Below are 55,713 nucleotides of genomic sequence, written 5' to 3' on the forward strand. Positions count from 1 at the left end.
GAGAAGTCGGGGCGGGGGTCGCGGCCCGCGCGCCATCCGTGGACGAGGAAGTCGCGGACGGGATCGGCGGTGATGCCGTACCACGTGGCGTAGAAGGCGGTGTCGAGGTGGGGGCCGAGGGCGGCGATCTGCGCCTCGGCGCTGGCGAGGTCGTGGGCCGGCGGCAGGGCGGGTCCGGCGAGGCGGGCCAGCAGCGGCGCGCCGCGCGCCCGCACCCAGCGGGACACCGGAATGCGGGGGGACAGAGCCTTCAGCCGCGTCACGGAACCCATCCCGCCGCGGCGTCCGGCATCCCCGGTTCCAGGCTCTCCCACCTGCACGGGCCCAGGCGGGCCGTTCGCGGGCGCTCCACCGCGGTGAGCGCCGGCTCGGCGCGGGACGGCGCGCCGCTTTCGTCGAGGCTGAGAGCTCGGGTGAGCATGGAATCGCGCAGGCTGGGTCGAGGGCGGGGCGTCGCGTCGGCTCGGAACCGCCTCGGCGGGCCATCGCCCTATCGGAACGCGCGCGCGGGGTAAACCACACCGGTCCGGATCGGTCGGCCGCTCAGATCAGGTCGGCGCGCCACGTCACATTGTCCCGCACGACGCGCGCCGGATTGCCGGCGGCCACGCAATGGGCGGGCACCGTCCCGGTGACGACCGCGTGCGCACCGATGATCGCGTTGTCGCCGATCACGGAACCCTTCAGGAGCGAGGCCTGATTGGCGATCCAGACATGATTGCCGACGCGGACCGGCTTGGCCGCGTTCAGCCGCGCCCCGGTCTCGCGGCAGATGATCGAGTGGAAATCGCTCGTCGTCATCCAGACGCCCGATGCGATCGAGCAATCCGTGCCGATCTCGATCGCCTTGGCCTCGATCAGATTGAGATGGACCAATCCGGTGAAACCCGTCCGGTCGCCGATGCGCAGCACCGAACGTGAACCGACATAGATGTTGGCCATCGAGAGCCGCACATCCTCGCCGACATCGAACCGGCAATGCGATTCGATGACGATGTGCATGTCCTTGTCGGAGACGCATCCGCGTCCGATGCGAACGTAATTGTTGTCGCCGTTGATATAGATCTTCCCGGCGTGATTTTGCTGATCACGGGGGTCGATATCGATGACATTGTTCTCCCCCTTGTCGAATATATTGAGGTGCATATGATGCCCTGCGGCGGTGTTTGGCGGCCGGCTCGCCCCGCGGCCGGTGGGGGCGCGGCGCGTCGAGCCCGCGGCCGGGCATCCGTCGTCCCTGGTGGCAGCTGCGGTCTTGGTCATGACCGGATTCATGACCGGATTGAAGAGTTCGAAGCGGATCCGGAGGGTCTGGCATCCGGCCGACACGTGTCGCGAAGCTTCTATGTCATGGCGTGTGGGCCTTACAACCGAACGGCCAACGCGTCGGCCGCGAACGATCCGGGTCGTGAGCGCGCCGCCCGCGCGCTGTTGACGCCGCGGAAGGCCTATGCCGTATGGCCTGCGTTGAGAGCGACATCAGACCAAGAGGCTGTCCGGTGACCGAGGACAACACGCTGACGAAAGCGCTGGCCGACGTCCGGGCGCGCAGAGCAGCGCTTCAGAACGACTACGACCGGCTCGCCGAGGAATTGACGAAGCTCCGTACGGCCGAGGCCGCGCTGACCGCGATCGTGGAGGGCATCCCGCTGGAGGACATCGCCGCCCATCCCGCTCCGGAGGGGCCGCGGCCATTCGGCGGTGAGCGGGCCGCGGTCCAGCCGAGCGGCCGGCGCGGCGCCCGGGGTCCGCGGGCGAACTCGGCCAAGGGCCGTCTGAAGGCCCTTCTCGGCACGGCGGGGCCGCAGGGCCTGTCGCATGCCGAGATCGCCGAGCGGCTGTCCGACGTCGCGCCGAACACGCTCAACACCTACCTGAGCATGATGGTGACCAGCGGCGAGGCGGTCCGGAAGGGCGACTTCTTCTCGGCCGCCGCGGACCGGGGGTCCGCGGCCGATCCGGCCGAGGACGACACCGACGAAGACGCCGACGAAAGCACCGGCGACCCGGCCGACCACCCGGACGCGGCTGCGGCGGAGTGACCGCGCGCGCCTTCCGGAGGGCCGAGCCATCCGGAAAGGCCATCCGGAAAGGCAGCCCCGATCCCAGCCGCTGAGCCTCGCGGCCCGTCTGCGAGCCTGCTACCATGTCGACACCGCCGGGTTGTGGCGGCTTCACCGGGGGCGATCCGCCATGCGGTCGATTTTCTTGCTGTGCGCCGTCCTGCTGCTGCCGAGTGAGGCCTGGGCGGCCTGCCGGTGCGCCTGCGTCAGGGGCGTGATGCGGCCGATCTGCCAGCCGACCGACCTGGTCGAGCCGATCTGCCAGGGCCTGTGCGAGGATTCCATCCGGCCCAGCCGGCTCGTGGTGCCGTTCGGCGGCGGCCTGCAGGCGAACAATCCGGTCCAGCCCTTCGATCCTGCGCCCGGTGGTCTCGTCCAGCAGGATCCCAACCTCAACACCGATACGCGCGGCAATCCGCTCGGCACCGCCGGCGTCCAGGGCGGCAACGACGCGCTGTCCAGTTCCGTGGGGGCGGGGGCTGCGACGGCGCGCTGACGCCGGCACCGCTCAGGGCGGCGACGACATCTGCCGGATGATCGGCAGCATCAGGGCGCTCGGGGCGGCTGCGGGAACGGGGAAGATCGTGGCGGTCTGATCCGTCCGCACCCGGGGCAGACGCTCGATCACGGTCCGGAGGTTCGGGATCGTCCTGGCCATCGTGGCCGCCAGCGTCTCGCCGGCCGTCTTCGCCATCACGTATTCCAGGGTGTCGCGGGGCGCCTCGTCGATGGCGGTGGTCGAGGGGTAGAAGGCGGCCAGCGGGTTTCCACGCCCGAGGCAGAACTGGCTCAGCGCGTAGAAGGCGTAATTGTAGATCCGCATCATCTCCTCGAAGCAGGCCGGCTCGAACGGGGCGCGCTTCTGGCGGAAGATGCGGGGCGTCGCGAAATGGTAGAGCTGGGTCGGGTCGAGCTCCAGCGATCCGAGCTGCTCGGCGACCGGTCGCGCGGCGTCGTACCGGAGGACCTGGCAGCGCCCGCCGCCGTCGCGGATCTCCCGGGCCACCGCCTCCGCGGCCTCCGCGCCGGACGCGTAGGTGATGCAGACCGCCCCGCCCCCCGCGGCGATCAGCTTGGCCGTCGCCGCACCGAGCCCCCGCGAGCCGCCGACGATCAGGGCGGACACGCCGGAGAACGCCCCCGGCTGCACCAGGGCCGCGAGGTCCCGCAGGGTCTCCTGCTCGACCGGGCGCGGGCGGACGAAGCCCTCGACCCGCGCCGTCAGGCCGGGTCCGTCGGCCGCGATCGTCACCGACTGGAGCATCGGCTGGAACCGCTTCACCGCATAGGCGAGGCTCGCGCCATCGGCCTCGCCGGTCAGGGTCGCGTCGATCTTCGAGAGGATCGAGTGCAGCCCCGGCACGAACATGCCGACCAGGGTGGAGAGGCTGCCCAGGGCCGCCACCCGGCTCGGCCCGATGGCGCGGGCGAGACGCGGCGCCAGGGCGACGATCGCCCCCGGATCGGGGAGCGTGAACGCCCCGCTCAGGCCGCCGAGCGCCGCCGGATCGACCACGACCGGCTCGGCCGGGATCGCGGCCTGCGCGGCTGCGACCGGCTGAGCCGGCGGGCGCTCGGCGGCGAAGGCGGCCTGGATCGTCAGCGCGCGGATGCCGTCCACCGACAGTGACAGGCGCATCTGTTGCGCGCCCGCCTCGTGGATCGTCAGTTCGGTGCGGTCTCCGACCAGCACGAAGCGCTCGAACCGCATCTGCAGCGTCGCGAGCCGTTCGAGCGGGTGCAGGGCCGCGCAGGTCTCGAGGGCCCAGAGCGCCGCGTGGACGCCGTGGACGACCCGCTCGCCGGCCAGCGTCCGCCGGGCCACCCGCGCATCCATATGCATCGGGTTCACGTCGCCGGTGGCGCGCGCGAAGGCGATCTGGTGCGCCTCGGTCCAGACGCGCACCATCGCGGGACCGTCGTCCGGATCGGTGTCGTCCATCGCGAAGCTCCTCGTCGAGCGCCCTGCCCCGGGGTCGGTGCGGCCGGATCCCGGGTTCAGCCCCTTGCTTTATGAGAGGGGATCTCGCAAGAGGACGGCGCTCGCACGCACAGGAAGGGGCCGGTCGTTCGCCGGAGGGCAGGCATCCGCCGGGATGCCGCAAAGACCGGTATCGAGGATGACCACGGCTCGCGCCCTCTCGATCGGCTTCGTCGGAAACGTCGTCACCAACCCGTTCGGGAAGGTGGCGGGGCGCCTCGCGGATCTCGCGGCGGTCTCGGTCGAGCATTTCCCGATCGGACAGATCGAGCAGGTCCTGGCGGGGCCCGCCTCCGTCGACGTCCTCGTCGTGCATCTCGACCATCGCTGGTTCTTCGACGTCGCCCCCGATGAGGCGTCCGTCGCCCGCGCGCGCGGCCTCGCCGAGCTGGTCGCGGCCCGGCTGGCGCGGGCGCCCGGCACGGTCATCCTCAACACCGTGCCGTTCGTGCCGGTCTCGTCGGTGGAGAGCGACCTCCACGATCAGCTGGAGGCCCTGGCCCGGATCAACGCAGTGCTGTTCGATCTCGCCCGGTCGCAGGAGCGGGTCAGCGTCATCGACGCGGCCGGAACCCTCGCGATCCTCGGCTTCGCCAACGCCTTCCGCGAGCGCAACCGGCACATGTACCAGATGCCCTACGCCCCGGCGGCCGTGGACGCGCTGGTCGAGCGCTATGCCGACGCCGTCGCGGCCCGGCTGCGGGCCCGCCGCAAGGTGGTGGTGGTCGATGCCGACAACACCCTCTGGGGCGGCGTCGTGGGCGAGGACGGGGTGGAGAACCTGGAGGTCGACAGCGACTATCCGGGCATCGTCCACACCCAGCTCCAGCGCCAGCTGCTGCGCCTGAAGCGCCTCGGCATCCTGCTCTGCGCCGTGACCAAGAACAACGAGGAGGATTTCCGCGCCGTCTTCGCCCAGCGCGCGATGCCGCTGCGCCTCGACGATTTCGTGGCCTATCGCAGCAACTGGTCCGAGAAGAGCGAGAATATCCGCGACCTCGCCACGGCCCTGAACCTCGGCCTCGACAGCTTCATCTTCCTCGACGACAACCCGTTCGAGATCGAGGAGGTGCGCGCCCGGCTCCCCGGGGTCGAGTGCCACCTGTTCGACCGGACGCGGCCCGAGCAGGCGCTCACCCTCCTCGACGGCATCGCCTCCCTGCGGGCCCGGAACGTCACCGCGGAGGATCTGGCCAAGACCGACCAGTACCGGGGCGAGGCGCAGCGCCAGGAGCTGCAGCGCTCGGCCGCCTCGATGGACGCGTACCTGGCCTCCCTGGAGATCCGCGTTCACATCGCCCGCAACAATCCGGGCGCCCTGCGGCGGGTCACGCAGCTGATCAACAAGACCAACCAGTTCAACCTGACCACACGGCGCTACACCGAGGATGAGGTCGCCACCGCGATGCAGGCGGGCAGCGTCTACGCGGCCCGGGTGGTCGACCGGTTCGGCGACATGGGCATCGTCGGCGTCGCCATCGTCCGGAACGGCGTGCTCGAGACCTTCCTGATGAGCTGCCGGGCGCTGGGGCGCCGCATTGAGAGCCAAGTTCTGCGCTACGTGTGCCAGCAGGAGGCCGATCCGGAGCTCCGGGCCCAGTATCGCCCGAGCGCGAAGAACCGGATGGTCGAGACCTTCCTGGACGAGAACGGGTTCGCGCTCCTCGGCTCTGGCCCCGAGGGCAAGGACTATCGACTGACCCGAGGACCGGATGACACCGCCTACATCGACATCGTCGCGGAGTGAGGGCGCGGCCGCCGCGGCCCGCACCACCCTGGACCGCCTGATCGAGACCTGGGGCCGCCCGGAGCTGAGCGCGCTCGGCCCCGAGGACGATCTGTTCGACCGGATCGATTCCTTCGCGGTGGTGGAACTGCTGCTCGAGACCGAGTCCGAGGTCGAGAAGACCGTGGGCCGCTACGTGCCGCTCGCCGACGAGAGCATCCTCGACAGCACCCGCTCGCCGCTGCGGCGGCTGCAGGGCTGGTTCGACTACGTGGCGGACGCGGTCGCCCGTGGCTGAGCTGCGCTTCCGGAACGCCGGCCTCGCCGGCCTCGTCACCACGGTCGGCGGCCGGGCGCTGGCCTTCGACGCGGAGGCGGCCGGTCTCGGCATGGCGCCGGAGGAGGCCGAGCGGCTCAAGCGCGCGATGGGCTTCACCACGCGCCACGTGGTCGTGCGCGACGACACGACGACGGCCGACCTCTGCCTGCATTCCGCCCGACAACTCCTCGCCGGCCTCGACCTGCGGCCGGAGGATCTCGACGGGCTGATCCTGGTCACCCAGACCCCCGATTACAGCTCGCCCGCGACCGCGATCAGCCTGCAGCACCGGCTCGGCATGCGCACCGACACGCTGTGCTTCGACATGCGGCTCGGCTGCAGCGGCTTCGTGTACGGGCTCTCGGTCGCCTACAGCCTCGTGGAATCGGGCCTGAAGCGGATCCTGCTCTGCGTCGGCGACGTGGCGAGCCGGATGGTCGCCCGGGACGACCGCTCGATCACGCCGATCATGGGCGATGCGGGCGCCGCCATCCTGGTCGAGCGGCGCGCGACCGAGAGCGTGTTCCAGCTCCACAGCGACGGGTCGGGCGAGAAGGCCCTGTTCATCCCGCATAGCGGCCTTCGCCGGGACGCCGAGGATGCCGACAAGCCCGCCTCCATGCACATGGACGGTGCGCAGGTGTTCAACTTCACGCTCAAGCGCGTGCCGGGGCTGATCACCGACATCCTGGCGGCTGCGGGGCTGAAGCCGGAGGATCCGGACTTCTACGTCCTGCACCAGCCGAACAAGTACATCCTGAAGAACCTGCAGCGGCGCTTGGGGCTCGACGACGGCAAGCTTCCCTCGGGCACGCAATCCGTCTACGGGAACCAGAACTCCGCCTCGATCCCCGGCACGATCTCGGGCTTCCTGGCGGAGGATTTTGCGCACCGGCCCCTGCGGGCGGTGCTGGCGGGGTTCGGCGTGGGTCTGAGCTGGGGCGCGTGCGCCATCACCACCGACCGGATCTACGCACCCCCCGTCTTGACGTTCGAGGAGCAGGCGTGATGACCGAGGCTGGGTTCCTGGACGAGCTCGGCGCGATCCTGGATCAGCCGGGGCCGCTCGCGCGCGGCCAGAAGCTCGGCGAGATCGAGACGTTCGATTCCCTCGGCATCCTCAACATCATGGCGCTGTTCGACACGCTGGGCCTCGAGGTCGAGCCGGCGCGGATCGCGGAGGCGGCGACCACCGACGACCTCCTGGCCATGGCCGGCACGAAGCTGGCCGCTTGAGGCCGGGCGATGGCGGATCCCGCAGGTCATATCCTCGTCGTCGGCGCCAGCAGCGGCATCGGCCGGGCGGTTGCGGAGCATTTCGCCGGACAGGGCTCGATCGTCACCGCCCTCGCCCGGCGGGCGGACAAGCTGGCTGAGCTCACTGACGCGGGGATCGCGACCGTCGCGGCGGACGTGACCGACCTCGCGGCGATCGGCGGCGTACTGCAGGCTGCGGTCGCCGAGCGCGGGCTGCTGACGGGCCTCGTGTACTGCGCGGGCGTACAGATCATCAAACCCCTGCGCAGCCTCGGCGTGGACGAGGTCGCGCGGTTGTATACGACGAACCTCGTCGCCCCGACGCTGTTCGCCGCCGCGTTCGGCAGTGCCCGAGTCTCGACGCGGGACGCGGTGTTCTGCGCGATATCGTCGGTCGCGGCCCAGCGCCCGGAGCCGGCGATTGTTCCCTATGCGGCCTCGAAGGCGGGTCTCGACGCGCTGATCCGCGGTCTGGCCCGGGAACTCGCACCGCGCCGCGCGGTCGGCATCGCGCCGGGCTGGCTCGACACCGAGATGACCCAAGCCCATGCCCGCCTCTACGGCGACGACTTCAAGGCCGCGCTGGAGAAGCGGAGCCCAGCAGGCGCCGCGACGGTGGACTCGGTGGTCGACGCCATCGCGTTCCTGATGTCGCCGCGGGCGCGGCACGTGACCGGCGAGATCCTGCGGGTCGACGGCGGGGCGACGCTCTGATGGAAGGCTGCCGGTGACGTCCGAGACCAAGCGCCTGGCCCTGATCGGCGGCGGCGGCTTCTCCAAGGAGATCGCCGAGGTCGCGCAGCTCTGCGGCTACACCGTGGAGGCGACCTATTCGAGCCAGCCGAGTGCCCAGGTCGGAACCTACCGGGGCTATCTCGACGAACTCCTGGCCGACCGCGCGGAGTTCGCCGGCGTGGCGCTCGCCGTCGGAGGCGTGAGCCGGGCCGCGATCCAGGCGCGCGCCGAGATCATCGCGTGGCTCGATCGGCACGCCCTCCCCTGCCCGCCCCTGGTGTCGCCGCATGCGATCGTCAGCCAGGGGGTGGCGCTGGGCGCCGGGGCGTTCGTGGCGCACGGGGTGATCGTCAACGTCGATGCCCGGCTCGGCCGCTTCAGCGTCGTGAACACCGGCGCCATCATCGGTCACGACGCGGAGATCGGCGACAACACGACGATCTCGCCGGCGGCCTTCATCGGCGGGCGTTGCCTGATCGGCGCGGACGGTCTGGTCGGGCCGCTCGCGAAGGTGCTGCAGGGCCTGAAGGTGGGCGCGCGGGCGATGATCGGCATGGGCTGTACCGTGCTGCGCGCGGTGCCGGACGATGCCGCGGTTTGGCCGAGACCGGATAATCCGGTCGCGGCGGACCGCGGTTGACCTGCTCCGAGGCCCGACGAGCGTTACGACAGCGCGCTGGCGCGAGTGACGGCCAGCTTAAAGTCGACGAAATTTGACATGTGCCAGACGAGCTAGGATCGTCCTAACCAACAAGCGACCCAATTGAGACGCAGCAGGCGCTGGGTATTCAATCATAAAACCATCCAACGTCGGCTTCGAGAAGGACGAACAAATGGCAGCATCGGGTCGTATAGCTCTCATTCACACTTGGCCAAATTTGAAAAACGCGGAATATGAGGTTGTTCAAAGAATCAAGATAGCAAGTCGCAACTGTGGCATCAATCTGGACATCATTGACAGTCAAGGAAGAATTATCGAGTCAGACGACTCGACCTTGATTTCTCGCTCCGTAACACGGACATCGCATCTGTTTGCGATTTCGTTGCATTTTGAATCTCCGAAGATCTTCGATCTGTATACATACATTGCTCTCTGGAATCCACTAGATTATTATCATATCTTCGGCTTCTCGGCCGTGACGGAGAAAACCTGCAGTCACAATGATGTCTTATCATGCGAATCCCCCCTCGCGGACGCGCATGCGCGCCTGAATTTCGAGCGGCTGGGTAAGCGGTATCTCGAACCCATCAAGCTGTTTCACAATTGCCCGCAGCCTTATCTCCAGTCCTCAATATCCCCCACGGCCACCTTGTTTTATGTTGGCATAAACTGGGAGCGGATGGTCGGTCGGAAAGGAAGATTTCACGACTTATTGATTGATTTGGATAATGACAATATGATCGATATTTATGGACCGGAGTTGTTCCTCAATCAACGGCCCTGGGAGGGATTCGCCAACTACAAAGGTGAAATCCCGTTTGATGGCGCAAGTGTTGTCAAGGCAATAAATAGAGCTGGCATATGTCTTGCGCTTTCTTCGAAGCAGCATCAAGAGAGCGGCATCCTGAGCAACCGCCTATTCGAGGGCATGGCCGGCGGGGCGGTTGTTGTCACCAACAAGCACCCACTAGTTGATAAATACTTCAAGGAATGTGTGTATGTTATCGATGACGACCAATTATCCGAGAGCGAAATTGCCGTTGAGGTGAAACGGATAATATCGGAGGTTCGATCGGACCCGGCCACGGCAAGCCAGCGTGTTTTGAGGAGCCAAGAAATCTTAGGCTCATCTTTTTCCCTAGAGGCGTCGCTAAATCAACTTATTTCGACCCATGCCGACCGATCGGCTTACGCAGAGCCCTACTTGGCGGGAGGCGAACCAGCCAGCATCTCCCTGATTTGCGACTACAGGGATGTCCCTAATGCGCGGATCGCCGAAAGCGTTGAACAGATTGTAGCGCAACTAAATATTGCAAGCAATCTGATAATTTTATTGTCCCAAAAGCAGCTGCGAGACCCTGACGTCCAGAACATAGTCGGAGATATCCAGCCGAAATCCAACTCAATATTTAACGTCCAGCTCCTAACGACCTCGATCACCGAAGCCTTTGATGCCGTCGACAGGCCGCTTCTCGCCTTCGTTCGTGCCGACGAGGAGTTTCACCAGTATCATTTTGCGTCGTTGGCCTTCGCCTTGATGAATGAGAAATCTGCATTGATTGCAGCCTCTGGGCTTCTAATAAAGGGCTTCGACAAGGAGGGGCTACTATCAATAAGGTTCGCGTCAAATAATTTTGAGCTAGACGAGCAAATTTCCAGTTTCTCCGCAGATTATGGATTTGGTCGCTTAATGTTCAAATCGGAGATTTTGCGTACCCTGCGATTGGATATGCTGAGAATTCTCGATCGACACGAGGTCAATCTCGTCGCCGCATTTGCGAGATCGTCTTCTAGACTGGTGGAGACGGGGATTGCCTCGTATGTCTGGTTGAAATATCTTTATCCTGCCATCGTATCCGACCGTCGGCCGCTGCGGTATGACAAGAGGCTGGTCGATTGCTTGCTCCCTGCCCACCCAGCGATCGATCAGAAGAAACCTGATTATAATCTAGAAGCGATACATCCTTTGCCGCAAGAGGTCAGGCTGGATTATTTGTATCGTGCAACAGAAGGCAGCGAGGGAGCAAAAATATTTGGTGAGGGATTTCGTTCAAGTGACGACATTGGATCTACCGTTCACGGTGCGTGTGGCAACATCTCGTTTCAGACACCCACAGGCTCCTCTGACCTTTGTATTATTTTGCGCATCCTCGTTGAAGCGAAAGTCCCCTCCAGCGAAGAAGGAGACGTCGGGGATGGAGGCGTTGGGCATCATGTTTATGATATCTATCTCGGCGATAATCTTCTCGGGACGCTCGAGTTGACGGATAAAGAGCAGCTCCTCTACATTTCTCTACCCAGAGAGCGCGAAGTGCTCGGGCGGGTATACTCGATCTGGATAAACCACTCTGGATTTAAACTGGATTGCAGCGACGCAATCCCGGCCGCAGAGACTATCCCCGCGTCATTTACGGTTCTGTCTTACAAGTTTATAGAGGCCGCCGGAGGAATGGCTGTGGCTCTTCACGACATCGGCAGCAACTCTATTTTAGACGAGCGTCTCGATCCAGTTTGGTATCTTGATCGATATCAAGATGTAAGGGATGCCGGAATTAATCCGCAGTTCCATTTCGAGAGTTATGGACGCGCAGAGGGCAGATTTCCGAGCTTCGCGGCTGAGAAGGCTGCGTACTGGGTCTTCTGAAATCGCTATTCATACCGAATGCCGGGTGAAATGAATCGGGGTTCTGGCGCCATACGGTAGCGCCGGCCCCTCTGATGCTAAGCCAGACGCAGTGCTCCTGGGCTGCGGCGAGGATTCAACTGATTGCGCCATACGACCACGCTTGTCACGGTAATGAATCCGCGAAAGGCGACGAGGACCTTATCGTAGCAACTCGTGGCTCGCGCCGATTTCGACGACGCGGCGCGATCGGGCGGCTGCGCGCCGCCGTACATGCGGAGACACGCAACAGCCGGGAACACGGCCTTGTCGATCAAAGGTCGCACCGATGACAGCGCGACTAATGCCGCGCGTTTGATCGACTTGGTGGGCATCAAGGTGGCTGAGGTCCGGTGCGGCATTGTGCATCTGCCGAACGAGTCGGTTGTTCGGTGATCCATTGCCGGGGCCGCGTGCTGCTGAAGCTCAGTGAACGTTTACAGGTGTGCCGGCACCATGCGGGTAGAATTGCACATAATCGTTTTCATCCATCTCATGCACTGATAAAAAGATAGACCGCTTATCAGTTCACGATAGGCTCTGATTTCAATAAGAGGGTGCGCCCGCGGGGAGGGGTTTGAATGAGAGCGAATTTATTGTCGAAACTGGGAAGATTCTTGAACAGGAATCGGCTCGGAGCTTTTCAGCATGCCGACTGCCGGAGCCGAATTCCTAAACTAATACATCAGCTTTGGATCAAACCGACCCATCTCGATGACATTCCTGACGACGTCGTGATGCAGGTTCGGGCTTGGAAGGAGCTGTATCCAGATTTCAGGCATAGGCTTTGGACAATCGATGAAGTTGCCAAAAGTCTTCCGGATGCCCGCGCCAAACGGATGATGGGCGCGATCGGGCTCTGTCGGTTCGAGGCAATGAAAGCTGACATTGTCAGGCTTTATATTCTTCAAGAATTTGGTGGATTTTGGTCTGATCTCAAAGTCAAGCCAATTCGCAGATGGCTCGATGACTATTTGGACAAAGACGTTGTTTTAATTGAGCATTTTAAATTTGCTCTTTTGCAAGACCCCGCCGGCGTCCTGACGAATAACTTGATTGGATCTATGCCAAACAATAGATTTATAAATTTCTGCATTGATCGAGCGCATCAAAACATCAATAGCAGGCTGTCAACGTCTGTTTGCCATATTGCCGGCGTAAAGATATATATGGATATCTTGGCTGAAATGAAAGGGCGCAACGAATGGACGTCGAATAGTATCATCCTGAATTCCGATGATGTCTGGGGGAGGCTGGTCGAACTGGGCCACGGTAGCTATAGCGCCGATCAACGACACTGGTCAGTGAGGGAGAAGACAGAGTCCATATACTTATGACACTGGTGCGTCGATTGAGCTCGCCCATAACCAGTTCAAAGAGCTCGGTGCAGTCCATCTCGCGGCCCTACGAAGAGGATGAGCAGAGTAGTGTTTCTTTAACCGATTTGATTGGCCTGGGGGGCATACTGAGTCGACAAGCCAGCTTTGGCGCCCCCCGCACAGTGCCTTCGAAGTCATCTCAGGCCATTGTCGCAGCGAATGTGCTTCGGAATGCCAAGTAGGAACATGGTGTCGACCAGTGCCTCAATGACGCCAAGACTATTGATTGGGCCGTGCCCTCTCCAGCGCGAGTTGGGCCCGGCTGCCTCTTCGAAAGACCGAGGATGAGGTCGTCGACCCGTGTCAGGATGCGCAGGCTTTCCCCATCGTACATCTGGGCCTGCACGAAGTCTAAGCTGCGTCTGGCGCAGCTTCGACACGGCACGCTCTACGCGCGTCTTCTAACCTCGCCGCATGTCCGACGCTTTCGGTCCTGGCTGATACTCTCGATCAGTCCGGTCTGAAGCCAACCGGTCAGATCAGGCTGGTCCGAAGCGACCCGTGGTACGGGGCTGCTCGTGGGTCTGAGCAAAGACCGCCAGATCGGGGCGCGGCCCCATGACTACGGCGTCTACTGGCCTGAGTTGGAGGTTCTTTGGCAGAAGCGTTTGACGCTGGCGAGGATGGCATCGGCCGACTTCGTCCAGACGAACGGCTTTGGTGCGACGTTGGTCTGATCGATGTAGGCGTGGATGGCGGTCTCCAGATCGCCCGTGGTCTCGAACACGCCGCGTTGAAGCTGGCGCCGCGTCAGCAGCGCGAACCAGCCCTCGACGAGATTGAGCCAAGAGGCTGAGGTCGGCGTGAAGTGGAGGTGCCAGCGCGGGCGCTTCAGCAGCCAGTCGTGGATGAGCTTGTTCTTGTGTGTGGCCGCGTTGTCGAGAACGAGGTGGACATCGAGGTCCTTCGGCACAGCAGCCTCGATCTGATCGAGAAAGGCGCGGAACTCGATGGAGCGATGACGCCGCGCGCAATGGCCGATGACGCGCCCGGCCTGTACGTCGAGCGCCGCGAACAGGTCGGTCGTGCCAGCCCGTCGGTAGTCGTGGGTCCGGCGCTCGGGCTGCCCGGGTCGCATCGGCAGCACCGGCGCGGTCCCGGTCAACGCCTGGATCTGCGGCTTCTCATCGACACACAGCACCACGGCGCGGTGCGGCGGGGCCATGTACAGGCCGACGACATCACGCACCTTGTCGACGAAGGCCGGGTCGGTCGACAGCTTGAAGGTTTCGGTCCTGTGTGGCTGCAGGCCGAAGGCGCGCCAGACCCGTGAGACCATGGTCTGGCTCATTCCGACCCGCTTCGCCATGGCGCGCGTCGACCAGTGCGTGGCGTTCTCTGGCTGGCCTTCCAGGGTCAGCGTGATCATCGTCTCGACCACCGTGTCTTCGACGCCGCGCGGCGCACCGGAGCGTGGCAGGTCGACGAGACCGTCGAGGCGCTGGGCAAGGAAGCGGGCGCGCCAGGTCGTGACGCTCGGACGGCTGACCCCGAGGCTGCGGGCGACGCCGGTGTTCGTGGAGCCGGGCTCGGCGCAGGCCAGCACGATCCGGGCGCGCTGGGCCAGCGCCTGACCGACGGTGCGGCGGCGGACCAGGCCTTCCAGCCGTGCGCGCTCATCGTCGGTCAGATTAAGCTCGGCCGGCTTGGGACCACGGGCCATCGCAGAAACCTCCTCGCGGACGTCCGGCAGATGGCTCTCGACCTTTAAAACCGCAAGGAAACCTCTAACACACACCACTAGATGTTCGGTCCCGGCATTTGGTGGAGCGGGTTTGACCTGGAGCGGCCGGGCTCAGCGGACCATGCCTTGCATATGGCTTCGTAGGGCGTGAGGCCGCGCAAGGTCTTGAGGCGGCGGGCGAAGTTGTAGGCGCTGACGAAGTCGGCCAAGTGCGCACGGAGCTGCCCGTGGCTGTCGTAGTGGTAGCGCTTGACCGTCGCGTCCTTGATCGTGCGGTTCATCCGCTCGACCTGACCGTTGGTCCAGGGGTGGCGCGGTTTGGTCAGGCGATGGTCGATATCGTTGCGGGCGCAGGCAAGTTCGAAGCTGTGGGCCCGGAAGGTCTCGCCGGCTGCAATCGCCTCCTTGATGATGGAGGCGGCCGAGGCGACGTTGCCGGGCGTGGTGAAGTGGGTGCCGTTGTCGGTGAGCACCGTGTGCACCTTGTAAGGCACGGCCTCGATGAGATGGCGGAGGAAGTCACCTGCGACCCGCCGCGTGGCCTTCACGTGAAGCTCAACGAAGGCGAACTTGGTCGTGCGGTCGATGGCGACGAGCAGGTAGAGCCGCCCTTCGGCTGTGTGAACCTCGGCCAGATCGATGTGGAAGTAGCCGAGCGGGCAGGTCTTGAAGCGTGACCGCTTGGGCTTGCCACCATCGACCTCCGGCAGTCGGCTGATGCCGTGACGCTGCAGGCAGCGATGCAGCGACGAGCGGGTCAGGTGCGGGATCGTCGCCTGAAGCGCGTAGAGGCAGTCGTCGAGCGGCAGGAGCGTATGACGGCGAAAGGCGACGACGACCGCCTCGTCCTCAGGTGACAACACCGTCGAACGGGGATCCTTCGGACCGGTGCGCTGGTCGGCGACCGAGGTCCGCTGCCGCCACTTGGCGACCGTCTTCGGGTTGATCCCGTAGCGCTTCGAGAGTGCCCTCAGGCTCGCTTGACTATGCTGGATCGCTCGACGAACTGCCTCCGTCGTGGTGGCGCTGCCGTGAAGAACTTGGCCCATAGCGCGTCCCTCCACTCCAGCGTGAAGAGTGCATCATCAAACCCTGGGATCAAACATCTAGGGTGGCCTCTCCTACCGTTGGTAAAGGCGGTGTCCTCGCCCTGGGGGCCGGGTCGGGCGCGCAGATTGGCGTTACGACAGTATCAGCGCGGCGATGAACGTGCCGCGAAGGCAGGGATGAACGGCCCGGGCCGTTGCCAACGCGCCCGCAGCGTTGCGCGCTGCGGGAACTCCGACGCCTTCAACGCCGCCATGCGACGGCAGAGGTCAGTTCGATTGTGACGGATTGTCAACGGCCCGCAGCGCCCGGAAGGATACCGTCTTCGCCAGAGTCTGTTGCGCCCAGCCGGATAAGGTCCACCCTTCATCATTGAACTGGAACTGACTTGCTCGGGCAACAGGCAACCCCGGAATTCCGAAGAACCAAACGGCCCCACCCTCCGCGTGCCAAAACCCGAGATCGGCATCGGTTGCGTCAACAATCCGTCCGTCTGCTAAAAGAGCTATATCGGACAACGCCGACATCGCTCTAATTTCGTAACGACCGACCAAATCGACGGGTCTCAGCTCAATCGAAGCAGGGCCCGAGATCGCGGATTTCCATAACTCCAGACATTCGGCAGAGGCCCGTTGCCAAGTCCAAGCCGCCCGTCCATCGGCGAAGCTGACAGTGTGGAGACGAGCAAGCGCAGGGAAACCATCGACCTCTGCGAGCGCAAGATATCGCCCGCGGACATGACGTATCTCTGTTACACTTACGATTGGACGGGAGATGGCGGCGGGATAATCCGAGGGATCGGCATGCTCGAAATTACTCAGGATGGCGGACTCGAGCGAGAACGAGGACGCCCAGCCATCGACCTGATCCGGAGTAAACACCGCGGTTACGACTGGGCTCGCCGGTTTACGGCTGACGAGCTCTTTGAGATCAATCTCCATAAACAAGCCCCAGGCATTACGAACAGACACGATCTCCGATGGCGGGAGAATCAACTTCGATCCATCGGTCGCAATCTGCTCGAAATCCTTTCGGCCCCAACTAAAAAGAACGCTGATCCCATTTGATGTCGTCTGCCAAGTTCCCTCCGAGAGGATATCACCATCGTGCCAAAGCGTACCGTCAACGCCAAAGCTGCCCGCGAAATGAACTTGGCCGCGGAGATCGCGGAGACGAAAGCGTAGGCCCACCATGTCGGCCGGGAGGAAATCGATAAGCTCAGGTGGCAGGCACTTAGCAACGTCCTGATGAGCCGTCCTGGCAGAGATAAAAAAGCTGCCGCAACCCTGTTCCTCAACGATAAGATCCGCGAAATTTCGGATAAACGGCGCAGATACCTCGGGCAGCATCTTTCGCATAAAGAGCAGTTTTTGTACCTCGGCAGCAAAGCTGGCAGCGGGAACATCGGCTTCACTGGCTATATTTGTCGCAGTTCTAAAATATTGATGGGACAGCTCATAAAGCAGTCCATACGACGGCGTGTAGGAAACAGTGTCGAAAAAGTTCATTTCGGGGGCGAAGCCGACGTCACACGCAGCGAACAGCTCCTGACAACCCGGATCCGTCAGGATTGTATCGACAAACCGTCGGCTCATGAGAACAAACGGATCACCAGTTCTTAGATTGTGGCGCGATAAAACAGAGTGGATCCATTTTATAGTCCGTGGATGAGAGCGCCGTGAATACGTATGGCCGGTCTCATTCATTAGATCGACGAAATTGGTCAATCGTCCGAAGGACATCCAACGCATGTCGGCCGAATGTCCAGATATCATGTATTGCTGACCCCCACCTTTGAACTCGTCCTCAAGAGCAAGTGGGCGGCGTGAAAAATTGAATGAAGACGCATTGAACCGAAAGTCGCTGCTATCGTAGATCATACGATACGTTGCGAGTTCCATAAATCGGCGAATATCGGCGTTTGTAAAAACGTCGTCGATCGCCCGATTGTAAATCTCGGGAAGTCCCGCGACCATGTCCTCAGGCCACTCCGAGTGCCAAGCCGGCGGGGGGATAGAGTAGCGCCGGCGTGCGTAGACTTGGCGATGCCCAGGTTCGCCCATGATCTTCGCAAAACTGCAGGGGCCAGTTAACGGATAGGTTCGATTGCAGATAATTTGAAACAAAGCATCATCGGCCGATCGAGCTGAAAAATACTCTAAGGCTTCAAAAACATTATAAAACAGGAGTTTTTGACCACCCCAGCTCACAGATGGCCGATGCAGGAAATGAACGTCGCCAGCCAACAATAGCGCAGACACATGTGAGAACCGAGAGAGCGGATCGCTCCCGCCGATGGAAACGATATAGGTATTTACCTTTCTGGATAAGCTAGCAAATTGCCTAAAAAGCTGCTCGACTTCTGCATGCCAGGTGATGAAATACCACACTGCTGGTCCGTTATCGTCGGCCGGGGATAGGCTATAAACGGCAGCTGCAGCGCTCCAGAGACGAAAGAAAGGATCGTTGACATGGGCTTGAGTCGGGTCGGCATATCTGCCGCTCGGCGCATATCGGATTAAGCGGTCGAAGGCGCCGTGTTCATAAGCCGACTCCCACACCGCTTGAGCGGTGTCGATGTCTGCCTTCGCTTGAAAAAGCTTGAGTGTCTCGCCGAGATCGCGCTTCGTGTGGTGGGATTGCACATTCTCGTCAGACAACAACGTCAACGTCGGGCGAAGCGATGCGAGTTCGCTCTGACCTGACAATCCTTTGTTGGACGCATTGATCGCACAAGTGAGGAGTGCGTGAAGGTGATTGTCAGAAATTCCGGACGATATAAGTACATCGATGGCGCCTCGCGCATCGTCGCAGGCGGCTAACAATCTGGAGACAAGCCTTGTCGCCGAGCGATACGGGCGCGTCCACCGATGTACGGCAGCGACTTCTGCAACCGCCCACGCAATTCGAACAGCGACGCTATCGACCTCGTCGTCAGGTGCGAGGATGTTCGCGACCTGGCCAACGCGGCGCAAGAGATCATATTCATCCAGTGCGAATAAACACGCCACTAATTCCGTCTTATTAGCTGTTACACCATAGAAATTGGCGCCTTTAAGTAGTTCTAATACCCCCAGTTGTTTCAGTGTGGAAAGATGCTCGCGGATCGCGATGGCGGTCTCATCTCCATCGGCCAACAAGCTGTCTGCCGATCCGATAACGTCGAATACAGCAGAAGCTGACTCGAAATCATGAAGTTCAAATGCGATGCGGCAAAATCTACCAAGAACATCGCGAAAGATCTGCGCGGTCGGCAGCAGAGACGGTAGGGCGGGTAAGATCAGATCATAGACCGCTTTGGTGTCGCCGCGTGCGGAGGCATACTCCGCTAACGCAACGCGCACATTGTAGTCGGCCGGTGTGTGCTCCAGGATCCGTTCGAAGAGTGCCTGCGCTTCGGGATGTCGACCTTCGATTCGATGCAGATTCGCGGCAGTATGCAGGAGCGATAAGACAATCGCAGCGTCAATACCCGAGGGTTCTGCAAGGAGAACATTGCTCCAAGCCATAACGGCGCTCTCTCCCACCGAGCGCAGCATTAGCGTAGCCTCAGTACTGTTCGGTACGGGCACCACATCGATCTTCGGAATGGTTGGCGTGAGGGCATGATCATGCCCATCAGAAAGATCAGCCATGAAGTCCCTCGAGTCTGGTCTGCTAAGCCGATTCCCGCGTCAAGTCGAAGTTGGTCGGCTTGTGCGACGCGCCTCGGCGACAATCTCCAGCAAACCTTCGCGCAGTTCGACAGCTGGCTGCCATCTTGGCAGGCATGACGTTGCCGACCAAGGCTTCATGACTTCGCGAGCCCGATACGGGCGCCCGCCCCAATTAACCCGCATTGGAGCGCCGACGGCGGAGTCAACGCAAGCAACGAGCTCGCGCAAGGATAACGTTTCCCCTGAGCGCACCGGGAATGATTCCAGTTTCCGGCGACCGGACCTCAGCCTTTCGGCAGCCATCGCGAATGCCGTAACGACGTCGCGTACGTGGACCAGATCGATGATTTGCTCGCCCGGTGATAGGACGACCTCAACCCCGTCGAGTGCCGACCGTATAAGATAAGGAAGGAGCTTGGCGCGCGGATCAGCGGGGCCATAAACATCGAAAAGCTTGAGTGTAAGAACATTTAGTTCGTGAGCATCCACATAAAAGCTTGCGACGTCCTCAAAGCTTTGTTTCGTCGCTGCGTACAGATTGGCCGGCTTGTATATGTCCGTACCGTCAAAGTGCTGCCATGAGGTTCCGGCGTTCACGAGGTTCCAACATCCATGAGCCGCCATCGCTTCCAGGATGAGCGCCGGGAAAGTCACGTTGGCTGACACAATGTCGGCAACTTGCTCGTGTTTATGTTCAACCGAAACGGCGGACGCCAGATGAAAAATCACGTCCGGCTGTGAAAGCTCAACCGCAGATGAAACCGATGCATAAGTGCCATCATAGAGATGGGTACGAATGTTGATTTGCGTCGATCGACGTCGCCCAAGCGCTTCGACGGACCAGCCCCTTTGCAGAAGGTCATGAGTGAGCCAGCCGCCGATGTAGCCAGTCACGCCGGTCAAAAGAGCACGAGGCCGCAAATTGGCATTCATGTTGAGCGTGCTGATTTCGCGAAGATAAATTAAACGGATTTGATCTTGCTCTTCTGACGAACAAACGCGCTAAAGACCTCAGCGACGTAGTCCAGATGGGCATGGCTCAGACCGGGATAAACTCCAATCCAGAACGTACGATCGACGACGATATCAGCATTAGTAAGATCACCCACCACACGATAGTTGCGGTCCTTCATGTAAGGTTGCCGCGTCAGATTTCCGCCAAACAAAAGTCGCGTGGCGATCTTGTGCTCGTTGAGGTGTTTGACAAGCTCATCGCGCGAAAATGGTGCGTCTTCACGAACCGTCAATACATATCCAAACCATGACGGTTTGCTCCTCGGAGTCGCTTCCGGTAGAATAAAGTATTCGCTGAGTGCCGAAAGAATTGACGTAAGATAGTCGAAATTATTTCGCCTGACATCGATAAAATTATCGACCCGATCCATCTGCGCGAGGCCGACAGCCGCCTGCATGTCAGTGATCTTTAAATTATAGCCGAGGTGCGAGTATGTGTATTTGTGGTCATAACCGAATGGGAGATCACCCAATGACCAACCAAATCGCTTTTTACAGGTGTTATCTACACCGGGGGGGCAATAGCAGTCACGACCCCAATCTCGGATTGACTCCATGGCCCGGAGCACGAAAGAGTTCGCAGTGAAGACCGCTCCCCCCTCGCCCATAGTAATATGATGCGCCGGATAGAAGCTAAGCGTACCGACATCACCAAACGTACCGACAGGCTTGCCGTCGTATGTCGCGCCGAGAGCGTCACAGCAATCTTCTACAACCCAAAGATTGTATTTTTGCGCGACTCTCATCACCTCATCGAGGTCGAAAGGGTTTCCCAAGGTATGCGCAACCATGATTGCACGGGTTTTGTCTGTGACCGCCTCCTCGATTTGACTCGATAATATATTATACGTAGGTATGTCTACATCAACAAAGACAGGTACGAGGTTATTTTGCAGGACAGGATTGACCGTTGTGGGAAATCCTGTGGCTGTGGTGATAACCTCATCTCCGGGCTTCAGCGCGCGCTCGCGATGCAGGTGCGACGTGAGGCCGGTGAGCGCAACGAGGTTCGCCGATGACCCCGAATTGACAGTCAGGACCTTACGACGACCGCCGATAAAAGCCGCGAGTCGGCTTTCGAAGGCGTCATTGAAGCGTCCGGTCGTGAGCCAAAAATCGAGGGACGAATCGACCAGACTCATCAACTCGGTATCGCCATACACCTTTCCAGAAACCGGAACCGGGGATTTCCCTGCTTCGAATGCCGAGGGTTGGTGGGCCAGTTTTGCATACTGACTTGTGAGTTCTAAAATCTTCGCGCGAAGCGCCGCGGCTTCGTTTGACTGCATGGCTGATCCTCAAAGGCCTGTAGCTGAAAGGTATTGCTCGATTTGCCGTCGTGTTACGGCCAAGGTGTCCGCATGATCCCCGTCGGCGCGATACCATTCCACCGATTTGGCGATTGTATTTTCAAAATCCCAGCGGGGCTTCCAATTCAGTAGCGCACGCGATTTGGAAGAGTCGAGCTTTAGATAATTAGCTTCGTGAACCTGTGGGCCTTTCTCGTGTTCCCACCGACCGGAACCCCAATGACGGTATGTCGCTTCTACGACGTCGCGAACGTTGCGATCGCTGCCGGCGTCAGGCCCGAAATTCCAAGACTCCGCGTACGCGTCGCCGTCTTCTTTGAGTAGATGCTCTGCCAGGGTTACATACCCGGATAATGGCTCAAGGACATGCTGCCACGGTCGAGTCGCGTTCGGGTTGCGGATTTTGGTGCTCTCATTGCGGAGGAGGGAACTCACGAGGTCGGGAAAGAGGCGATCTGTGGAATAATCGCCGCCCCCGATCACGTTTCCGGCTCGGGCCGTGGCAACACGCTTTCCGACCCCACTCAGAAAAGAATCCCGATACGATGCAGTAACAAGTTCGGTACATCCCTTGCTGCTGCTATAAGGGTCACGGCCGCCCATCGCCTCCGACTCGCGATAGCCCCATAACCATTCCCGGTTCTCATAGCACTTGTCGCTGGTAACGACCACCACAGCTCGAACGCTGTCGACTCGACGACATGCCTCAAGCAAATTGACCGTTCCCATCACGTTCGTGGCATATGTCTCGACAGGGTCCTTATATGAAGGACGCACGAGAGGTTGTGCCGCCAAGTGAAAGACGACTTCCGCACCGCTTTGGGCGAGCGACGCTGTCAATCGAGCAAGGTCTCGAACGTCGGCAATATCTGAACAGGTTAGTAATTGCTCGACGCCAGCAGATTGATAAATAGAGCGCGTATCGGCTTCCAGGGCATAACCATAGATCTGACTGCCCCAATCAGATAGTAGAATAGACAGCCAGGATCCCTTGAAGCCGGTATGGCCAGTCAAAAAAACTTTGCGACCATTCCAGAAATTCGTACGGCTCGCCATCACCAAACCTTCCAAGGCGCCTTGCCGCCCTCCCACAGCTTCTCCAATGTATTCTTATCGCGCAACGTATCCATCGGCTGCCAGAAACCGTCATGGAGGAAGGCGTGAAGCTGTTTATCGGCGGCTAGTCGGCGAAGCGGCTCCTGCTCCCATATCGTCGCATCGCCTTCGATATAGTCGAACACGCCCGGGGATAGGACGAAGAATCCACCATTGATCCACGAGCCATCGCCAACTGGCTTCTCTTCGAAATGATCGACGAGCGTGTCCTCAAGCGTCAAGGCGCCAAATCGCGCGGGCGGACGCACACCCGCGAGCGTAGCAAGGCAACCATGCTGACGGTGAAATTCTATCGAGGCTCGGATATCTAGATCCGAAACGCCGTCACCATACGTCATGCAGAACGCGTCTTCGCCCTCAAGATATGGCTTGACGCGCTTGAGACGTCCCCCGGTCATGCTGTCCGGCCCAGTGTCAACCAAGGTCACTCGCCAGGGTTCGGCGGTATTATGATGGACGGTCATATCATTGTTAGCCAAGTCGAACGTAACGTCGGATGTGTGCAAAAAATAATTTGCAAAGTATTCTTTTATTACATAGCCTTTATAGCCCAGACATATCACGAAGTCGCTAATGCCGTGGGCTCCGTAGATTTTCATGATATGCCAAAGGATCGGACGTTCATCGATCAGCACCATGGGTTTCGGACGGGATCCGGTCTCCTCCCCGAGCCTGGAGCCGAGACCGCCCGCTAAGATTACCGCCTTCATTGTCTTCCTTCGCGGCCCAATTGCCCCGCTATCGACGTGGTGGAGATAGGGGGGCGACCCGATAGCGGACGTCTGGATGCCGCAAATCGATGATTGACGCAACCTGCAGCGTGACTCAGCGCCCCCGCTGGCAGGTTTTGGCGACTTCCCTGACTTAAAGAGCTCTGGTGTAAGCTTTTTTCCGACGCGCATCCTTATTTCTTGCATGTCTCGATGTGCCGCTGTCGCAGCTTCCGGCGGTGCTGCAGTTTGAGCGCGGTCACAAAGCTTTCGATGCCCTGGTTGCTTCGAACCTGCGTGAGCGCTTTTTATCAATGGGTTTGCGGAAGACGTCCGCGGGCTTGACGCTGGCTGCGCTGGCGAAGTCCGTCGTCCTGACGTCGAGGAGACCGACGCACCGGTGATGCAAGTGACCCATTGACTGAGACAGTCGGGGGCCCCTCATTTTGAGCTCGACTAAGAATCGACGGTCCGATGCCACTCGCGCACGGCGAAGTCCCTATGAGCCGTATGCCTTTTGGTGACGCGATGGCGCAGGCCTTCGACGTCGCACCGTTCCCGACGGCGCTCCGCTGTCAGGGCGCCTTCGAGGCGGTCCAAATGTTGGGTGCGGTCATGTCCCTCTGCTGTCACCGGGGCGGATAGCACTCACGAGGTGCGCTGGCTCCGCCAGTAGGCTCATCCACAGAGAGGGATGGATTCTATCTCGCTCACTTCTGGGTCGACGCGAGGAGCAGGCGGCATCGGCGCGCGCTGATAACGACAAGGGCTGAGCCCTCCTTCAACTCGCCATCAGCCCTCGCTGCCGGCGTTCCGGCCTGTTATCCTTAGATCGCCTGAACCAAAGACGATCGCGCCAATGCCCAGGTTGTACAATTGATCCTTGCGACCCTGAACGTAACGTTTGCCAAATCGTCCTTGGTGGAGATTGATGTAAATTCATCTGGTCAGAAAAGAAACAAGTTCGATGGAGATCAGATAGATACCTGCCGAGGAAGCATTGTCGGTTGCCTCAAGTTACTGTTGCTCATACCCTGCAAGTTTTGACTTAAGTGCTTCGTTCTCGGTGAGTAAGCTTTGCGCGTGATGGGTCCTGGTCTCGAGCTCCTTTAAAGCGAACAGGAGATGCTCGCGCATATCATATGCGCTCAACGTCTGGCCAACGACGGGAGGGGACTGGGGTTCCAGCGTTCGTGATCCATTTTCGAGAAGTGAATCTTCGAACGGATTCAAGGATGAGTCATTGATAGATTGACGAAATATTTCTCGCAGTTTTTCCGGTATGCATGTGCCGGAAGCGAATTGCCCGAAACCATATGACGGCGCGACATATGTATGTGCTCCGAGCCGCGTCAGGTTTTCAGCGTACCATGCAACAAGTGCGTTCAAGCCCGCATCATTCTGAGGTCGAATTTTCGACCCATAAGCGGAAAGTTCAGTCGGTTGTTTGAGATCGAACCCGCTGAAATGGCAAAATATGAGCGGCTTGTCATTGACGAGAAATTTTCCATCTGCGACTGTTACCACCCGTCGGCTCATATTCCAGTACGCGTAGTTTGCGCCCGGATCTCGGATAATTGCATATCTCGACGTAAAAGAAGGGATCAGATCTATAAATTTCTGATCCGCAAACGCGCCTTGCTCAATCATCGTGACGCAATTGAACTCCAGCATTTTGGCCCACCATGTGACGAGCGGCCTGGATGTTGTCGATCTATGAATTCCAATAAAACCGAGATTAAATGTCCCGTGTTGTAATATAGAAATTTCATTGGGTTGATCGCGCTGTGTTGGTGGCTCGAGGAAATGCGGTGTCATCACAAAATCAATTTCGGCCTCGAGAAGCCTAAAATATTGATCCAACGATTCGAATAAAGCGATATCGCTATCAAGATATATTACGTTTTCGTATCCCTTCTCGAACAGATGGTTAAAATAATATGGTTTGACGGCGGTGCATAAGTTAAATGGATTGTATCGAAACAGGAAGTGGGTCTGATTGGGGAGTCCAATATCTTCAACAGGCAAGATTGTGCAGTTGTCAGGATATGGACAATCGGATTGGCGATCAACCAGGCCAAGTATGATATCGCAATTGTGATCGTGCTTCTGCAGCGTTTCGAAAAGCAGCTGCACCCAGGGCAGTTTCTGGTTGGTCGAAATCGTAAAAACCGCCCGTCTGAGTTTGTTCATTCCGAGCTGTCCCTTCGAGTCGCAGGTGGGGCTGTCCGTAAAATCGTCAGCTTGGTTGGCATCTAATCGACGATTTGTCTAGCGTTATTAGCACTACTGCCGCACACTTTGGATAATGTGGTTGGTTATCGAATATCCTTATGCTTCTTTCATAAGCGTGAGTCTTACGAAGTCAGAAACTTGCGGATGGTGGGAGGATCCGGATCTGTGGTTCAGACCGTGTCCAGCGAGTCCTTTGCATCCAGCGCGGCGAGCTCCCGCCAGCGCCGGTCTACCTCTCGACTCTGTGCACGGACGCAGCCCCCCAAGCAACGCCCCGCAACGATCAAGGCGTGGGATCTGCGAGCGGACTGACGAGCAGATCAAGGATGATATCGGCCTCGATCACGCCAAGGGCCGTTCATGGATGAGGCGGCATGGGCATGCGCTAATGACAGTGGTGGTCTACCCCGTCCTGCAATACCAGCGCTTTGGAGCGGCCGGGCGGAAGGTGGACTCGTTTGCCCACTGCAGCAGCTCTCAAGGCCAAAGATTCGGCAAGCTGTTTTTGGCATCGGATAGAGACCGATGCCAAACGGTTCTCGTTGCTGACGCTGCCGCGGGTCTTCCAATCTGTCATGTCCCCGCCTTACGCGGTACCGAACCAATGTGGCACCGGTCAGATCCTCACCTCCCGGAACTGTTCAGGTGAGTCAGCTTCTGGTTGGCGCGGCTTCGAACGGCGCTACTGAGAGGCTAGGCTCTCGCCTTGACGCGAATGCCGCTGCGGTCGTAGCAGCCGGGCATATGTTGGGACGGGACGAGAAATGACGGGCAAGCGCGCGCTGATCACGGGGGTGACGGGCCAGGACGGGGCGTATCTGGCGCAGCTCCTGCTGCAGAAGGGCTACGCGGTCACCGGCATCGTGCGCCGCTCCAGCCATGCCGGCGTGTTCGACCACCGCCTGAAGTGGCTCGGCATCCTCGACGACGTCGAACTCGTCGACGGCAATCTGCTCGACCAGTCCGCCCTGCTGCGGATCGTCCAGGCCGCCAAGCCGGACGAGATCTACAACCTCGCCGCGCAATCCTTCGTCACCTCGTCCTGGCAGCAGCCGCTGCTGACCGGGCAGGTCACGGGCCTCGGCGCGGCGCACATGCTCGAATGCCTGCGCTCGGTCGCCCCGCAAGCGCGCTACTACCAGGCCTCCACGTCGGAGATGTTCGGGCTGATCCAGGAGGCCCAGCAGAGCGAGACGACGCCGTTCTACCCGCGCTCGCCCTACGGCGTGGCCAAGCTCTACGCCCACTGGATGACGATCAACTACCGCGAGAGCTTCGGGCTGCACGCCTCGAACGGCATCCTGTTCAACCACGAGAGCCCGCTGCGCGGCGTCGAGTTCGTGACCCGCAAGGTCACGGACGCGGTGGCGCGGATCAAGCTGGGCAAGCAGAAGGAATTGCGGCTCGGCAACATCGACGCCAAGCGCGACTGGGGGCACGCGCGGGACTACGTCGAGGCGATGTGGCTGATGCTACAGCAGGATCGGCCGGACGACTACGTGATCGCCACGGGCCGGACCACGACCGTGCGGGACATGTGCGCGATCGCGTTCAAGCATGTCGGCCTGAACATCGACGACCACCTCGTGATCGACCCGGCGCTGTTCCGGCCGGCGGAGGTCGAGGTGCTGCTCGGCAACCCGGCCAAGGCCAAGGCGACCTTCGGCTGGGAGGCGCAGACCAGCCTGGAGGCGCTGATCACCGAGATGGTCGACGCGGATATAGCGCGAATGAACACCCTTATATAGCAACCTGGATTTCTTCTACTCTGGTAAGTCAGGGGAATTCTCTTGCGGATCTTGATCACTGGTGCAGGTGGAGTTGTGGGCGCTGCTCTCACGAACCTGCTACAATCTAAAGGTTATGATGTTAGGGCGCTCAATTCGCGGCGCGATTGCAATTTGGAAAACTTCGAGGATACGCTGAGAGAATTTGTTCTCTATGCACCGACGCATGTCTATCATCTTGCCGGAGCGGTCTATGGCCTCGGCGGAAATTTGAAATTCCCAGCCGATATATTCCGCAGAAATTTGCTCATCAACACAAATGTCGTTGAAGCCTCAAGATTGCTTCACGTTCAGAAAATTGTCGCCATGGGTACGATAGCTATGTACCCCGCGAAGGCGCCGATGCCCTTTTCGGAGGATGACGTTCTGAATGGTCCTGTCCATGAGTCAGAGCGTTTCTACGCGGCCGCGAAGCGTGCGATGCTGGAAATGCTTGAAAGTTACAGGGCGCAATATGGAACCAATTACGCCTTCGCACTGAGTACAAATCTCTATGGGCCGTCAGACCGCTTTGACGAATTCTATGGTCACGTCGTGCCGTCTTTGATAAGAAAATTTCATCGCGCGTCGAGCAATAAAAGTATTGTAGAAATATGGGGAGATGGAAGCGCGGAGCGAGATTTTCTGTATTCTGAAGATGCCGCGGTCGCCTTGCTGGCGTTGATGGAGAAAGGCTTGGGTATCTTCAACTTGGCTACCGGGGTGAGTACAAAGATCAAAGATTTGGTGGGCCATTTGCACAATTTGTTCCCCGAAGCGGAATATCAGTGGGATGTCAGTAAGCCGCTCGGTCAGCTTGAGAGAAGCTACGACGTAACGCGCATCCAACAACTCGGATTTAAGCCTCATTTCACTCTTACAGAAGGATTGCAGCGGACGGTTGATTGGTACTCGAAAAACTTGAAACATTTGCGGAATTATTAGGTTCGGCGGCACCAGTCGGCGACGATGCCATGCCGGGTGGTTCCAGGCGCTCACGAGATCGTTTGCGGCTTTGGAACAATGCCGTTGGACAGGGTGTCGGGATGCTATCTGAGCCGTTCACAAACGCCGAAGACCGACGCTCAAATCGCGGTGGGATGCGAAAAGGCTGCAGCGGCCTCCCTGGCCAAATCTGTTTCTTGGCTGGCAAGCGTCCGACTGCCTTATCATAAATTTTGAGATCTGCCTGATGGGTTCCGCGTGCCGATTCGTTGCGTTACATAATAACATGTCTATCCCACTTGCGGCTATCTTCAGGAATAAGCGTCTTGCGCCTTTCCATTCTGAAATTTGCGATGAACTTGCTCGGCAAGCTCGCTCTGACGAAGAGAGTTGAGTTTCTCGTAGGGGCTGGGCTATTTGACCCTGAATGGTATCTTTCGCAATATAAAGACGTTCGCGGCGATAAAGTCGATGCATTGCGGCATTATCTACGTTACGGCCGGTTCGAAGGGCGCGCCCCGACATCGACGGTCTGGGACCTCAACGAGCTGGCTCGACAGACCTTCGACGCAACATGGTATTCATCCCGGCACGGCGAAACTCCGGAGGCTTCTGAGAACCCGATCAGACATTACACAAAGGTGGGCTTCTCTGCCGGCCACGCACCCACACGTAAAATATGGGCCCTGGAGACATTCGCCCGGCTACGTTTCGACGAATCTTGGTACATGCATCGATATCCCGACGTCATCGCCGAGGGAAAGGATCCGTTCGCACACTTCGTCGAATTTGGACACGCAGAAGGTCGTCATCCATCCCGAACGTCCGCTGAAATGGCCGTTTTTTCAGGATTTGGGCGGAAGAGTTTCAATCGAAAATTATACTTGTCACTCAACCCTGATGTTATGCAGGCAGGCTATGATCCGGTCCAGCATTACGTCGAGTACGGATACTTTGAGAACCGACCGACACGTCCGGTTTGCGCTGAGCGTGATCCCGTGCCGGATGTCCGAAGAGGCCCGTTATATTGGTACTATGTTGGCGATACGATAGAATGGTTGAGTCGTCACTCGCATCTGACGGGTGTTGGCCGCGTGACAACCGAAATTCTCCTATCCGGGATGTTCGAGCTCGAGAGACCTTTCGTTCCTTGCATCAAGGATCATACGGGCGCGAATCTGACGCGTCTTATGGATAGGGAGGCCATTTCCAAAATAGCTTACGCTGCGGGCTACGACCTCGATGACGTTGCTGAATTGGATGGCGCTCTTAAGCGTGACAAATCGCGTGCGCTCCGACCCGCGGCAGGCGATCATGTCGTGTTCGCAGGCGTCGTTTGGACGGCGTCCGACGCTCTTCTGCTGGCCAGTCTCAAAGAACGGGCTGTGACGACCAGCGTTCTCGTACATGATCTCATCCCTATTACGAACCCTGATCTCGTAAGCGCTGCACATGCGCGGTCATTTGCACACTGGCTGTCGGTCGTCGTGGACACCGCGAGCCTTATTTTTGTGTCGAATGAGGTCGTCGGGCGAGAAATTTCGAAGTGGGTGTTACAGGAGGGTTTGTCACCCAGGTTTTCGATCAAAAAAATTCCATTTGGCACTCGAATTCTGAAAATAAATCGAGCGTTATCAGAAAATATTCCGAGCGCATTGAAGCGCGAATTTGTGTTGTCGGTCGGCACTATCGATCGAAGAAAAAATCAAAGGCTTCTTTGTGAGGCGTGGCTCGCGTTATGGGAGAGAAACCCTGAGTCCGATCTGCCGCAGTTGGTTTTGGTGGGGCGAGACGACGAAGGCATCGCCGCTGAGCCGCGCCTTTTTGATCTGATCGACCGTCATATCATAATATTCATCTCTTCTGCGACTGATGCCGACGTAGCGGAACTGTATCGTTCCTGTCTATTCACCGTGTTTCCGTCTACCCAGGAGGGCTATGGACTTCCCGTTGCGGAAAGCATGGCGTACGGCAAACTGTGTCTCTCGGCCGATTTGGCGGTTATCAAAACGCACGCCGGCGATCTCGCATGGTACTTCGACCCACGATCTCAGCATAGCCTGATCGGCCAGCTGGAGAAGGCCCTGTTCCGACCGGCGGAGAGACGAGCCGCAGAAGAGCGGATCCGATCCGCGTTCAAGCTCATGTCTTGGGGGGCCTCCGCGCGCGCGATCGTAGAGGCTGCGGATACGCTGACAGGTCGTGCGCCTGGTTGTCCTGCCGGGGACGCCAAGGGGATCTCTATCCCCCGCCAGTCGGAGACGCCTCAGGTATCCTTCCTCCTTGTGAACCGAAATTCAGCTGCGGATGTCATCCGGCAGATTCGCTGGATCGTTATGAATGCCGACGATGTGTCGTACGACATTATGGTGGCCGATAATGGGAGTGATCCGGGCGACCTAGACGCTTTGTCTTTCGTTAAGCCTTTGGTCACTATCGTCAAGATCGGATGCGATCGCTTCGCCGGTGAAGCGTATAATATCTTGGCCGAACTCTCATGCGGTCGCCAGATATGCATGCTCTTCGATCTCGATGCCGTCTCGTCCGACGGCCTGCTGGCCGCTCTGCAGGTTTTGCAGGATGGGGGTGCGAAGGCAGGCGTCTCCGTGTCGACCACGTCCGCCCGGTTCATGGGGGCGAACGACGGCAAGGCAGAGGCGGCGTATCGGTTGAGGACGCTGGATCTCGGGACGTTTACCCCCTCATTGGCAAAGGGCCCCCGGCGCGACGGCAGATTCTTTGACGCGCTGTTTTTGGACAGAGCTGTCTTTCTTCATTTCCTCGGCTTTGATTTGGCTTTCGAGCCGGGCCCTTATGAAGACGCCGATCTGGTTGTCAGACTGCTATCGCATTCGGTCCCAGTGCTTGCGGTTCAAAGCACGGGCCCGATCGATGCGTCCGTGGGCGAAGGGGCAAGCATTTCGAGGGACAAAAGCTACATCGACGATCTTAACAGCAGGAAATTTCTCGATCGCTGGTCGGACACCCTCAATCAAAGAGGGGATGAGTCAAAGTGGCGGTCCGAACACGAGCCGTCTTCGGCGGGCCGCGGGCGGGCCGCCGAACCGGACTGGCCGGTCGCGATCCTGCATACGCCCTACCCGCTCACGCCGGGGGGGGGCGAGCGGTACCTCCTGTCGATCGCTGCGCTGCTTGCACTGAGCCACAAGGTCGTTCTGGCGCTGCCGCACCGGTATAGCCGGTTACGATTGCTGAGGCTCGCCGCAGAGCTTTCCTTGAATCTCGACGCTGTCGAGATCCGACTCCTGTCCGAACTCGATTGCACAGAGCCGCCGTCTTTGTTCATCAGCATGGATAATTTCATCGTCCCGAGACAGGATCCGCTCGGACGGAGAAATTTCTACATCTGTCAGTTTCCGTTCCCGATGCACGGCGCCGTCGACGCGGCGAGACGGGCCCGCCTTGCAGGTTATCAGAAATATATCGCTTACTCGAATTATGCGAAGAGGCACATCGAGGCAAAGCTGGACAGCATTCAGGCCCCTGATATTCCCGTTTGTCTGATCGCACCTCCGGTGACGCAAATCGGTCCGTCCGCGAAACGTTTGCATACGATCATGACGGTCGGACGGTTTTTCGTCGGTGGGCATGCGAAGCGCCACGATCTGCTCATCCAAGCCTTCAAGCTTTTGAGAGAGTGCTGTGCCGAGCCCATCGAGTTTCACGTCGTCGGATCGACCATCCCGGAAAAGCGACAGATGGATTATGTCGAGGGGCTTGTGGCGATGAGTGAGGGGCTCCCGATTCATTTCCACTTGAATGCCAAGCCGGAGTTGATGACGGCGCTGTATGCCTCAACGGAGATTTACTGGCACGGTGCTGGCCTCGAGGCTGATCTGGCCAACGAACCCTGGGCGGCTGAGCATTTCGGAATGAGTGTCGTGGAGGCTATGTCGGCCGGCGCGGTCCCGTTTGCCCTGGCGTCGGGCGGTCCGCGGGAGATCATCGCGCACGGCGTCAATGGGTTTCTGTACGATTCCCTGGAGACCCTGGTGCAAGGCACGCGAGATTTCCTGTCGTGCAGTCCGGCGGATCGGCAAGCCTTATCGCAGGCCGCGATCCGGAGGGCGAAAGACTTCTCGCCCGAGGTTTTCGCGCGCAAGATTGAGGCTTTGTGGGCGGATTGAGATCGGGTGATGCGGCAGCGGGATCGTCGGACGAGCTGCTCCGGGGATGATGGCGGGCCGCCAGGGACCGCTCCGCCCACGTCCCCGGTGCCGAGGCCGGTCCCGAAGGCCCCTTATGCTGCAGGTGGTCGAGTCTGATAGATGGTGACGGTTCGCCGTGAAGGACCGGGCATAGGCGCGCCGAAGCGCGGGATCGGCACGGATCGGCCGGCGCGCGTAAAGCTGGCGGAACCGTTTGCGGAATGTCTCACCCTTGCTGTACGACCTCGGCCGATGCGCTGTCCGAGGCCCTGGTGGTGTCCCTCTTGCGGCTGAAGTCCTCGCTCAAAGTTCCGCTATGGTCCGCCACAACGCGCTCCGTCGCATGCTGCGCAATGTCCTGGGGCGCGGCCGTAGGTCCAGGGCCGAGCGGATGCTCGCCCGATCCGGCTTGTTCGACGCGGCATGGTATCGGGCAACGCAGGTCTCCGATCTTCCGCTGGACCAGGCCGCGCGGCATTACCTGCAGCAGGGCGCTGCGCTGGGTTTGAGCCCCAGCCCACTATTCGATGGGCCCTGGTACCTCGCCAACAATCCCGATGTTGCCGCGGCGGGCCAAAACCCGCTGCTGCACTACCTCGACAGCGGACGCGCCGAGGGGCGATCGATTTCCCGTTACGTCGACCCGAAGGCGGTGGCGCAGCTTAACGCCTCGGATCTGTTCGACGCGCAGTGGTACCGAGCGACCCAAGCTTCTGACGTGGCACCGGACCAAGCCGCCCGGCACTATCTACAGGATGGCGCTGCGCTCGGGTTCAGCCCCAGTCCCCTGTTCGACGGACCATGGTACCTCGAAGCCCATTCCGACGTCGCCAGAGCGGGCTTGAACCCGCTGCTGCACTATCTGGACAGTGGATGCGCGGAAAGACGGCGGACCCTCCCCGTCGCCGATCCAGAGGTGGTGGCGCGGATCGCTGCCTCGGATCTGTTCGACGCGGCGTGGTACCGGGAAACCCAGGCGCCCGATGTTCCGCTGGACCAAGCTGCGCGCCATTACCTGCAGGAGGGTGCCGCGCGCGGCCTGAGCCCCGGTCCGCTGTTCGACGGACCGTGGTACCTCGCCCACAACGCCGATGTCGCCGCGGCAGGCCGAAATCCCTTGCTGCATTACCTGAACGACGGGCGCGCCGAAGGCCGGCCGATCTGTCCGTATACCGACCCGGCGGCGCTGGCGCCGATCGAAGGCTCCGCGCTGTTCGACGCGGACTGGTACCGGACGACCTACGTCCCCGATCTGCCGCCGAACCAAGCGGCGCGACATTATCTTCGCGAGGGCGCCGGGCGCGGGATGAGCCCCGGCCCCCTGTTCGATGGAAATTGGTATCTCGGCAACAATGCCGACGTGGCCGAGGCCGGCCTGAATCCGCTGCTGCATTACCTGAAGAGCGGGCGCGCGGAGGGGCGACCCATCCGCCTCGCCTGCGCCCGCGATCCCCAGGCACGGGAGATCGAGACGCGCCCCATCGTCCTGCGCGCCAGCACGCCCGCGCGCATCGTCGTGGCGGTCCACGCCTTCTACGTCGACGTGTTCGAGGACCTCCTGCCCCATCTCGTGCGGGCGATCCCGTCCTTCGACCTGCTGGTCTCGACCGACGGGCCCGCGAAGCAGCGGGCGCTGGAGGCGGCGGCCGATCGCGCCGGGCTCGCCGGACGCTGCCGGGTCGTGCTGGCCGAGAACCGCGGCCGCAACTTCGGCCCGCTCGTCACCGTCCTCGCACCCGACATCCTGCGCTACGATCTCGTGCTCCACGTCCACACCAAGAAGTCGCTGTTCAGCGGCGCGGAGCAGACGCGCTGGCGCGACGAGATCTATCGCGTGCTGTTCGCGAATGCCGCCTGTGCCGCCATCGCCCGCACGTTGTTGGAGGAGGATCGCACGATCGGCCTCGTCTACCCCGAAACCAGCAAGCACATCGTCTACTGGGCGCACACGTGGCTCGCCAATATCGGCACCGGCTACGGTCTGCTCGCGCGCCTCGGCCTGCCCTACGACGGGTTCGACGCGTACATCGACTATCCGGTCGGCGGCATGTTCTGGGCGCGGGTCGAGGCCCTGCGCCCGCTGCTGACCGCCGGATTGACCCCCCAGGACTTTCCCGAGGAGCACGGCCAGACCGACGGCACCCTCGCCCATGCGATCGAGCGGGTGATTCCGATCGTGTGCCGGTCGCAGGGCTACAGCGCAGTCAGCTTCGACTACGATCGGGGGTTCGCTCGCTTCGACAGCAGCAGCCGCAACTGGCCCCAGTACAGCGCCCGCACGCAGGATCAGGCCCTGCTTGCGCTGCAGGATGCCGATCTGGTCTCGTTCGACCTGTTCGACACCCTCGTCAGCCGCCCGGCCCGGCGCCCGGACGCGGTGCTCAAGCTCGTCGAGCACCGCATCGCCACTGAGGAAGGCCGCCCGATCCCGCTCTTCACGGAGCGCCGGGCCGCCGAGAACCGGGCTCGGGCTCACAAGCACCATCAGGGCGACGTCAACCTGTCGGAGATCTACACGGAACTCGCCGCGTCCGGCACGATCCCCGGCGATGTCGTGGCGCGGGCGCATACACTGGAGAAGCGGATCGACCTCGGCGCCCTGCTTCCGCGCCCGGAGGTGATTGCCGTCCTCAGGGCGGCGCACGACCACGGCAAGCGCATCGTCCTGATGACCGACACCTACTACGAGGAGGCCGACATCCGCGGCATCCTCCGGGCGATCGGAATCGCCGACCTGTTCGCGGCGCTCTACGTGTCGAACGCGGTCGGCGCCCGCAAGGACCGGGGCGACCTGTGGCGCCACGTCGAGGAGGCCGAGGCGGTGCCGCGCGCCCGCTGGCTGCATGTCGGCGACAACGAGCATTCGGACATTCAGGCGGCCTGCGACCGGCGGATCCCCTACCTGCACGTCGCGCACCCGGCCAAGATCCTGGCGCAGGGCGGGTTCGTGCGGGACGAGGGCGGTCTCGCGGAGACCTGGGCGTCCGATCTGGTCATCGGCCACGCCATGCTGACGCTCGGCCGGAACCCGTTCCTCGGCCGGGCCGGCCCGCCCTACCTGACGCTCGGCTCGGCCCGCGCGGTCGGCTCCGTGGTGTTCGGGCCGCTCATGCTGCTGTTTATGTCCTGGCTGATCCGGCACGAGGCCCTGGGTCGGGTCGAGCGGCTGTTCTTCCTCGCGCGCGAGGGCGATTTTTTGGTCAAGGTCTACCGATTGATCCGGGAGCGCTACGGCCTGCGGCACATGCCGGAGGGCCGGTACTTCCACGTCTCCCGGCAGGTGGCGATCGGCGCGGCCCTCGGCACGGGATTCCGTCCGGATCTGGTGATCGGGGCCGGCCGCTACGTGGGCAGCATCCAGTCCCTGCTCTTGAATCGGGCGAGCTTCACGGCCCCGGCGCATCTCGGACTGGACAGCCACAACGTGCGGCTCCCCGCCGATGCCCCCGTCGTCGAGCGCGTCATGACCGACCTCGAGCCGGAGATCATGGCCCACGGGGCGGACCTGAACGCGCGGTTCCGCGCCTATGCCCGGCAGGAGGGGCTCGATGCCGGGAGCCTCCATGCGGTGGTCGATGTCGGCTACTCGGCCACGATCCAGAAGATGATGCAGCTGGCCCTCGGCCAGCCCCTGACCGGCTTCTACATGACGACGTTCGACACGGCGCAGGGCGTCGCGCAGGATGGCGGCGCGGCCTTCAGCTGCTTCAGCGCGGGCTCGGAGAATCCCGAGACGTCGACGCTCCCGGTCCTGGCCTACGGCCTCGCCGTCGAGGCGTTCCTGACCGCCCCGCACGGGCAGGTCGTGGGCTACGAGAATGCGGGCGAGCGGATCGCGCCGTTGTTCAAGACGGACCCCCGGACCCCGGCCGAGCACGCTGTCCTCGCCGAGCTGCATGCCGGCGCCGAACAGTACGTCACCGACACGCTCGATCTCTACGGGCCGGAGCTGCTCCAGGCCGACATTCCGACGCAGGGGCCGCAGGAATTTCTGCGCCTATTGATGCAGGGACTGATCGCTACTCCGTCCGAACCGATGCGGACCCTCGGTGTCGAGGACGATTTCTGCGGTCTGCCCGTCCACAGGGTGTACGCGCCACCGGAGAGTCCGACCTCCGGCTGAGGTGCCGTCAGCGGACCCGGATCAGCGCGTTGCCGTGACCGCCGCCAGGGCCCGCCGCATCGTCGCCGGCGCAACCCTATAGTTCGCGTGCATCGGGTGGACGCCCTCCGCCTGCAGCGTGGTCCCGCGCACGAACAGCAGATGCGCCCCGCTGGACTCGACGAAGCTGGTGAAGCCGCGGAAGTAGAATTCCGGGCTTTCATGGGCGAGGGCCACGACCCGGGCGCCCGGCCGGCAGAAGATGCAGTTGATCAGGGCGGAGCTGGCCGATCCGACGATGATGTCGGCCGCGTGGTACATCTGCACCTGCTCGGCGAAGGTCAGCAACTCGGGCTGGACGACCTCGAATCCGTGGGGCCGCAGCGTCTCGATGATCTCGGCCTCGTTGACGAGCTGGCGCTGCGTGAAGCCCCGCCGGGACAGGAGGATGCGCCGCCCGGTCCGCCGGAGGTCGACCCCGTCCGCGGCGAGCCGCTGGAGGATCCTCTCCCGCACGGCGGCGAGGATGTCCTGGGGCCAGATCGCGTCGTAGATCGGAAGCCCTGGCCGGGTATCGAACGGGAAGAAGGCCGGTACGGGCGCGAGACCCAGCTCTCGGAACCGCGTCGCGACCGGGGGCAGCGTCACGATCGGCCGGTCGCGGGTGTCCATCAGGGCGATGATCTGGCGGTGCGTCTCCGGCATCCCGTCATCGACGCAGAGCGGCCATCCCGAGGGGCAGGCGGGATCGTTGAAGCACAGCATGCGGGGGACGAATTCGAGCAGCCAATGGCCGTATTGCCGGCTCTGGAATCCGAACAGCATCAGGCCGGCGTCGATGTCGTTGATCGCGGCGGGCGCCTCGACAAGGGCGCGTCCGGTGCCCCAGACGGCCGTCATGATCTGACCCGGATTGACCCCGTCCTTGATGTCGGCAACCCCGCTCAGCGGATGGGCCGCGAGGTCGTAGATCAGGCTCTCCCCGCGGAGCACGACGTTGCTGCGGGGGAAGGTCAGGCAGTCCTGGAAGAACGCCACGTATTGCGGCGGCGCGTCGAGGGTCCCCGGCTGGGAGGTCAGCGGGACCGGGCCGTCGAGGAATTTGATGGCGGGGTCGGCGATCCTGCGGCCGGGCCGCATCTCGTGATAGCGCCCGTGCCCCTCCGCGGCTTCCTGCCGGGCGGAGACGAGACGATGGATGCCGACGGGGCCGAGGCCGACGATCGACCGGGTGCTCTCGTGCAGCGCCACGGCCTCCTCGTGCCGCCCGGCCTCCGCCAGGGCGTTCATCTGCAGGATGCGCAGGTTGCGGATCTTTTGGCTGAGGCTGTCCCCGTCCACCGTCGCGAGGCCGGCATCGCCGCCGTTGAGATCGTGGGCGAGGCGGTAGCACTGGACGGCGGGTTCCGCCCGGCCGCGGCACTCGTGCTCCCAGCCGAGCTGCACCAGCCTCCGGGCAGTCTCCTGATGGGCAGCCGCGTCCGCGTCCCGCCTCCGGAGTTCCGCGACGAAGGCCGACGCGTCGTCCCAGCGCCCTTGGTCGATGAAGCCGCGCAGCCGCGCCGCGATGGCGATCCGCTGCCAGCGCTGCGGGTCGTGCGGCTCGAGCGCGGCGGCAAGTTCGTAGGCGCGCGCTGCAGCCCCGTATTGCGCGCCGCCCTCGAGCCGGAAGCCGAGGGCCTCCAGATGCCGCAGGGTCGCGGCCGCGCGTGATCCCGACGGAGGCTCGGCAGTGAGCAGGGCGGCCAACGTCTCCAGCTGGCTTGGAGCGTTGCCGCTGTCGATCGACCGGACGAGGTCGAGGAAAGTCGCCGTCGGCCGCATGTCGCCCCGCCTCCGGCCGCTACGGGCCGATACCCACACGCTCGAGGCCGCGCAGCACCTGCTGGGGCGCGACCGTGTAGTTGGCGTGGAACGGATGCGTCTTCTCGCCCGGCACCGTCGTGCCCCGGATGTAGAGGACCTGGGCGCCGCTCGACCCGATCATGCTGGTGTAGCCGCGGAAATTGAACGACCGGTTCTCGTGGATCAGCGCGACGACGCGGGCCTTGTCGTTGCAGAAGATGGTGTTCGTCATGGCCGAGCTCGCGGAGCCCACGATCACGTCGGCCGAATGATAGAGGGCGATCTGCTCCACGAAGGACAGCTTCTCCGGGTACACGACCTCGAAGCCGTAGCGCGCCAGGGCGTTGATGATCTCGGCTTCGTTGACGAGCTGGCGCTGCGTGAAACCCTTCCGCGACAGGACGATCCGCCGCCCCGTGGAGCGCAGATCCACCCCGCGTGCCGCGAGCCTGTCGAGCACGGCGCGCCGCATGGCGCCGAGGACGTCCTTCGGCCAGACCGAGTCGTAGACCGGCACGTCCGGCCGGGCGTCGAACGGGAAGAAGGTCGGGACCGGGGCGACTCCGAGTTCGCCGAAGCGGACCGCCTGCGCCGGAAGCGGGAGGATCTCCCGCCCGCGCGTGTCGAGCAACTCCACGATCTGCCGGTGCGTCGCCGGCATGTGGTCGTCGATGCAGATCGGGAAACCCGCCGGGCAGGCGGGGTCGTTGAACCACAGCATCCGGGGCACGAACTCGAGCAGCCAGTGGCCGTAATTCTTGCTCTGGAGCCCGAACAGCATCAGGCCGGAATCCAGGCTCCGGATCTCGGCCGGCTCCTCCACCAGGGCGCGCCCGGCCCCGTAGACGGCCGTCATGATCTGGTCGGTGTTCTTGCCGTCCTTGATGTCGGCGATGCCGCTGTCGGGGTGCGCCGCGAGGTCGTAGATCAGGCGGCTGCCCTGGAGCACGATGTTGCTGCGGGGAAAGGTCAGGCAATCCTTGAACCGGGCGACGTATTGCGGCGGCGCATCCAGGGTGCCGCACACGGAGGTCAGCGCCACCGGGCCTTCGAGGAAATGGATCTCCGGCTCGGCGATCCGGCGGGGTCCGACCAGCTCGCGATACGCGCCCTCCCCCGTGGCGGCGGCCTGGCGGGCGGACATGATGTCGTAGATCCGCACCGGCCCGAGCCCGAGGGTCGTGCGCGTCCGCTCGTGCAGCGCCTGTGCCTCCGCGTGCCGGCCCGCCTCGGCGAGGGCGGTCATCTGCAGGCTGCGCAGGTTGCGGATCTTGCGCTCCAGCGTGTCGCCGTCGACCGTGAGCGGCCGCCCGCCCAGGGTATCCCGCGCGATCCGCGCCAGCAGGTAGCAGCGCACCGCGCTCTCGGCCTCGCCGGCGAGTTCGTAGTCCCAGGCGATCTGGACCAGTGATGGGTCGTCCTGCCCGCGGTCTCCGACCGCCGCCTTGGCCTGGCGCAAAGCCTCCAGGAGATCCTCGACGCCGGCGAATTCCTGCCGCCGGCACCGGTCGACGATGCCCGTCCGGATCGCGGCGAGGTGGTAGTGCGCGGCGCGCGCGCGCGAGGCCTGGGCGGCCAGCCCGTAGGCGCGGGCCGCCAGATCGAAGCTGTCCTCGCCCTGAAACCGGAAGGCGAGGGTCGCGAGGTGCTGCGCCGCGGTCTCGGCGCGCGCCTCCGTCAGGGCCGCGAGGGCGCCCGCGATCGTGTCGAGGGTGGCGGCGCCGTTCGTCCGGTTGGCCTGGACCAGGATTCGCCGAAAGTCGTCCCGCATCGATACCGACCGTTCCTTCACGCGATCCTGTGCGCCGTCTCGAGCTGCCTCAGCGCGCCGCCAGGGCCCGCTCGACGCAGGCGCAGACCTCGCCGATCTGCTCCCGGGTGATCGCCGGGAAGAACGGCACCCCGATGGCGCCCGCGGCGGCGGCCGGGGTCCGCGCGAGGCCGTCATGCCGGCAGGTCGCGAAGGCGGGATGGGCCTGGCATCCGGTCCCGTACCAGCGCCGCCACTGGATGCCGGCCGCGTCGAACGCCGCCGTCACCGCGTCGGCCGCTTCGGGCTCGAACAGCGCGTTGACCGTCATGGTCAGCCATTCCGTTCCGAAACCCGGCTGCATCCGGACGCCGATCCGATCGAAACCTTCGACATAGGCGAGCGAGGCCTCCCGCAACTGCCGGATGCGTGCCTCGAGACCGTCGAAGGCCGCGAGGCCGATCGCCGCCGCATATTCGGAGATCCGGAAGTTGCCGCCGCGCACCTCCGAGACCCGGCTGCTCGCCGAGAAGCCGAACCCGGTCATCGCGGTGGTCTGCGCCACCAGATCGGCGTCGGTGGTGAGGATCGCGCCGCCCTCCCCGATCCCGAGCGCCTTGGTGGCGTGCAGGCTCACGCAGAGCGGCTGCGCGCCGACCCGGGTCAGGTTCAGCGTCGCGGCGGCGGCGTCGAACACGACCGGAATCCCGTGTGCCGCCTCGAACGCCTCCCAGGCCGGGACGTCGATCGGCGCCCCGTAGGGGCTGACCACCACCACGGCGGCGACCTCGCCTCCGGCCAGCGACAGCGCCCGCTCGGCGATGGCGGGGGTCAGCGACAGGGTCTCGGGATCGACGTCGGCGAAGAACGGCTCCAGGCCGACATTCACCGCCGCGTGCGCGGTGGCGATGAAGGTGTAGCCGGGCATCAGGCAGAGCCCGCCGCGCCGGCCACCGATGCGGTAGCGCAGGGCGAGTTCGATCGCGCTGGTGCCGTTGCCGGTGATCGTCGCGGCCACCGGTGCGCCGCTGGCGCGCTCCGAGACGAAGCCGCAGAGCTTGGCCGTGAATTCGCGGGAGAGCGGGCCGTAATTGCTGTAGATGTGCGATTGATCGATCCGGCGCAGGTAGGGGACGATGGCGTCCGTCTCCGGCAGGCTTGGAATGAGCACGGGGATCATCGTCGAGACACGTCCTGACTGTCGGCCGCCACCATCCTCGTCGGCATGCTCCGGTGACGTGGCCCGCTATACATGCCGGGGCACCGCCACGGAAGGCGCCGGGGCGGGGGCCCTCAGTTGCGCGGTTCGGTGCGCGCGCCAGGACGGGCCGGCAGGGCGCGGGCGGGATTCCCGAACACCGTCTGGCCCGGCGCCACGGACCGGATCACGACGGCGCCGGCCCCGACCACGGCACGCGCCCCGATCCGGATCTTCGGGATCACGCAGGCGCCCGTGCCGAGGAAGGCGCCCTCCCCCACGCGGACATGCCCGGCCAGATGGACGCCGGGGCTCAGCGTGGCGAAATCCTCCAGCACGTCGTCGTGCGCCACGGTGCAGCCGGGGTTGATCAGCACGTGCTCGCCCAGGCGCGCATCCGCCGTCACCGAGGAATGCCCGAGGATCACCGCGCCCACGCCGATCCGGCTGCTGCCACCGATCAGCACCCCGGGATCGATGATCGAGGTGAAGCGCGCGCCGATCGCCTCCCGCAGATGTGCGACCGCCCGGGCCCGGGGCTCCGGCTCGCCGAGGGCGACGACGAAGCGCAGATCGTCGTCGCCCGCGAAGGCCCGGACATCCCGGACCACCGGCCGGCCGCGAAACATCTCCGGCGCGTCGAGGCCGGGATCGACGATGCTCGCCTGCAGGTCGATCGCCGTGCCCTGCGCGTTCAGGCGCTCCAGGGCGTCGACGATCTCGCGGGCGAGGGCGCCGGCGCCGTACAGGACGAGGCGGACCGTCATCGCGCCGGGGGCCACGACCGGTTCCGGCTCGGCGCTGGCGGCTGCGGGCCGCTCGGGCGAACGTCCATGCGCGGGGTTCCCTGACCAGGCCTTCCTGGCTGTCGGGGCCCTGCCCTACACGAGTCTCTGCGGGCTCTCCAGCGGCCTAGAGCCGTGCCCGATCGCATTGCAATCGGGCACGGCTCTAGGCCTTCGTTTTGACGCGCTCTCTTGCGCCGAACCGGTATCCACTTCGGCGGAGAGCGCTCTAGGCCCTCGGATCGATGCCTCGTCACAACGCCCACGTTCCAGTAGACCGCCGCCATCGGCGCGTCGCAACCGGGTGCGCCAGCGGGCGAGGGCGCGCGGAGCTAGGTGGAACCGACATGAGGCCGGCGGACACGTTCATCGACCTGATCCGGACGATCAATCGCGACAACGCCGCGGATGTCCTCACGCGGCTGCACGCGCGGATCGCCGCCGGGGATCACGCCGCCATGGACGTCGCCCGGATCCGGCGGCATCTCGAGACGCTCGTGTTCCGGCTGGAGGGCGACGACCAGCTCGGCGCCGTCGCCGACGTCTACGACCTGATCGGTTCGATCGTCCCCGACGCGCGCGAACGCTGGACCGGGGCCGCCGTCAACGCGCGGCTGCGCGGTCTCTGCGGACAGGGTCGCTACGCGGACGCCACCGCCGTCGTCCGCGCTCTGCGCGAAGGCGGCGACCCCGTCGCCATCCGCGAAGGCCTCGCCACCCTGCTGCGGCTCGGCTGGGTCGCCGAATGCGGGCAGGAGCCGGAAACCTGCGTGCAGGCCTACCGGCTGGCCTACGAGCTGAACGGCGGCGACGACGGCGTCACCACCGAGGACGGCTTCGCCCTGAGCACCAAGGTCCGGAACCTGCGCCGGCTGCAGATCGACGCCCTGCTCCCGGAGGGGCGCTACGCGGACGCGATCGCGCTGCACGAGCCGACGCGCCACGTCTACGGCTCCGGACCGTTGCGCGCCTACGACATCGTCACCGCCGCGGCGCTGGCCGCGGGCGGGGGGGCCGCCTACACGGAATTGCGGCCGCGCCGCCGGATCGCGCCGCCCGAGCTGCGTTTCTTCGAGCCGCCCCCTGCCCTCACCTCCGAGCCGGGCGAGCTCGACATGCCGGCCCAGTACCTCGCCTTTCTGGACGGAGCCCACGCTTTCCCGCGCAGCAACGTCGTCATCGCGGGCGACACGATGATCTACGACCTCGCCGCCCATCCGCGCCGGCCCGACATCCTGCTGCAGGACGGGGTCAATCCCGATCAGATCATGATGGCCGCCTTCGGCGACACGCGCGCCCTCGTGGAAGTGCCCGAGGAGCCGTTCCGGGTCGAGGCCGGGCTGATGATGTTCGGCCTCCAGAGCCGGAATTACGGGCACTGGTTCTGCGAGTATGTGCCGCGGATGCTCTGCTACAACGATCCGCGCTGCCCGGACGAGATCCCGCTCTGCATCGACGACCACATGCCCCCCTCGCACGAGGAGATCCTGCGCCTGCTCGACACGCGCGACCGGCCGGTGATCAAGCTGCCGCCCCGGCCCGTCGCCTTCCGACGCCTCGGGATGGCGCCGCCGCCGGCCTTCTTCCCGTTCGAGATGAAGCCGGGGCGGCCGGTCTACGATGCGATCTGGCCGGCCGACATCTTCGCGGCCGTCCGCGAACGGATCCTCGCGAGCGCCCGGGCGCTCGGGGTTCTCTCGGACCGGACCGACCGGCGCCTGTTCATCTCCCGCAAGGCGTTCAGCCAGCGCGCCCTCGTCAACGAGGCGGAGATCGCCGAGCGCCTGACCCCGCTGGGCTTCGAGGTGATCTACCCGGAGACGATGTCGTTCCTCGAACAGGTCGAGGCGTTCCATTCGGCCGCCCTGGTGGTGGGCTCGTCGAGCTCGGCCCTGAGCAACGCCCTGTTCTGCCGGCCCGGATGCCGGATCCTGGGCCTGATCCACGAGGAGCTGGCGTTCAACTTCCGGGGCTATGCCAGCTACATCGAGGTGGGCGGCGCCCGGATCCTGTTCCTGCGCGGCCAAACCCTCCACCGGCCGGGCGTGCACGCCTTCCACGTGAGCTACACCGTCGACCCCGAGAAGGTCGTGGCCGCGGTGGCGGCCCTCGAAAACGAGGTTGCCACGGGCGTTCCAGCCGGATTTCCGCCGCCGGCCGCCGACGATCGGCCGATCCGGGTGCCGGATCGCGATGCAAAGCGGGCTCAGCCCCCTCCGGCGGGCCCGCCCGCCCGCGTCGATCCAGACCGGCTCGCGCGCGTCACGACGCTGGCGGCCGGGCCGCACGCGGGGGCGGGATCCGGCCTCTGCGCCCTGGAGGCGGTGGCCTACGTTGCCGGCGAGCCCCATTCGGACCGGCCCGCCTGTGCGTCCCCTGCCCTCTCGGCCTTCATCCGGACCTGGAGCGACGGCCTGCCCCAGGCGGCCCGAGATGCCCTGATCCTCCCCCTCGTCCCGCGCCTCGTCGGTACCCGCGGCTCGGAGGCCCTGGAGCGCCGGCGGGTCGCCCTGGCGGCCGACTGGCTCGTCCGCACCCACCTGCCGGCGTGGTTCCGCCTCGCCAAGCTGAACGTCGAGGGCGACGCGCTGGCCAACCGGCCGGCGCTGACCGACAGCGCCGATCTCGCCGCCTGGTGCGATCATCTGGAGCAGGCGCGCAAGCGCGCGAAGGTCGCGAACCTGACCCTGCGGCAGACGGGGGCCGCCGTCCGGGCCGCGGCCTGGGACGCGGCGCAACAGGCCGCCTGGGCGGTCATCCGGGACGATCTGGAGGCCGCCGGTCCGCGGATGCTCGCCGCCGGCTGGGACGCCGCCTACGCGGCCGCCTACGCGGCGGCCCGGGCCTACGGGAAGGCGCCGCTGGAGCCGACCCGGCGGGCGCTCCAGGACTCCGCCCTGGCCCTGGTCGAGCGGATGATCGCGCTGCGCGAAGCGGATCCGGCCGGCTCGGATCCTCTGCCGGAGGACGCCCCGCCGGCCAACGCACCGGTTCAGCCCGGCGTCGAACACCGGCCATGATTCGCCCATGAGCGAGACGCCACAGGGCACGCCGCCGTTCAATCCCGCCCCGGCCCTGGCTGGCGCGCGCTGCCTCGTGCTGGGTGGCAGCGGCTTCCTCGGGCTGAACCTGTGCAACCGCCTCGCGGAGGCGGGGGCCGAGGTCACCTGCTTCAGCCGAAGCCATTCTCAGTCCGCACTGCTCGACCGGCGCGTCGCCCGGGTGACGGGCCAGTTCGCCGACCGCCTCGCCATCGCCAACGCGGTCGAGCGTCAGGACGTGGTCTTCCACTTGATCGCCGGGTCGATCCCGGAGAGCTCGAACCGGGATCCGTCGGCCGAACTCGCCGCCACCCCGATCGCCACCCTGCACCTGCTGGAGATCTGCCGCTCGGCCCGGATCCGGAAGCTGGTCTTCGCGTCCTCCGGCGGCGCGATCTACGGCATCCCGCGCGCCATCCCGATCCCCGAGCGGGCGCCGACCGATCCGATCTCGGCCTACGGCATCAGCAAGCTGATGATCGAGAAGGCGCTCTACCTGTACCGCCACCTCCACGGGATCGACTACCAGATCCTCCGGATCGCCAACCCGTACGGCCGCTTCCAGCTCGGCACCAAGCACCAGGGCCTGATCGGGAGCTACATCCACCGCGTCCTCACCGACCAGCCGCTGGAGGTCTGGGGCACCGGCGCGGTCGTGCGCGACTTCCTCCACATCGACGACGTCAGCGACGCGTTCCTGGCCGCGGTGGGCTACGACGGGCCGCACAAGGTCCTGAACGTCGGCAGCGGCGTGGGCCTGAGCGTCAGCCAGATCATCGCCGAACTCCAGGCGGCCTTCGGGCGCGGCCGCCTGCCCTGCCTGCACAAGCCGAGCCGGGCCGCGGACGTGCCCGCCAACGTCCTCGATACGGCCCTGATCCGGTCCGAGCTCGGCTGGCGGCCGCGGGTCGCGCTGCGCGAGGGGCTCGTCGACACCATCGCGTGGATGCGGGCCTATCTGGCGGAGGCCGCCGGTCCCTGACGCGCGACCTGAAGCCGGCCCGCCCCGGAGTGGCCACGATTGTCGGCGACAGCGCGGCGATCCGATCCGCGCGCCGATCCGCGAGGAGACCGCATGTCCTTCCTGCACGATCTGCCGATCACCGACCTGATCGCGCATTACGGCTACATCGCCATCTTCGTCATCATCACGCTGGAGAGCGCGGGGCTGCCCCTGCCCGGCGAGACGGTCCTGCTGACCTCGGCCGCTTATGCCGGCAGCACCGGCAACATCAACATCGCCCTCGTGGTGGCGATCGCCGCGACTGCCGCCATCCTGGGCGACAACGCCGGCTACTGGGTCGGTCGCCGCTGGGGCCTGCCGCTGCTCCTGCGCAAGGGGCACCTGATCGGCCTCGATCACGGCCGGCTCAAGCTCGGCCAGTACCTGTTCCGCCGGCACGGCGGGAAGATCGTGTTCTTCGGCCGCTTCACCGCGATGCTGCGCGCCTACGCGGCGGTGCTGGCGGGCGTGAACAAGCTCGACGCGCGCCGCTTCATGGCCTTCAACGCGCTGGGCGGCGTCGCCTGGGCGTCGATCATGGGCTTCGGCGCCTATCTCTGCGGCCGGTCGATCGAGAACGTCATGGGGCCGGTCGGCCTCGGGCTGCTGGCCTTCGTGCTGCTCGGCGCGGTCGCGCTGTGGCTGTTCATGCGCCGGCACGAGGCGCGCCTGATGGTCGCCGCCGAGGAAGCGATCCCGGGTCCGCTCACCGAGGGTCTGCAGGCAGGCCCGTCGGCGCCGCAGGGCGCCGCGCAGGCGGATTTCGAGAGGCAGATCGAGACGCTCCTCGCGCAGCGCGGCACCGGACAAACCACCGGCCAAGCGCCGACCGGCACGCGCGCCCGGCGCCAGCCGGAAGCCCTGCCCCTCTGGTTCCGGATCCCCGTCTTCCTCCTGGCCTCGGCCGCCGGCATGACGCTCGCCTCCTGGCACTACGGGACCACCGGCGGCCTCTACGGGCGCGTGGTCGACCATATCAGCATCGTCGGCCTGCTGCTGATCCTCCTCGTGCCGGCCGTCCTGCTGACGGTCGTCGGCTGGCGCCTGCGATACCCGGGATCGTCGGCCACCGCCGGGGACGGGACCGAGGGCGGGGTCGGACTGGCCGCCTGAGCGCATCCGCGTTCGTTCGGCGCCCTGGCGGGTCGGGCGGCCCCCGGGCGCAGGGTTGACCGGTCGGGGGGGCCGATCGTATCACCCCGCCTCACCCGACAGGGGCGGTCCATCGCGTCGGTTCCGGCCGATCCTGCCCATGGGCTGCGTACAGGACCGTGCGTGCACGCCCCGTCGGACGTCGTGGCTGAGACGGAGCCGACCTTGGGCGAGGACGTGGAAGCGCTGCGGGCCGAACTCGCCGAGACGCAAGGACGGCTCAAGGAAGCGCAGGGCGAACTCGCCCGTCTGGTCCGCCTCGCCGAGGCCGATCTCCAGCGCCGCCGCCCCGGCGAGCAGTCGAGCGTCGTCGCCTCGTCGGTGCGCCGCCCCGCCGCCAAGGAGGTCGCGGCCCGGATCGCCCGGTTCGCGCATCTCTACCGCGAGGCCGCCGCGGCCACGCCCGATCGCGCCCCCGTCATCCCCGAGGCGACGATGCTCGAATGGCTCGAGACCTCAGGCCTGTTCGACCGTCAGTTCTACCTCGCGTGCAACGACGACGTCGCGAATGCCGGCGCGGACCCGACGCAGCACTATTACAACCACGGCTCCGAGGAAGGGCGCCTCCCCAGCACCCTCTGAGGGTGCCGTGTGGGAAGCGGCGCGCTGATGCGCGTTCGAGCGATCTGCGAGGGATCTGACTGATGCAGGACGGGGCAGGAGACGCCGCACCCGCGCTCGAGCCGTGGCAGGACGATTTCGCGACGATCTACGCGAGCGGCCTGTTCGACCACATCTGGTACGCGACGCGCTATCCCGAAGTCGGCCTGACCGACCTGTCGCCCCTCGAACATTACGTGAAGTACGGGGCCCGGCTCGGGCGCCAGCCCCGGGCCGACTTCACGGCGCCGCCGGACGAGACCTTCGACGGGAGCTTCGTCAATCCGTTCGCGGCCTGGGTCCAGGCGCGGGCCGAGACGCAGCCCGCGCCGGCCTGGAACCGGCCGGTCGTCTCCGTCCTGTGCATCACCTACAACCAAGCGTCGTTCATCCGGCAAACCCTGGAGAGCATCCTCGGGCAGGCGACGGATTTCCCGTTCGAGCTGCTGGTCGGCGACGACCGGTCGAGCGACGGCACCGCCGAGATCATCGCCGATTACGCCGCGCGCCATTCCAACCTCGTGGCGGTCCTGCGCACCGAAAATCTCGGGCCCAACAAGAACTTCGCCGACCTCACGTCCCGCGCCCGGGGTGAGTTCGTGGCGATCTGCGAGGGCGACGATTACTGGACCGATCCGCGCAAGCTCCAGAAACAGGTCGATTTCCTGCGGGCGCGGCCGGAATTCACCCTCTGCTTCCATCCGGTGCGCGTCGTCTACGAGGACATGCCGGGGGTCGAGGAGATCTACCCGAAGCAGTGCAGCCCGCAGCCGTCGCTGTCCGACCTCGTGGCCCACAACTTCGTCCAGACCAACAGCGTGCTCTACCGCTGGCGCTATCACGGCGCCGAGGCGTTCGTCTTCGACGAGGGCATCGCCCCCGGCGACTGGTACGTCCACCTGATGCACGCCGAGGTGGGGCGCATCGGCTTCCTGCCCGAGGTGATGGCGGTCTACCGCAAGCATGCCGCCGGCATGTGGGCGACCTACGCCACCGAACTCGCCCGCCACAAGAAGCTCGGCAATGCCGAGATCGCGTTCTTCCGCAAGCTGCGCGGGCATTTCGGCGGCCGCTACGCGTCGGGCTACGCGGCGTCGCAGAAGGCGATCTTCCGCCGGCTGGCCGAGGCCTATCTCGACGAGGAGGACGTCCCGAGCCTCGGGCGGCTGATCGCGGCCAATCCCGACATCGCCCGGGATGCCCTGAGCGATATGGGCCTCGACGCGCCGGACGACCTCTCCGGCGAGCCGGAGGCCCTGCGCGCGTGGCTGTTGGAGCAGCTCAGCGTCAGCGTCATCGTGACGGCCTACAACCACGCCGCCGATATCGGCCGCTGCCTCGACGCGATCCTGCGGCAGCGCGGCCTGTTCCGGATGCAGGTGGTGATCGGCGACGACAAGTCGACCGACGGGACGGCGGGAATCGTCGAAACCTACCGGGCGCGCGACCCGGAGCGGATCGCGGTCCAGCCCCGGCCACAGAATCTCGGCATGCTGCGCAACATGCAGGATTGCCTCTCGGCCTGCACGGGCCGCTACATCGCCTTCTGCGAGGCCGACGATTACTGGCTGTCGGACCGCAAGATCGCCCTCCAAATGCGGATGCTGCGCACCGACCGCAAGCTCGACATGTGCTTCAACTGGGTGCTGCTCCACTACCCGGCGACCGGCTCCTACCTGCCGCACGACGAGCAGGGCCGCTATCCGACCGGCACGATCAGCTTCCCGGTCCTGGCCAATTCACCACTGACCGCCAACTTCTCCTGCTGCTTCTACCGCGCCGAGGCCCTGCGCCGGGTGCCGGAGGCCTATTACGAGAACGCGGCGGCCGCCGACTGGCTGATGAACCTCTACGTCGCCGACAAGGGCCGGATCGCGTTCCTGCGCGAGATCCTGTCGGTCTACACGGTCCAGGAGAAGGGCCAGTGGTCGGGCCTGCCCGAGGACATCAAGAACGCCCGGATCGCCCAGTATCAGAAGCAGTTCGCCGGCATCTTCGGCGAGGGGCGCGGCTTCGAGAAATACGAGGTCGGCTGCACCGTGGCCGAGCTCGACGGGGAACTGCCGGATTCCTTCGCCCGCGCCAATCTCGAAGCCCCCCAGGACCGGGTCTGGGCCGAGATCCAGGACGGGCAGGTGGTGCTGTCCGGCTGGGTCGTCTCGGCGAGCCGGGCCAGGGCGACGCTGGTCGCGGAAATCGACGGCGAGGTCCAGCGCATCCCCGTGGACGTCCACCGGCCGGACGTGATCGCGGCAGTGCTCGGCGACATGCCGACCACCATGGACGAGGCCCGCTGCGGCTTCCGCTTCACCCTGCCCTACGCGCTCCACCTCGAAGTGCTGCTCTCGATCGAGGTCGAGCATGCGGTGGTGCCGTGGCTGTCGGTGATCTTCACCCACCGGGTGAAGCGGGCGGCCGAGCGGGGCTGAGGCGGCCGAGGAAACGGCGCGCACGCTCCAGGGGCGTCCGCGCCCGGGCGCGCTCCAGGGCGCCGCGGATCTCACCCGCCAGACGCGTCGCCACGATCTCCCGGGCGGGATCGTCGTAGTGGACGATGTCGTAGAAGGTCCCCTCCTCCCGGTCGCGAAAGATCCCGCTGTAGTCGAGGGCCGTGAAGGTCCGCCGGTACGGGCGCCGCGCCGCGAGCGCGGCCGTGAACGCCTCCAGCTTGGCGTATTGCCGGTCGAGATAGGCCAGGAACGCCCCCGAGGCGACGCCGCGCTCGACCTCCGTCAGGTGGCGCTTGCGCAGGACCGTGGGCTGCAGGACGCTCACGATCGGCACCGCGTGATCGTGCGACAGCTTGGTCAGCCGGTGCGCGGCGCGTTCGTACTGGTGGACGATGGCGTCCTCCCAGCCCGGGCTCTGCCAGCCCACCTCCGCGCGCAGCCGCTTCAGCTCCTCGTAGATCAGCGTGACCAGCGCGTCGTACGACAGGCCGTCCTCCCGCGCGCGGGGGTCGTGCGTGTCGAAGAAGTGGTCGTAGAGCCGCTGGGTGATGAAGGCGTTGTAGGGGTGGCCGGGCCGGGGATCGTAGGTCCAGGGCTGGAACAGGTCGGTGCTGCCGCTGAGTACCACGATGGCGTCGGGGCTGTAGGTGACGAGGCGCGACCAGATCAGATGCGTCATCTGGGTCAGGCAGCTCGACATCACCCCGAAATTGTAGACTTTTGCCTGCCCCAGCCCGTCGGCCCGGAGGATCCGCTCGATCCGGCCCGGCAAAGTGTTGGCGATGTCGCCGCCGTCGATCGTGGTCGAGTCGCCGACGACCAGGATCCGGGTCTCGCCCTCGGGCTTGCGCTCCACGATCGGGGTGGCGTTGAGGAAGCCGTCGGCGTCGAACGGGACGCCGTAATGGCTCGCCCCCGGCTTGCCGGCGAACTGGATGAACGGGCTCGGATAGCGCGTGTTCGAGTCGAGATAGCCGAAATGATGCAGGAACTTGCGCCGGCGCGCGGCGTCCTCGGTCTCGGGCGGCGCCCAGATCTGCTCGACGCCCGGGGCGGTGAGCGCCGCCATCATGGCCGCCCGGAGCGCCGCGGTGCCGGCAGCGTTGAGCCGGAGACCGTCGTCGCTGAAGGCGGCCCGAAGCGCCCCGGCCTCGCCCGCCAGCACGGCCTCGTAATCGATGAACAGCGCCCCGTAATCCTGGGCGTGCGCGCGCAGCCACGCGTTCACCGCGCCGATGAGCGCGACCGGGCGCCCGGCCGTGGCGGGCGCCGCCGGATCGACCGGCGGGATCGCGCCGACCCAGGTCCGGACATGGAGGTCGCGCGCGTCCCGCAACATGGCGGTGAGGTCGGCCACGAGGCCGTCCAGCGAGACCGCACGACCGGGGGTGAGGATGTCGTCCCGGCCGCCGATCAGGTGGAGGCCTTTCGCGCCGTAGAGGGCGATGTCGGAGCGCAGCCGCCGCGCCATGTCCCGGGCGGACTGGCCGGCGATGCCCCGGGCGACCGTCTGGGGCCCGGAGAACAGCTTTGGCGTCTCGGCGGTCAGATCCGCGGTCAGGGAGTCGCCGAAGAACAGGATCGGCCCGAGGGGGAACAGAGGCTTATCCGACACCAGGGCCGCTCATGCGCTCTCGGTTGCGGCACCGCCGGCGCCAAAAATCTCGATCCCGTCGAGGTGCAGGTGCTGCTCCTCATCGAGATCGATCTTCAGGTAGCGGAATTGGGCGCCGTCGAAGCGCAGGTGCAGGGGCAGGCCGGGATGGCAATGGGCGTCCGCGGCGTCGAAGACCAGTCGGTACGTATCCGCGGTCTCGCCGAGCCAGACTCGCATCAGCTGCGCGCGCTCGCTGAGCTGCCCCCAGCGGTTGTAGATCCGGATCTCCGAGACGCGCGTGACCGCGCCGAGATCGAGGACGAACCAGGGGGTCCGCTCCAGCGCCGTGTGGAAGAAGAACGACGGGTCGCCCGTGGTGCGCTCGCCGTAGATCCCGGTCGTCCCCGACCAGGGCGAGGCGGAACTCGCCGTCCAGGTCTTGCCGAGCGCGATGTTGGCGGAGGGCCGCGTCGCCACCAGCGTGTCGGTCTCCAGTTCCTCGATCAGCGTCCGGATCTGCTTCGAGGGCTGCCGCAGCGGCGCGATCTCCAGGTCGAGCTTGTAGATCAGGTTCGACAGGATGCTCTGGTCGAAGCGGTGGTCGATGAAGCCGTCGAGGTCGGGCAGGCCCATCTGGTTCGGCAGGTCGGTGACGACCCGCGCGTCGCCCGCGTAGCGCAGCCACTCGGCGACGAGGTGGCGGGTAGCGGGGCTGACCATGAAGGCGATCCAGGTGGCCTGGATCTGGTCGGCCTCCCAGTAGCGCTCCGAATCGCACGCCATGAGCACGAAGCAGTCGCGCTTGGTCCAGGCCCGCTGCGGTTTCCCGTGCAGCACGCCCACCGCGACCCGGCGCTCCGAGCCGGCGAGCCAGGTGAGCAGCGGCGCCACCGGCGGCATCGGATCGTCGCCGATCGCCTGCATCCCGGTATCGGTGAAGACGATGAAGTCGCCGTCGCGCCGCCGCTCCAGGGCCTCCGCGATGATGTAGGGCTTCCAGGCCCAGTTCCCGGCACCCCGGGACCGGTCGAGGATCTCCCGGTGCGCCCGGTAGTACGGCGTCTCGCGCAGGCGGTCGGGCGACCAGCTCTCGATCGTGTCGAAGTCCCCTGTGGCCGCCGCCGCGGCGGCCAGCCGGCGCTGGGTCTCCACGTAGTGATACTTGGCGGCGAAGCTGACGAGGGTCGTGTGGCGCCCCCGGAGCGGTCGCCGCAGCCGCATCAGCACCTCCGCCCGGTGCATCGGATAAGCGTTGACGTGCAGGGACGTGGATGACGGATCTGTGCTGGCCAAGTGCATCCTCCGGCGCCGTGACCCGACGCGGGTCGCTGATGTCCCGCCGATCGGCCCGGCGGCGCAAGTCCCGATCGCTTCGGGCCGCCTACGACGCGGCGCCGGACTCGTCGAAGGCGAGGTTCTCGATCGGGTAGTCGATCATCAGCTGGCGGCGTGCGGGGGAATTATCCCATTCCCCGACCTTCGTGTATCCGCCCGCCGTGTCGATGACCTCGGTGAGGCGGCCGATCGTCGGAATGCCCCGGAAATGCTGCGGCCAGCCGGACGCGAAGTAGAAGACCTGCTCGACGTGGTCGGACAGGTGGCACACGCCGGGCCCGAACGTGCCGAGGCCGAACACGAGGTAGCGGCCGTTGGCCAGCGCCGCCACGTCGTCCGCGAGCGTCCCGCTCTGCGTCGTCAGCGGGATGCCGAGGCCGGTGATGTAGGCTTCCAGCACGTCGATGACGGGGTTGAGCCGGTTCTCGAACACCATCTTGATCGAGCCGATCCGCTTCTCCCGCAGGAGGCGCTGGATCACGAGCTGGTAGAACGCCAGCGGCGGCTGCGGGTAGTGCGGCGCCACCCAGGTGCTGAAGATGTCGCCCGAGCGGATATGGATCAGCAGCTGGTCGTCCGGCTTCTCGGTGAACTGGGCCGGCAGCCGGCCGAAGAGCGGCCGGATGTACTGGGTGATGATGTGGCGCGACTCGGCCTGATCGAGGTCGCCGGCGAGCTTCTGGATGTTCACGTCGAAGAACATGCCGGACAGGAAATACCCGTCGTCCGGGAGCGGGTGGTTCGCGGGGATGAACGTGATGCCGCCGATCTCCTGCGGCTGGTCCAGGGCGAGGACCTCGCTGCGGTCCATGATCGACAGCTTGAGGTATTTGAGCTTGAGCGCCCGGCAGATGCCGATCGCCAGCAGGCACTGGATAATGAAATTCCCGAAGGCGCCGTTCTCGTAGAGATCGATGCCGACGAGGGAGAGGCCCGCCTGATTGGGGCTGCCGAGCAGACGGTAGGCCCGGTAGACGTCGATCTCGGGATCCTCGGTGAGGATGGAGAACTCGACGTTCCAGAGCTTGCGCATGACCATCAGGTCGACGGCGGCGCGCGCGCTCCAGACCCGCACCCGGTGTTCATCCGCCGTTCGCCCCGGCAGGGCCGGGACGCGGATGTAGCGGGCCCAGCTCGCCGGCCCCGGCGGGATCAGGATCTTTGACGGCGCCGCTTCGCCATCCGGGGATGAGGCGGTCTCGGGGAACGTCCAGGTCCGGCCGTCGTCGGAGACGCTGACCGCCCCCTCGCCGCCGAGCGAGACGCCCCCGTCCGGCGAACTGACCGCGATGGCGTGAATGGGGAAGCGCAGGCCGAGGTCGATCTGGAGCCGACCCGCGGCATCGCCCTGGTCGACGACGGATAACGGCCGGTCCTGGGCGACCTCGACGAGATCGGGATGGTTGCTGTGACGCTCGGACATGGGGGTCGTATACCGTATCTCGTTCGGGCTCCAACGGGGTCGCACCGCGCCGGATTCGGATGCCAGCCGGGATGCAGGCCCCCGGGCAGCGGCGTTCAGGCGGCATCCTCGCCGGAGCGGAGTCCTGCCCCGGCCTTCCCCGGGGCGAGGCCGTAATAGCCGGCCATCAGGTCGTCGTATGAGGCGGCCTCGATGGTGGTGCGCCCGTGACCCGGCTTCGGGAACGGGATCGCCAGCAGGCGGTCGTTGCAGGCGGACGGGTCGTCGGCCAGGGCGTAGGGCAGGAGGTGGCCGTCCGGCTCGGCGCGCAGCCGGTCGGCCGGGGCGCCGAGGTCGAAGGCCGCCACCGGCAGGCCGGTGCGCAACGCCAGCGTCAGCGCGTACGAATACGTCTCCGGCCAGATCGCCGGCAGCAGGATCAGGTCCGCCGAGACGCGCCAGACGAGATCCAGCGCCTCGTTGTCGCTCGCATAGCGGCCGGTCCGCGTCACGCCGGCGCGTTCCAGGCCATCCTCCAGCGCCGGATCGCAGAAGCCCACCAGGGCAAAGCGCAATGGCAGGTCGCGGGTCTGCGCATCGGTCGCCAGGGCCTGCAGCACCAGCCCGCCCTTCGTGGCGCTGATCGCCCCGAGAACCGCGACGCGCCGGATCCGCCCCGGCCGGTGCAGCGCCGTGGCGCGCACCGCCCGCTCCGGCTCGGCGTGCGGCCGCACCGTGATCGCCAGATCCCGGTACACCCCCGCGATCCGACCCGCCGTGTCGCTGGACGGCGCAAACACCCGCGCCGCACCCCCCAGGAACCGCCCGAACGTCGCCCGCCGCTCCCCCGGATCCGGCTCCTCGAACCCGTCCGCGTCCCGCGCCAGACACCCCCGGCACTCGGACACCGCCGCCAGACCGCAATAGCGCCCGTCCGGCTGCACGAGGTGGTTGCGGTGGCACACCGGCGAGTAGTCGTGCAGCGTCCAGGCGTAGGGAAACCGCGAGCCCGCCACCA

Annotated in this window: 37 protein-coding genes and 2 pseudogenes; 19 read left to right on the forward strand and 20 right to left on the reverse strand. The window is 64.2% G+C overall.

The genetic code is table 11. The annotated features are described in order from the left end of the window. Together AAHG09_RS27895 and AAHG09_RS27900 are read right to left on the reverse strand one after the other, a co-directional pair. Positions 1-263, reverse strand: a 263-nt coding sequence (locus tag AAHG09_RS27895; protein ID WP_342110931.1) for a hypothetical protein, incomplete at its 3' end; no start/stop codon positions are given. A gap of 280 nt (positions 264-543) precedes the next feature. After that, complete coding sequence (locus AAHG09_RS27900; protein WP_342110932.1) at positions 544-1,002, reverse strand: acyltransferase; 459 nt, start codon at positions 1,000-1,002, stop codon at positions 544-546. Between the two features lie 497 nt (positions 1,003-1,499). Here AAHG09_RS27900 and AAHG09_RS27905 point away from each other — a divergent pair, with 497 nt between their 5' ends. Beyond that, a complete protein-coding gene (locus AAHG09_RS27905) occupies positions 1,500-2,042 on the forward strand; it encodes a hypothetical protein (RefSeq protein WP_342110933.1) in 543 nt (180 codons plus the stop codon). Between the two features lie 151 nt (positions 2,043-2,193). Then, on the forward strand, positions 2,194-2,559 hold the full coding sequence (locus AAHG09_RS27910) for a hypothetical protein (RefSeq protein ID WP_342110934.1): 366 nt from the start codon (positions 2,194-2,196) through the stop codon (positions 2,557-2,559). 12 nt (positions 2,560-2,571) lie between these two features. On the opposite strand, the gene AAHG09_RS27915 is transcribed toward AAHG09_RS27910, so the two are convergent. Continuing rightward, positions 2,572-4,005, reverse strand: coding sequence for an SDR family NAD(P)-dependent oxidoreductase (locus AAHG09_RS27915; protein WP_342110936.1), 1,434 nt, complete (start codon positions 4,003-4,005; stop codon positions 2,572-2,574). A gap of 178 nt (positions 4,006-4,183) precedes the next feature. On the opposite strand from AAHG09_RS27915, the gene AAHG09_RS27920 reads away from it, so the two are divergent. The 8 genes from AAHG09_RS27920 (at position 4,184) to AAHG09_RS27955 (ending at position 12,741) form a co-directional block, all read left to right on the forward strand. Continuing rightward, the gene (locus AAHG09_RS27920) at positions 4,184-5,791 is read left to right on the forward strand and encodes an HAD-IIIC family phosphatase (RefSeq protein WP_342110938.1); all 1,608 of its coding nucleotides are present in this window, start codon (positions 4,184-4,186) and stop codon (positions 5,789-5,791) included. Beyond that, complete coding sequence (locus AAHG09_RS27925; RefSeq protein WP_342110940.1) at positions 5,757-6,068, forward strand: hypothetical protein; 312 nt, start codon at positions 5,757-5,759, stop codon at positions 6,066-6,068. The genes AAHG09_RS27920 and AAHG09_RS27925 overlap by 35 nt, the downstream gene beginning before the upstream one ends. Continuing rightward, on the forward strand, positions 6,061-7,098 hold the full coding sequence (locus AAHG09_RS27930; protein WP_342110942.1) for a ketoacyl-ACP synthase III: 1,038 nt from the start codon (positions 6,061-6,063) through the stop codon (positions 7,096-7,098). The genes AAHG09_RS27925 and AAHG09_RS27930 overlap by 8 nt, the downstream gene beginning before the upstream one ends. After that, a complete protein-coding gene (locus AAHG09_RS27935; protein ID WP_160533565.1) occupies positions 7,098-7,325 on the forward strand; it encodes a hypothetical protein in 228 nt (75 codons plus the stop codon). Before AAHG09_RS27930 ends, AAHG09_RS27935 begins: the two co-directional genes overlap by 1 nt. 9 nt (positions 7,326-7,334) lie before the next feature. Beyond that, positions 7,335-8,060, forward strand: a complete 726-nt coding sequence (locus tag AAHG09_RS27940) for an SDR family NAD(P)-dependent oxidoreductase (RefSeq protein WP_342110945.1) — start codon at positions 7,335-7,337, stop codon at positions 8,058-8,060. A gap of 13 nt (positions 8,061-8,073) precedes the next feature. Next, on the forward strand, positions 8,074-8,721 hold the full coding sequence (locus tag AAHG09_RS27945; protein WP_342110947.1) for an LbetaH domain-containing protein: 648 nt from the start codon (positions 8,074-8,076) through the stop codon (positions 8,719-8,721). 193 nt (positions 8,722-8,914) lie between these two features. Then, on the forward strand, positions 8,915-11,386 hold the full coding sequence (locus tag AAHG09_RS27950) for a glycosyltransferase family protein (protein WP_342110949.1): 2,472 nt from the start codon (positions 8,915-8,917) through the stop codon (positions 11,384-11,386). 599 nt (positions 11,387-11,985) lie between these two features. Beyond that, positions 11,986-12,741: a glycosyltransferase family 32 protein gene (locus AAHG09_RS27955; RefSeq protein ID WP_342110950.1), complete on the forward strand. Its 756-nt coding sequence runs from the start codon at positions 11,986-11,988 to the stop codon at positions 12,739-12,741. Positions 12,742-12,903: 162 nt separating this feature from the next. Here AAHG09_RS27955 and AAHG09_RS27960 read toward each other — a convergent pair. The 9 genes and pseudogenes from AAHG09_RS27960 to AAHG09_RS28000 form a co-directional block, all read right to left on the reverse strand. Then, positions 12,904-13,141 (reverse strand): annotated as a pseudogene (locus AAHG09_RS27960) (IS3 family transposase); the annotation flags it as partial. Between the two features lie 213 nt (positions 13,142-13,354). After that, complete coding sequence (locus AAHG09_RS27965; RefSeq protein ID WP_342110951.1) at positions 13,355-14,446, reverse strand: IS630 family transposase; 1,092 nt, start codon at positions 14,444-14,446, stop codon at positions 13,355-13,357. A gap of 77 nt (positions 14,447-14,523) precedes the next feature. Continuing rightward, positions 14,524-15,516: an IS481 family transposase gene (locus AAHG09_RS27970; protein WP_342110953.1), complete on the reverse strand. Its 993-nt coding sequence runs from the start codon at positions 15,514-15,516 to the stop codon at positions 14,524-14,526. A 267-nt stretch (positions 15,517-15,783) separates the two neighbouring features. After that, entirely contained in the window at positions 15,784-19,149 is a 3,366-nt protein-coding gene (locus AAHG09_RS27975) for a tetratricopeptide repeat protein (protein WP_342110955.1), read from the reverse strand. 39 nt (positions 19,150-19,188) lie between these two features. Beyond that, positions 19,189-20,103 carry an NAD-dependent epimerase/dehydratase family protein gene (locus tag AAHG09_RS27980; RefSeq protein WP_342110957.1) on the reverse strand — a complete coding sequence of 305 codons (915 nt, stop codon included), beginning with the start codon at positions 20,101-20,103 and terminating at the stop codon, positions 19,189-19,191. A gap of 29 nt (positions 20,104-20,132) precedes the next feature. Continuing rightward, a complete protein-coding gene (gene rfbH, locus AAHG09_RS27985; RefSeq protein ID WP_342110959.1) occupies positions 20,133-21,473 on the reverse strand; it encodes a lipopolysaccharide biosynthesis protein RfbH in 1,341 nt (446 codons plus the stop codon). Between the two features lie 9 nt (positions 21,474-21,482). Continuing rightward, positions 21,483-22,550 (reverse strand): CDP-glucose 4,6-dehydratase, encoded by a 1,068-nt coding sequence (rfbG, locus tag AAHG09_RS27990; RefSeq protein ID WP_342110961.1) that lies wholly within the window; start codon positions 22,548-22,550, stop codon positions 21,483-21,485. Then, entirely contained in the window at positions 22,550-23,320 is a 771-nt protein-coding gene (rfbF, locus tag AAHG09_RS27995) for a glucose-1-phosphate cytidylyltransferase (protein WP_342110963.1), read from the reverse strand. Before rfbF ends, rfbG begins: the two co-directional genes overlap by 1 nt. 1,017 nt (positions 23,321-24,337) lie before the next feature. After that, positions 24,338-25,513 carry a putative nucleotide-diphospho-sugar transferase gene (locus tag AAHG09_RS28000; RefSeq protein ID WP_342110965.1) on the reverse strand — a complete coding sequence of 392 codons (1,176 nt, stop codon included), beginning with the start codon at positions 25,511-25,513 and terminating at the stop codon, positions 24,338-24,340. 806 nt (positions 25,514-26,319) lie between these two features. Between AAHG09_RS28000 and gmd the strand changes: the two genes are divergently transcribed. The 4 genes from gmd (at position 26,320) to AAHG09_RS28020 (ending at position 36,558) form a co-directional block, all read left to right on the forward strand. Then, positions 26,320-27,303 carry a GDP-mannose 4,6-dehydratase gene (gmd, locus tag AAHG09_RS28005; protein ID WP_342110967.1) on the forward strand — a complete coding sequence of 328 codons (984 nt, stop codon included), beginning with the start codon at positions 26,320-26,322 and terminating at the stop codon, positions 27,301-27,303. 42 nt (positions 27,304-27,345) lie between these two features. Then, positions 27,346-28,266, forward strand: coding sequence for an NAD-dependent epimerase/dehydratase family protein (locus AAHG09_RS28010; protein WP_342110969.1), 921 nt, complete (start codon positions 27,346-27,348; stop codon positions 28,264-28,266). A 326-nt stretch (positions 28,267-28,592) separates the two neighbouring features. Then, on the forward strand, positions 28,593-32,414 hold the full coding sequence (locus AAHG09_RS28015) for a glycosyltransferase (protein WP_342110971.1): 3,822 nt from the start codon (positions 28,593-28,595) through the stop codon (positions 32,412-32,414). Between the two features lie 364 nt (positions 32,415-32,778). Beyond that, a complete protein-coding gene (locus tag AAHG09_RS28020; protein WP_342110973.1) occupies positions 32,779-36,558 on the forward strand; it encodes a rhamnan synthesis F family protein in 3,780 nt (1,259 codons plus the stop codon). A gap of 21 nt (positions 36,559-36,579) precedes the next feature. Here the strand turns inward: AAHG09_RS28020 and AAHG09_RS28025 are convergent, their stop codons facing one another. The 4 genes from AAHG09_RS28025 to AAHG09_RS28040 form a co-directional block, all read right to left on the reverse strand. Beyond that, positions 36,580-38,361, reverse strand: a complete 1,782-nt coding sequence (locus AAHG09_RS28025; protein WP_342110975.1) for a glycosyltransferase family 61 protein — start codon at positions 38,359-38,361, stop codon at positions 36,580-36,582. Positions 38,362-38,380: 19 nt separating this feature from the next. Next, complete coding sequence (locus tag AAHG09_RS28030; RefSeq protein WP_342110977.1) at positions 38,381-40,153, reverse strand: glycosyltransferase family 61 protein; 1,773 nt, start codon at positions 40,151-40,153, stop codon at positions 38,381-38,383. A 49-nt stretch (positions 40,154-40,202) separates the two neighbouring features. Beyond that, positions 40,203-41,312 carry a DegT/DnrJ/EryC1/StrS family aminotransferase gene (locus tag AAHG09_RS28035; protein ID WP_342110979.1) on the reverse strand — a complete coding sequence of 370 codons (1,110 nt, stop codon included), beginning with the start codon at positions 41,310-41,312 and terminating at the stop codon, positions 40,203-40,205. Positions 41,313-41,425: 113 nt separating this feature from the next. Then, a complete protein-coding gene (locus tag AAHG09_RS28040; RefSeq protein ID WP_342110981.1) occupies positions 41,426-42,112 on the reverse strand; it encodes an acetyltransferase in 687 nt (228 codons plus the stop codon). A 350-nt stretch (positions 42,113-42,462) separates the two neighbouring features. On the opposite strand from AAHG09_RS28040, the gene AAHG09_RS28045 reads away from it, so the two are divergent. From AAHG09_RS28045 to AAHG09_RS28065, 5 genes and pseudogenes are all read left to right on the forward strand, one after another. Next, positions 42,463-45,135 (forward strand): glycosyltransferase family 61 protein, encoded by a 2,673-nt coding sequence (locus tag AAHG09_RS28045; RefSeq protein ID WP_342110984.1) that lies wholly within the window; start codon positions 42,463-42,465, stop codon positions 45,133-45,135. 7 nt (positions 45,136-45,142) lie between these two features. Beyond that, the gene (locus AAHG09_RS28050; RefSeq protein WP_342110986.1) at positions 45,143-46,138 is read left to right on the forward strand and encodes an NAD-dependent epimerase/dehydratase family protein; all 996 of its coding nucleotides are present in this window, start codon (positions 45,143-45,145) and stop codon (positions 46,136-46,138) included. Between the two features lie 93 nt (positions 46,139-46,231). Next, a pseudogene (locus tag AAHG09_RS28055) lies at positions 46,232-46,870 on the forward strand (DedA family protein); the annotation flags it as partial. Between the two features lie 564 nt (positions 46,871-47,434). Further along, a complete protein-coding gene (locus tag AAHG09_RS28060) occupies positions 47,435-47,893 on the forward strand; it encodes a hypothetical protein (RefSeq protein WP_342110988.1) in 459 nt (152 codons plus the stop codon). A gap of 62 nt (positions 47,894-47,955) precedes the next feature. Further along, positions 47,956-50,340: a glycosyltransferase family 2 protein gene (locus AAHG09_RS28065; RefSeq protein WP_342110989.1), complete on the forward strand. Its 2,385-nt coding sequence runs from the start codon at positions 47,956-47,958 to the stop codon at positions 50,338-50,340. On the opposite strand, the gene AAHG09_RS28070 is transcribed toward AAHG09_RS28065, so the two are convergent. From AAHG09_RS28070 to AAHG09_RS28085, 4 genes are all read right to left on the reverse strand, one after another. Beyond that, positions 50,303-51,976, reverse strand: coding sequence for a GDSL-type esterase/lipase family protein (locus AAHG09_RS28070; protein WP_342110990.1), 1,674 nt, complete (start codon positions 51,974-51,976; stop codon positions 50,303-50,305). The genes AAHG09_RS28065 and AAHG09_RS28070 overlap by 38 nt on opposite strands. A 9-nt stretch (positions 51,977-51,985) precedes the next feature. Further along, positions 51,986-53,251: a hypothetical protein gene (locus tag AAHG09_RS28075; RefSeq protein ID WP_342110991.1), complete on the reverse strand. Its 1,266-nt coding sequence runs from the start codon at positions 53,249-53,251 to the stop codon at positions 51,986-51,988. Positions 53,252-53,339: 88 nt separating this feature from the next. Further along, on the reverse strand, positions 53,340-54,716 hold the full coding sequence (locus AAHG09_RS28080; protein ID WP_342110992.1) for a discoidin domain-containing protein: 1,377 nt from the start codon (positions 54,714-54,716) through the stop codon (positions 53,340-53,342). A gap of 95 nt (positions 54,717-54,811) precedes the next feature. Further along, positions 54,812-55,713 (reverse strand): glycosyltransferase family protein (locus AAHG09_RS28085; protein ID WP_459558972.1); only part of this gene is annotated, 902 nt, incomplete at its 5' end.

The organism is Methylobacterium guangdongense (genome assembly GCF_038442355.1).
GTDB lineage: Bacteria > Pseudomonadota > Alphaproteobacteria > Rhizobiales > Beijerinckiaceae > Methylobacterium > Methylobacterium guangdongense.

What these genes read in the sequence shown, in the direction of transcription:
- rfbG (WP_342110961.1), bottom strand. Translation starts at nt 22,550, where the DNA reads ATGGCGAGCCGTACGAATTTCTGGAATGGTCGCAAAGTTTTTTTGACT.
- AAHG09_RS27975 (WP_342110955.1), bottom strand. Translation starts at nt 19,149, where the DNA reads ATGGCTGATCTTTCTGATGGGCATGATCATGCCCTCACGCCAACCATT.
- AAHG09_RS28000 (WP_342110965.1), bottom strand. Translation starts at nt 25,513, where the DNA reads ATGAACAAACTCAGACGGGCGGTTTTTACGATTTCGACCAACCAGAAA.
- AAHG09_RS28045 (WP_342110984.1), top strand. Translation starts at nt 42,463, where the DNA reads ATGAGGCCGGCGGACACGTTCATCGACCTGATCCGGACGATCAATCGC.
- AAHG09_RS28030 (WP_342110977.1), bottom strand. Translation starts at nt 40,153, where the DNA reads ATGCGGGACGACTTTCGGCGAATCCTGGTCCAGGCCAACCGGACGAAC.
- AAHG09_RS27915 (WP_342110936.1), bottom strand. Translation starts at nt 4,005, where the DNA reads ATGGACGACACCGATCCGGACGACGGTCCCGCGATGGTGCGCGTCTGG.
- AAHG09_RS27925 (WP_342110940.1), top strand. Translation starts at nt 5,757, where the DNA reads ATGACACCGCCTACATCGACATCGTCGCGGAGTGAGGGCGCGGCCGCC.
- AAHG09_RS28035 (WP_342110979.1), bottom strand. Translation starts at nt 41,312, where the DNA reads ATGATCCCCGTGCTCATTCCAAGCCTGCCGGAGACGGACGCCATCGTC.
- AAHG09_RS27950 (WP_342110949.1), top strand. Translation starts at nt 8,915, where the DNA reads ATGGCAGCATCGGGTCGTATAGCTCTCATTCACACTTGGCCAAATTTG.
- gmd (WP_342110967.1), top strand. Translation starts at nt 26,320, where the DNA reads ATGACGGGCAAGCGCGCGCTGATCACGGGGGTGACGGGCCAGGACGGG.
- rfbF (WP_342110963.1), bottom strand. Translation starts at nt 23,320, where the DNA reads ATGAAGGCGGTAATCTTAGCGGGCGGTCTCGGCTCCAGGCTCGGGGAG.
- AAHG09_RS28065 (WP_342110989.1), top strand. Translation starts at nt 47,956, where the DNA reads ATGCAGGACGGGGCAGGAGACGCCGCACCCGCGCTCGAGCCGTGGCAG.
- AAHG09_RS27920 (WP_342110938.1), top strand. Translation starts at nt 4,184, where the DNA reads ATGACCACGGCTCGCGCCCTCTCGATCGGCTTCGTCGGAAACGTCGTC.
- AAHG09_RS28050 (WP_342110986.1), top strand. Translation starts at nt 45,143, where the DNA reads ATGAGCGAGACGCCACAGGGCACGCCGCCGTTCAATCCCGCCCCGGCC.
- AAHG09_RS27965 (WP_342110951.1), bottom strand. Translation starts at nt 14,446, where the DNA reads ATGGCCCGTGGTCCCAAGCCGGCCGAGCTTAATCTGACCGACGATGAG.
- AAHG09_RS28025 (WP_342110975.1), bottom strand. Translation starts at nt 38,361, where the DNA reads ATGCGGCCGACGGCGACTTTCCTCGACCTCGTCCGGTCGATCGACAGC.
- AAHG09_RS27980 (WP_342110957.1), bottom strand. Translation starts at nt 20,103, where the DNA reads ATGAATGCCAATTTGCGGCCTCGTGCTCTTTTGACCGGCGTGACTGGC.
- AAHG09_RS27910 (WP_342110934.1), top strand. Translation starts at nt 2,194, where the DNA reads ATGCGGTCGATTTTCTTGCTGTGCGCCGTCCTGCTGCTGCCGAGTGAG.
- AAHG09_RS27955 (WP_342110950.1), top strand. Translation starts at nt 11,986, where the DNA reads ATGAGAGCGAATTTATTGTCGAAACTGGGAAGATTCTTGAACAGGAAT.
- AAHG09_RS28080 (WP_342110992.1), bottom strand. Translation starts at nt 54,716, where the DNA reads ATGTCCGAGCGTCACAGCAACCATCCCGATCTCGTCGAGGTCGCCCAG.
- AAHG09_RS27940 (WP_342110945.1), top strand. Translation starts at nt 7,335, where the DNA reads ATGGCGGATCCCGCAGGTCATATCCTCGTCGTCGGCGCCAGCAGCGGC.
- AAHG09_RS28020 (WP_342110973.1), top strand. Translation starts at nt 32,779, where the DNA reads ATGCTGCGCAATGTCCTGGGGCGCGGCCGTAGGTCCAGGGCCGAGCGG.
- AAHG09_RS27935 (WP_160533565.1), top strand. Translation starts at nt 7,098, where the DNA reads ATGACCGAGGCTGGGTTCCTGGACGAGCTCGGCGCGATCCTGGATCAG.
- rfbH (WP_342110959.1), bottom strand. Translation starts at nt 21,473, where the DNA reads ATGCAGTCAAACGAAGCCGCGGCGCTTCGCGCGAAGATTTTAGAACTC.
- AAHG09_RS27900 (WP_342110932.1), bottom strand. Translation starts at nt 1,002, where the DNA reads ATGCACATCGTCATCGAATCGCATTGCCGGTTCGATGTCGGCGAGGAT.
- AAHG09_RS27970 (WP_342110953.1), bottom strand. Translation starts at nt 15,516, where the DNA reads ATGGGCCAAGTTCTTCACGGCAGCGCCACCACGACGGAGGCAGTTCGT.